Raw genomic sequence first — 57,671 nt, forward strand, 5'->3', positions numbered from 1 at the left:
ACTAACAAAAGTCAGTGGTTTTAGTCGGGGTGGCAGCTCCGAGACTTCGGAGCGAACCTACGACCTCTCAAATAGAGTACTGAAAGGCCTAAAAGCAAAAGAGCCTTGCAATTTGCAAGGCTCTTAATGTCGGGGTGGCAGGATTCGAACCTACGACCTCCTCGTCCCAAACGAGGCGCGATACCGGGCTACGCTACACCCCGAACTTTTATTTTGCGGGAAGTTCGAAACCCAATTTCTTTCAGTCTTTATTCAGTAAATGAAGACTCTTTTTTTCTGCTTTTGTAGACCGTTGTCCCAATTGCGAGTGCAAATATAGGGATAATTTTTATTGCACAACACGTCTACCGAAATTTTTATTAATTAAAATGAAATTGTTTCTAAGGGCTCTGTAGTGTACTATATAATATAGAAATAAGAGGAGTAAATACTTCGAAAATGTAGCTTCAATGTACAGTTAGGCTAACCTTGCTGACAACCAATTAGATACGTTTAAGATTAGGTATTTAGCCCTAAATGGGTTTATTATTCTAAATATTTACCTTGTTTAATCTTTCTGTATCACTTGTAAAAATGGATTCGTATACAGGGTTACGCTAATTTAAATTGTTTAAGCTATTTATAATAATTCTAAATAAAAACTACCTTAGAATTAAGTGCGTAAACATCTGTTAATGAATGAAGTATGTGGTTTTTCAATCTCTTTTGACCACTCGTGTACTATCTAAACTTTAGTTTGAAATAAAGCATTCCGATACTACCTTTGTCTCGATTTTACGTGATGAGACAATCTGTGACTCTAACTACTGATTACATGTTATCCAAAAAACTATTAGTCCGCTTCGCGACAGCATGCTTGTTTGTATGTTGTTTTGTTTTTTCTGGCAAGCAAGCCTTTGCCCAGAGAGATAAAATTCCAACCGATGAAGCAATCATCAAAAAAGGAGAAGGTCTCTTTAAAGAATACATTTGTAATTCTTGCCACGCTGTGGATAAAAAAGTTGTAGGTCCTGCTTTAGCTGGAGTTTACGATAGAAGAGAGATCGACTGGATTTATTCCTTTGTGAAGAGCCCAGGCAAAATGATTAATGACGGTGATCCTCAAGCTGTGGCTCTTTTTAAAGAGTATAATCAGGTGATGCCTAATCAAGATCTTTCAGACGAGCAGATTTTGTCAATTATGGCTTATGTTCTGCATACTGAAGAAAATCCTCCAGTAGAAGCTGCTCCAGCAGCTACTGCAACCGGTGCCGAAGGTGCTGCTCAAGCTGGCGGTGTTCCTTCAGAATATCTGAATGTAATTATGGTTACCTTAATTGTGGTGTTGGTATTACTATTAGTAGTATTGGTTATCATCATCAATTTCGTTAGCCGTTATTTAAAAGATAAAAAGCAACTTTCTGCAGAAGATGAAGAGATTGTTAACGAGAAATTCAGTGTTTCTGCTTTCCTAAGAAGCCCAACAGTTATAGGTATTGTTACTTTCCTTGTAATAACCTTAGCTGCTAAAAACGTGATTGACGGTCTGTACACTGTAGGTGTACAACAAGGTTATGCGCCAACTCAACCAATCGCTTTTTCTCATGAAATACATGCTGGAACTTACGAAATTGACTGTCAGTATTGCCATACAGGTGTAGAGATAGCCAAGAATGCAAACATACCTTCAGTGAACATCTGTATGAACTGTCATAGTCAAATCAAAACAGATTCTCCTGAGATTCAAAAATTATATGCAGCTCAAGAAAGCGGAAAGCCAATTGAGTGGGTGCGTGTTCATAACTTGCCTGATTTGGCTTATTTCAATCACTCACAACACGTAACGGTAGGAGAGATTGAGTGCCAGACTTGTCATGGTGAAATTCAAGAAATGGCTGTTGTTGAGCAGTTTGCCCCTTTAACAATGGGCTGGTGTATTGACTGCCATAGAAATACAGATGTAAATACGCAAGGTAACGGATACTACGATAAGTTGGTGGAGATGCATAACGCAACCTCAAAAACACCTATGAAAGTAGCCGATATCGGTGGTTTGGAATGTGCTAAATGTCACTATTAATTATTGAATAGAATTTCGATTTCTGATTGATATACAATGAAAGAAAATCAAAAAACATACTGGAAAGGGATAGAGCAGTTAACTAACGAACCTTCGTTTGTTAAAAATGCCGAGAAGGAATTTCCAGAATACCTTCCTATCAACGAAAATGGTGAGGGAAGCAGTAACAGAAGGGACTTCTTAAAATTAATGGGGTTTGGTATCGCAGCAGCTTCTTTAGCGGCTTGTGAGGCTCCGGTAAGGAAAGCAATCCCTTATTTGAACAAACCTGTTGATGTTGATCCTTCTATTCCTAATTATTATGCTTCTACCTATGTGAATGGCGGTGACGCTGTAAGTGTAGTGGTGAAAACTAGAGAAGGTCGTCCAATTAAAATTGAAGGAAATAAGTTTTCTTCAATGACAAAGGGAGGTACTAATGCTCAAGTAGAAGCTTCTGTACTTTCATTGTACGATAAAGAAAGACTAGTAGGCCCTAAAAAAGCAGGTTCTAAAATTGACTGGGAAACTTTAGATAAAGAAGTAATCGCCAAGTTGGGTGAAATTTCTGCTAAGGGAGGTCAAATTAGAATTGTAAGTAATTCTGTTTTAAGCCCTACTACAAAAAGAGCAATAGGCGAGTTTACTGCTAATTATCCAACAGCGCAACACATAAGTTACGATTCATCATCTGCTTATGGTATTTCTGAAGGAAATAGAAGATCATTTGGTACATCAATGGTGCCATCATATGATTTTAGCAAAGCCAAAACAATTGTGAGTGTAGGTGCCGATTTCTTAGGCACTTGGATTTCACCAATTGAGTTTACTAAGCAGTATTCGCAAACAAGAAAAATTAGCGCGGAGCACCGTGAAATGTCTAGACACTATCAATTTGAGTCTAACCTTTCATTAACGGGTGCAAACGCAGATTATAGAACAGGCATTCGCCCTTCACAAGCTGGCCCATTAGTAGCAGCCATATATAATGGAATTGCGGCTAAAGCTGGTCAAGCTAAAGTGAGTGGTGGAAATGCTGGAGATATTGCGCATTTAACAGCAGCAATCAATGAACTTTGGACAAACCGTGGCGCTGGACTTGTAGTTTCTGGCTCAAACGATCCAGTTGTTCAGGTTTTGGTCAATGGTATCAACGCCATGTTAGGTAACTACGGTGCTACTATTAATGTAAATGCACCACTTCATTTCCGTCAAGGAGATGACCAAGCCATGAGTTCATTTGTAAAAGATACCAACGCTGGTTTAATAGGTGCTGTAATCTTCTTTAACTGTAACCCAGTTTATGATTCAGCAGATGGAAAAGCCTTACAGGCTGGATTGGCTAAAGTTTCTTTGAAAATTTCTACATCAGATAGAATGGATGAGACGGCTGCTTTGGCAGACTACGTTGCTCCTGATCATCATTATTTAGAGCAGTGGAACGATGTTGAATTAAGAACTGGTCACTTCAGTTTAGTTCAACCTACAATTGCTCCATTATTTAGTACTCGTCAAGCACCAGAGACATTCTTGAAGTGGTCTGGTAAAACGGTAGAATACTATACTTACCTACAAGATAACTGGAGAGAGAACTTCTTCACTAAGCAAACAGATACCTCTAATTTCCAGACATTCTGGGATAAAACTTTGTTTGATGGTGTATTCGAAACAGGAGGGAACTCACAAGCATATACATTTGACTTTAGCGCAGTACCTGCGGCAGCCACCAGCATTGCTCAGAATTACAAGAGCAATGGAACTGGTCTAGAATTGGCGCTATACGAAAAAGTAACTATAGGGAATGGCTCAATGGCCAATAACCCTTGGTTACAAGAAGCTTCAGACCCAATTACAAAAACTACTTGGGATAACTATTTAACGGTTTCTCAAGCTCAAGCAGAAGAGTGGGGAATCAAAATGGATGATGGTACCACTGAGAAAGTAACACTTTCGGTAGGGAATACATCTGTTAGTTTGCCAGTTTTAATTCAGCCAGGACAAGCAGCTGGAACTGTAGGGCTTGCTTTAGGTTATGGAAGAACTAGCGCGGGTAGAGTTGGAAATGAAGTAGGGGTGAATGCCTATCCTTTCATTACTAAATTAAATGGTGCAAATGTTTACGATGTTTTTGCTGGAGTATCAGTAGAAAAAACAGGCGAATCATACAGAATTGCACAAACACAAACACACCAGACTTACATGGGCAGAGCCAATGTAATTCAGGAGTCAACTTTAGGTGAATACAAAAAAGACACTAAAGCGGGAAGAGAATATCCGTTGATTTATAAGGAAGGTGAGTATATCAAGCCTTCTAAAATCACGCTTTGGAAAGGTCACGAATATAACAATCACCACTGGGGATTGGCCATTGACATGAACTCTTGTACGGGTTGTGCAGCATGTACGGTTGCTTGTCAGGCAGAAAACAATATCCCAGTTGTTGGTAAGGAAGAAGTATTGAACAGAAGAGAAATGGCCTGGATCAGAATTGATCGCTACTATAGCTCTGATGCTCCTGTAGATGATTTGAAAGCTTTAGAGAAAGCTTCAGAGAATCCAGAAGTTACATTCCAACCAATGATGTGTCAGCATTGTAATAATGCTCCATGTGAAACTGTATGTCCAGTAGCAGCTACCACGCATAGTACAGAAGGTCTTAACCAAATGACTTATAACAGATGTATCGGTACAAGATATTGTGCTAACAACTGTCCTTATAAAGTAAGACGATTTAACTGGTTCAAATATCACGACAATACGAAGTTTGATAAGAACCTTTCAATGAACAACGATTTGGGTAAAATGGTATTGAACCCAGATGTAACTGTTCGTGCAAGAGGTGTGATGGAGAAATGCTCAATGTGTGTGCAGAGAATCCAAGCTGGCAAGCTTGCCGCTAAACGCGAAGATAGAAGACCAAAAGATGGTGAAATTAACATGGCATGTGCTTCGGCTTGTCCTGCAGATGCGATCATCTTTGGCGATTTGAACGACAAAAACTCTAGAATTTCTCAAGCATTGAAAATTCAAGAGAAAGAAGACGGTCAAGGAGCTACCGAGCGTGTAGTGGAAGAAGACAGAGCTTATCACGTGTTGGAGGAAATCAACGTTAACCCTAACGTTTGGTATTTCACCAAAATCAGAAATAAGGAAAAACAATCAACTGAAGCTTAATTTTTAAAAGAGATACACTATGCAGGTTACTTCATCCGTAAGAACACCTTTGATAACTGGCGGTAAGACTGTCCATGACGTTACCGAGGATATCTGCAGGCAGGTAGAGGGCAAGCCTTCCAAATCATGGTTATTAGGCATGGGGATGGCACTTACTGCTTTTGGCATTGGTTTCATCGCTGTAGCTGCTACACTTTGGGAAGGAATTGGAATGTGGGGTCTGAACAAAACCGTAGGTTGGGCCTGGGATATTACAAACTTCGTATGGTGGGTAGGTATTGGTCACGCTGGAACTTTGATTTCGGCAGTACTTTTACTTTTCCGTCAGAAATGGAGAATGGCAATTAACAGAGCAGCAGAGGCAATGACAATTTTTGCCGTAATATGTGCTGCAATGTTCCCAGTACTTCACATGGGACGACCTTGGTTAGGAGCTTATTGGGCTTTACCGTTACCGAATACATTTGGTTCACTTTGGGTAAACTTTAACTCTCCACTTCTTTGGGACGTATTCGCAATTTCTACATACTTCTCTGTATCTCTAGTGTTCTGGTACATAGGGCTTGTTCCTGATTTTGCTACCATTAGAGATAGAGCAACTGGAGTAAGAAAGAAAATTTACGGAGCACTAAGCCTTGGTTGGAATGGCGCTGCTAAAGCCTGGAGCCGATACGAAAGTGTATCTTTGATTTTGGCTGGTTTAGCAACACCACTCGTACTTTCCGTACACACCATTGTATCATTTGACTTTGCAACCTCAGTAATACCAGGATGGCATACTACGATTTTCCCTCCATACTTTGTTGCTGGAGCTATTTTCTCAGGGTTTGCAATGGTACTGACATTGATGTTGGTAACTAGAAAACTATTTAAACTAGAAGACTACATTACCATTGAGCACATTGGTTTGATGAACATAGTAATTACAATTACTGGTTCAATTGTAGGTATAGCGTACATTACTGAGTTCTTTGTAGCTTGGTATTCTGGAGTTCCTGCAGAACAATACGCGTTCTTTAATAGAATGCAAGGGCCATATTGGTGGGCTTACTGGTCTATGATGACATGTAACGTAATCTCTCCACAGTTATTCTGGTTTAAGAAAATTAGAACCAATATTGCCGCTACTTTCATTATTTCAATTATTGTAAACATTGGAATGTGGTTCGAGCGATTTGTGATTATCGTTACTTCATTGCATAGGGATTATCTACCATCATCATGGGCTATGTTCTACCCAACTGTGTACGATATGGGAGTTTATTTATTCACATTCGGATTGTTCTTTACAGCATTCTTATTATTTGCTAAGTTCTTCCCAGTAGTGAATATGGCTGAAATTAAAAGTATTGTGAAATCTTCATCAGAAAAACAGACTGCATAATTATGAGCGATTCTAGAAATTTTGTTCTCGGTGTTTTTGATGACGAGGACGTATTATTAAGCGCGGTACGAAAGGTGAGAGGTGCCGGTGTTAAAATTGACGAGGTATATTCTCCATTCCCGGTTCATGGTCTTGATGAAGAATTAGGCTATAAGAGATCTAGACTTCCTATTGCCGCATTTATGTTCGGTATATTAGGAACTTCATTGGCGCTTACAATGCAGTTTTGGATGCTAGGAGTGGATTGGCCAATGATTATTGGTGGTAAAGACTTTACTCCACTACCAGATTTTATCCCTGTAACTTTTGAACTAACGGTTTTACTCGCTGCTTTTGGTATGGTGGGTACATTCTTCGTAAGTACTGATTTAAAACCATGGAAAGACCCTAAAATGCTTGATTTGAGAATTACAGATGATAAGCATGTAATGGCAATTGATTTAGGTCAAAACAAATCTGTGGATGCTCAAACAATCAATAGCGTATTGAAAGATTCAGGCGCTATTGAAGTGAACGATAAAGAAGTTGAAGACTAAGCTAAAGATGATCATGTTGAATAGATTGAAAGCATTTTTACCACTCATAGCGATCTTTGCTCTGGCTTCTTGTAATGCTAGTGGCGATAACCCAGGTACAGAATATGCACCACAGATGTATCATTCAATACCTTATGAGCCATTAACACAAATCAAGGAAAAGGATAGAGGAGAATGGTTGAGTAATAGAGAAGATGGATTAGGTGAGTTTTATAATTCCAATCCAAACAATGCCTATGAACAAAATGTAAAGTTGCCAGTAGCAGGTACTGTAAGAAGAACTGCTGATGGTGTACTTCCTTATCGTTTAGAAAAAGATGACATCGAAGCGGCAAGCCTTATAGAAAATCCTCTACCTGAAACACCAGAGATTTTGGCAGAAGGTAAAAGATTATATGAACTCTATTGCGACCATTGTCATGGCTCTAATGGCCAAGCTGATGGAACCGTGTCTGAAATCTTTGCCGGTGTGCCTCCTTATACGGCTCCAGCACAAAGAGGTCTTTCAGAAGGTCATGTTTTCCATGTAATTACTTATGGAATTAGAAGAATGGGAGCTCACGGTTCTCAGATCAGTCCGGAGAAAAGATGGAAGATTGTAAAGTATGTTAAACAATTGCAACAACAGTAACCCCCAAATTTTTTAGAAAATGGCAAAAGAAAGATTTGAATTTACGACAGGCTTAAAAAAGAAGCTATATCTCGTAGCCATCATTGGGTTTGTATTGCTGCTTGTAGGTGCAATATTCCCTGGCGGTGGTCATGAAGCTGAGGCTGGCGATCATGAAGGAACAGAACAACACGATGCTGGTACTTCTGACGATCATGGAACAAATGCTAGCGATGACCATAGCGGTGCTGATAATGACGGGCACGGTGGAATGATATCTGATGAATCAGGTGAAGATCATGGTGCAGGCGAAGCGGATCATGGTGGTGGTTGGTTAAAAAGACTAGGAGTAAACCTTTGGATCAACAATGTTTATTTTGTTGGACTAGGTATTATAGGAATATTCTTCTTTGCACTTCAATATGCTTCACAAGCAGGTTGGTCTGCTTATTTATTGAGAGTTCCGTTGGCGATGGGTAGCTGGTTGCCTTACGCATTTGTATTGATGATCGTTACTTTCATGATTTTTGGTCATGATATTTTCCACTGGACTCATAGTGATTTGTATAATCAATTCTTAGCAAATGGAGAATTAAACCCGCATTATGATGCGCTAATTGCTGGAAAAAGTAGCTACTTCTTTCTTCCTTTAGAAGGAGGTTCATTCCCGCTTTTCTTTGTGCTTAGAATGGTTGTATTCTTTGCAGTGTGGTTCTTCCTATTCAAGAAAATTAAGTCTTTAGCTTTGGCTGAAGATGAATTGGGTGGTGATAGCTACTGGTTCAAAATGAGAAAATTCTCTGCAATCTTCTTGGTATTCTTTGCAGTGAGTTCATCTGTTTCAGCTTGGGATTGGATCATGTCAATTGACGTGCACTGGTTCTCTACAATGTTTGGTTGGTATGTATTTGCTAGCTGGTGGGTAACAGGTTTGGCTTTCATTACACTTGTAACAGTGCTATTAAAAGAAGCTGGTTATTTATCTCAAGTAACCTCTAATCACCTACATGATCTTGGTAAGTTTATCTTCGCATTCAGTATTTTCTGGACTTACGTTTGGTTCTCTCAATTCCTTTTGATCTACTATGCTAACATCCCTGAGGAGTCAGTGTATTTTGTAGAAAGATTATTGAGTGACAAATACGCACCATTCTTCTTCATTAACCTTATTTTGAATTTCATCTTCCCTCTTCTTACGTTCATGACAAGAGATGCAAAACGATTGAATGTATTCTTGAAAATCGTTTGTATTGTTATTCTAGGAGGGCACTGGATTGATTTTTACCTAATGGTAACACCAGGTACGCTTGGCGAAAATGGAGCATTTGGTTTTACTGAGATTGGCTTGTTCATGATTTTCGGAGTAGCCTTCTTGTTCGTCACCTTAACTGCCTTATCTAAATCAGCATTGGTGGCTAAAAATCATCCAATGCTAGAAGAGGCAAAGCATCATCATATTTAATAAGAGTAAACTAAAGATATGTTCGGGTTTTATATAGTTTTAGCGATTTTCTTAGTACTGGCGATCTTGTTGATGATCTTCAGAGTAAGTAGATTGATTAGTGTTGTTAAAGGTTCTGATGAAAAGTCAGTTACTGGAAGTAACAATGTGAACGCCATATTAATGGTGGTTTTCTTGGTCTTGTTCTTTGGCTTAATGGCGTGGTATTCATTTGCGCATTTTGATTCATATGATCCACCAGTAGCCTCTGATCATGGTATAGTAACTGATAAGTTGTTCTGGAGAACAATGTGGATTACAGGTATTGTGTTTGTGATTACACATATTTTACTTTTTGTATTTGCCTACAAGTATAGATACAGAGAGAATCACAGGGCCGAGTTCTACCCACATAACAACAAATTAGAGCTTTTGTGGACTGGTGTGCCTGCTATTGTATTAACATGGTTGGTAATTTCAGGATTTGCAGCTTGGTCTGATATTACAAGCAAAGCGCCTGAAGATGCAGAACAAATTGAAATTACAGGACAACAATTTACATGGTTGATCCGCTATGGTGGAATGGACAATGAAGTTGGAGATTACGATTATCGTTTGATTGATGCTACTAATGATTTGGGCATGGATTTTACGGATAAGGCCAATTTCGATGATTTTAATAACAACTCTATCGTACTTCCTAAAGGGCGCCCTGTGTTATTGAAAATTAGAGCTAAGGATGTACTTCATAGTGTTTATATGCCTCATATGAGATTGAAAATGGATGCTGTTCCTGGTATGCCTACTCAATTCTGGTTTGTGCCTAATAAGACAACTGAGGAAATGAGAATCGAGGAAAACAACCCTGATTTTAATTTTGAATTGGCTTGCGCAGAGATTTGTGGTACATCACATTTTGCTATGCGTAGAATTGTGACGGTTTTAGAACCTGAAGAATACGATAAATGGAAAGCAGAGCAAAAATCTTGGTTGTCAAAAAACCCAGATTATATGTCTCAGGTACCTGAGAATTTGAAAGAGTTGGCCGTAGTTACAGCGGGCATTAACGAGTAATTAATAAGACCAATATATTAAGATGGCAACAGCAACACATATTGATGCACACGCGCATGATGATCACGATCACGAGCATCATGAAACGTTCATCACAAAGTATATTTTCTCACTTGACCATAAAACGATTGCCAAGCAATTCCTGATAACAGGTATTATTTGGGCAATTATTGGAGCAGGTTTTTCTGCAATCTTTAGATTGCAGTTGGGATTCCCTGAAGCAGACTTATCTTGGTTAAGACCGCTTTTAGGTAAATGGATTCAGCCAGAAGGTAGCTTAGATCCACAATTCTATCTGGCTTTGGTAACCATGCATGGTACCATCATGGTGTTCTTTGTATTGACAGCTGGATTGAGTGGTACATTCAGTAACTTCCTTATTCCGCTTCAAATTGGAGCGAGAGATATGGCTTCTGGCTTTATGAACATGCTTTCTTACTGGTTCTTTTTCCTTTCCAGTGTTATCATGTTTATCTCATTATTCTTAGAAACCGGGCCTGCATCAGGAGGTTGGGTGGTTTATCCACCGCTAAGTGCTTTGCCACAGGCAATGGATGGTTCTGGACTAGGAATGACTTTATGGCTTGTTGCTATTGTGTTCTTTATTGTTTCATCATTGTTGGGAGGTATTAACTATATCACCACAATTATCAACTTAAGAACGAAGGGAATGACCTTCTCTAGATTGCCTCTTACGATTTGGAGTTTCTTCTTAACCGCTGTAATTGGAGTTTTATCTTTCCCTGTATTGTTTGCCGCAGCCCTACTATTGGTAATGGATAGAAGCTTTGGTACATCATTCTACTTATCTGAAATTTATATTGGAGGAGAAGCACTTCCAAATGTAGGGGGTAGTCCAATTCTTTATCAGCATTTGTTCTGGTTCTTGGGTCACCCTGAAGTATATATCGTATTGTTACCTGCTTTAGGTATTACATCTGAAATTATCGCAACCAATTCAAGAAAGCCAATCTTTGGTTATAAGGCCATGATTATTTCGATGTTGGGTATTACTGTGCTTTCTTTCGTTGTATGGGCACACCATATGTTCGTTTCGGGCTTGAGTCCATTCTTAGGGTCGATCTTCATGTTTTTAACATTGATTATCGCTATACCTTCAGCAGTAAAAGTATTTAACTACCTAACAACACTATGGCGCGGAAATATTGTATTTACGCCTGCTATGCTATTCTCAATAGGATTGGTGTCGGTGTTTATTTCGGGTGGTATTACAGGTATTTTCTTAGGTAACTCAGCAATTGATATTCAATTGCATGACACTTACTTTGTTGTAGCTCACTTCCACTTAGTAATGGGGGCAGCTTCTTCTTTCGGATTATTGGCTGGGGTTTACCATTGGTTCCCTAAAATGTTCGGAAGAATGTTAGATAGAAAATTAGGTTACATCCACTTCTGGTTTACGTTCATTGGTATTTACGCTGTGTTCTTCCCAATGCACTATATTGGAATCGCAGGTTTCCCAAGAAGGTACTATTCGTTTACCAACTTTGATGCCTTCAGTGGATTTACAGACCTTAATGCCTTTATTAGTGTGGCTGCGATTTTGACTTTCTTTGGACAGTTTATCTTCCTATTCAACTTCTTCTACAGCATATTTAGAGGGAAGAAAGCGCCACTTAACCCATGGAAGTCTAATACCTTGGAATGGACAACGCCAAGAGTTGCTGGACACGGCAACTGGCCAGGTGAAATCCCAACGGTATACAGATGGCCTTACGATTACTCTAAGCCAGGTGCCGAGGAAGACTTTATTCCTCAAACAGTACCTTTCTCAGAAACTATGGATTCGAATCTTCCGCATGAGAATGATATGATTGCAATTGAGAAAGAGGAGAGCGCTAGCGAGATTGTAGTTGATGGGGCAAAAGGTCATTAACGGACGAGCATTTAGACGATTTTCGGCCGTCACGGTAATTGCCGTATATCTCCTGATTCTTATCGGAGGTATTGTAAGAACCACTGGGTCGGGAATGGGATGTCCGGACTGGCCCAAATGTTTTGGAAGTTGGGTGCCACCAACAGATGTCAGTCAACTTCCATCTGATTACAAAGAAGTTTACGCCCAGGAAAGGGCAGAGAAGAATAAAAGGTTTGTAAGTTACCTTACAGCATTTGGTTTTGACGAGTTGGCCGATCAGATTCTAAACGATCCTGATATTCTGACTGAGGAGGAGTTTAATGCTACAAAAACACTTACTGAATACATTAACCGCCTAGTGGGTGCGGTTATCGGTCTTTTGATCTTCGGGACATTTATAATGTCTATTCGATATTGGAGAACCGATAGAACCATTACCGTTCTTTCTTTTATTGCATTTGTATTGGTAGGGTTTCAGGGATGGATCGGATCAATTGTGGTGAGTACCAACTTGCTACATTGGATGATTACTATTCATATGTTACTCGCTTTATTAATCGTATGCCTTCTGATCTATGTTTATTATAGGTCAAAAAGAGAGGTGCTGAACCTTAATTTGGAAGGAACTGGCAAGCTGCGGGCAGTTTTATTGATTTGCTTTATTACCACATTACCTCAAATCGTAATGGGTACACAGGTAAGAGAAAGCATCGACCTTTTGGCAGATCATTTTGCTAGGTCAGAGTGGATATCGAAGCTGGGGATGGAATTCTTAGTGCATCGATCATATTCAATTTTGCTGTTGGGCTTACACCTTTATTTGGTTTGGCTTTTAACAATGAAAAAGGATACTCCACAGAAATTAAAGCTTTATGGTGCAATAATGTTACTTATTGTGGGTATAGAGGTTTTGAGTGGCGTTGTGATGGCTTATTTTGGAGTTCCAGCGGCTATACAGCCAATACATTTGTTGTTGGGAACATTAATTATAGGAGTACAGTACTATGTGCTGTTGCTTTTAGGGAATAGAAGAGTACAAACTAGTTAACTGAATGATATCAGGTAGTTCTGCAAATATTGGAGTAGGAGAATTAATCGCTCAAAAGGCCAAGGCTTATTTAGAGTTGGTTAAAATGAGGCTATCACTTTTGGTGGCTTTCTCTTCAGCCTTTGGCTATACCTTGGCCATGGGTGGCAATGTTGACTGGACCCAACTGATTTTATTATTTATAGGTGGTTTTTTGGTTTCAGGTGCCTCTTGCACAGTAAACCAAGTAACCGAAAAGGAATATGATGCGATGATGAAACGCACGCAGAATCGCCCTTTACCTACCAACCGACTTACTAAAAATGAAGCCTTGACCTTTGCAGCCATTGTAGCGGTGATGGGTATTCTTGTACTTTATTTTTCTACTAACTTATTAACCACAGGTTTGGCTATTCTGTCTATGGTGCTGTATAGTTTTGTCTATACACCATTGAAAAGAGTAGGGCCAATTGCCGTATTTGTGGGGGCTTTTCCAGGGGCATTACCTCCGTTGTTGGGTTGGGTAGCTGCTACAGGAGCGATTAGCCATGAAGCAATGATTATTTTCGGTATCCAGTTTATTTGGCAGTTTCCACATTTTTGGGCAATTGCTTGGGTAGCCGATGAAGATTATAAAAAGGCAGGTTTTAAACTTCTTCCTGTAAAAGGAGAGAAAGATATGAAGACTGCTTTTCAGATAATGACATATACACTATTCTTAATTCCACTTGGTTTATTGCCTACCTATTTTGGCATTACTGGAGTTAATTCAGGAGTAGTGGCCACCATTTGTGGAGTTTTGTTTTTAGCGCAGACGATTAAGTTGATGCGTGATCAATCGAGAAAATCAGCATTGAGAATTATGTTTGGTTCATTTCTCTATTTACCGATCGTGCAGATTGCTTACTTATTGGACATGGTGAAATAATGACAGATAATTATCAATTTGTAGATAGCCAAGTGGAACAGCCACTTTCAATGCATCCAAAGAAATTTGCGATGTGGTTGTTCATCGTAACTGTGGTAATGATATTTGCAGCATTTACCAGTGCTCACATCGTGAGACAGGCCAGTGGAAATTGGTTGGAATATGACTTGCCATCTCTCTTTTGGTCAACTTCTGTGGTCATTATAGTAAGTAGTGGGTTTATGCATTGGGCATACCTTTCTGCAAAAAAGAATGATTTTGTAAAAGTACGAATAGCATTAAGTATCACTTTTGTTCTGGGTTTGGCTTTCCTTATAGGTCAGTTTATGGCTTGGGGGCAAATGGTTGATGCAGGTGTGTTCTTTGTAGGTAATCCTGCGGGGAGCTTCTTATACATCTTTACAGGCTTACACGGTCTACATTTAGTGGCCGCTGTGATTTATCTTTTATATCTGTTAATTTCGTCTTTCAAGCTAAAGGTGAACTCTGAAAACATGTTGAACATGGAAATGTGCTCAACTTTTTGGCACTTCTTAGGCGGACTTTGGATATACTTGTTTATATTTTTATTACTTAACCATTAACTAGAACCAATTAACTATGGCTACTACAGCTACAGTCGGCAACAAGAGCTTATGGGCAGGTGGGGTTGCGCCTCTTAAGGCGAGCTATGGAAAACTCATGATGTGGTTTTTCCTGCTTTCAGATGCCTTTACTTTCTCTGGTCTTTTGATCGCATACGCATTTATAAGATGGAGTGCTCCAGCTTATAAAGGAAATCCAGATGACTTCGTGTTTTCTACCGAATATTGGCCAATTCCAGAAAAGGTGTATGATGCCTTTCCAGGAGTACATGGTCAAGAATGGCCGTTAGTCTTTGTAGGTTTAATGACCTTCATTCTAATTCTAAGTTCTGTGACTATGGTTTTGGCTGTAGAAGCTGGTCAGAGAATGGATAAGAAGGGCGTGGTTAAATGGATGCTTTGGACTATTATCGGTGGTATTGCATTCTTAAGTTGCCAAGCTTGGGAATGGGCTCACTTTATATCTGGAAGCGGTGTTGCTACTATCGGAGACGTTTTCTTAAACGGCAGATGGGTAGAGGACTATGAAATTATGGGGGCAGGTTTGAGCTTCAATCAATACGGACCGCCTGCTTTTGCTGCGCTATTCTTCTTTATTACTGGTTTCCACGGTTTCCACGTATTCTCTGGAGTAGTCATCAATATTATTACTTTCTTTAATGCAGCCAATGGCATGTATGAAAAGAGAGGCCATTATGAAATGATTGAAAAAGTTGGTTTGTATTGGCACTTTGTAGATCTAGTTTGGGTCTTCGTTTTCACTTTCTTCTATTTGATCTAAGGACATTTATATACTATGGAACAAACATCAAACGTGGTTGTACAACCAGTAGATAAGAATAAAATTCGCGGTATTTGGAAGATTGCAGGTATACTTGCGATCATCACCGCTATCGAGTATGTATTTGCATTCACAATGGATGCAGGCTTACTTAGAAATGTGATTTTCGTAGGTCTTACTATTCTTAAGGCTTTTTACATCGTAAGTGAATTTATGCACTTAGGACACGAGGTGAAAGGCTTAATATATTCAGTAATACTACCTATGATTTTCATCGTATGGCTTATTGTAGCGCTTGTAGAATTAGAAGGCGGTGCGGTAAAAAGTAGCAGAGGAATAGTGGATTATAATCCAGCTGGTTCCGAGCAAGTCGATGATAGTCATTAGTGATAAGAGCTATATCTAATAATATTATAGAATCAGACTGAGCAATTGGTCTGATTTTTTGTTGATCAGAGTATTATGAAGAATAAGAAAGGCATATACTTATTTCTGTTGATTTTATTACCAGCACTTATCTTTCTCTTTCTGAAGGGTTTTGGGGAAAATAGATTTCAAATTCCAATCTATTATTCTAATGGAATTGGAGATACTTTGCGTCAAGTAACCTGCTTAGAAAGAAATACTGACCAATATATAGTGAAAAGTTCAGAGCTAGAAATGGGAATCACAAAAGTGGTTCATTTTGAAAGAATGGACGGCCCAGTGTTAAAAACTAGATTGGAAGAGCTAGAAAAAGTACAGGACGTGTTTTATAACAATCCAGACATTAAAATGATGTCGTATCTTAATCAAGCCTCAATCCAAACCGATGCAATTACGGGTTATAATCAGCGGGTCACATTTATGGATCAGTTCTGGCACTTCAAAGAGCTTGATTCAACTAGCTGGTCTAATTTAAAGTATTGTGGTATGGTAATGTCAGACCTCGACAATAGAGTAGTTTTGGTAGATGCTAAAAATAGAATTAGAGGCTACTATAATATTATGGAGAGAGAAGAAACTGATAGGCTTATACTTGAGTTAAGGATTTTACAAACCATAGATTTGGAAAATGAATAAAGTTGATTTGAAGCAAAAAAGATCAATGCTTTGGATAAAGGTTTTATCCGTAGCCATTCCGTTGGCAGTAGCAGTGCTATTAGGGCTGCCACAAAAGCTTGATTTAGGAGACTGGGTGTATAATCTTCCTCATGTTATCGGGGTGATCAACACGCTTACATCGCTGTGTTTAATTTTTGCGTTAATTGCTATTAAGGCAAAAAAGAACGTTGGTCTGCATAGAAAATTTAACACGGCTGCACTTGTTTTAGGTGCACTGTTTTTACTCTGCTATGTAACTTATCATGCTTCTGCACCTTCAACTACATTTGGAGGAGAAGGCGCAATAAAATCAGTTTATTACTTTTTCCTGATTAGCCATATTGTATTATCAATAGGAGTAGTTCCTTTGGTGCTTTTGGCCTTTTTCTACGCTTGGAGCAATATGATTGATAAGCATAAGAAAATAGTGAAGTATACTTATCCTATTTGGCTATATGTGTCGGTAACAGGTGTTATTGTTTATTTAATGATTAGCCCTTATTATCAGTTTTAGTATAAAAACCTTTAACTTTGGTACATCATGAGAAGAGTTAAACAAATTATCCTTTCGACAATTTTACTAACTATTTTTAGTGTGTCAGCCCATGCACAATGTGCCATGTGTAGAGGAACTTTAGAGTCTTCTGTGGCAGGTGGTGATACAACAACTGCTTCTAATTTAAACATAGGTATACTCTACCTTTTTGTCGCACCTTATATCCTTTTTGCGGTGTTGGGCTACTTTTGGTATAGAACTAGCAAACGGAATGGTCAAAAGAACAAAGCTCTCAGCAGTATTACAGGCTAGATGCCCTCAGTGCCGTGAAGGCAAACTATTTATATCTAAAGCTTATAACCTTCGGAAATTCCTTATTATGAAAAAGGAATGTGACTGTTGTGGTGTAAGGTTCGAAAAAGAACCACGCTTTTTCGATGGAGCCATGTACATTAGTTATGCAATGTCTGTAGGTCTCTTTTTAGTTAGTGCATTTATTATTTACCATACAATTGAAGACGCCAATGAGAATACTTACCTCATTGCTATTATTACCGAGGTAATTTTACTCTACCCCTTAATGTATCGCTATAGTCGTGTTTTCTATCTTTATGCCTTTGGAGGTTTTAAGTACACTCCTAAACAAAATAATTAGTACTTTAAGCCTGTTCTAAAAGAATAGCAAAAGGATTGTTGGCAAAACAGAGAAAATTTGAATTTCAGAAGCACAGGTACTTTTTACTGTGCATTGGTATATTGGCCCTAACGCTGATTATCGATGAAGTGATTTTTTCGGACAGGAAGAGGAGAGTAGAACCTCAAGAAACCATTTCTGACAATATTAAAACACAACTTTCAATTCTAGACCAAGAAGTAAGGTCTGTTGAAAGCAAAGCCATTGTTGACCTAAGCAGGCTTTTCAATCGATTAGAGGTAAGTAATGAGTTTCCAATTTTTATTTATGAAAATGGAGAAGTGATCTATTGGTCTACCAACCGTTTTGTACCTAAATATGGAACCTTAGAGGGCCTATTCCAATACCGCTATTTAGAACTAGGAAACGATAAATTCATCGTTAAGAAGACGACCATTAATAGCGCCCAAAACAGAATTGTAGAGATTTATGGCTTTCTTCCACTCAAGTCTGATGTTCCAATAACAGAAAGTTTTGCCAATACAGGACTTAATCAGAAAATCTTCGGCAAATCAAATTATGATTTAAGTGCAGATGAGAGTTTGCCTGAAAAGAATAGAATTTCCTCACAGCAAGGCGTTTACCTTTTTTCTTTTACAGGAACTGATTTAATGAAAATCGATTACCCTGTTTACTCTACAATTATTATTTTAATGTTTGCGCTAAGCATATTTTTCTATGTTCGCTCGGCATTTTTCTATTCGGCTTTGCTCAACGATAGAGGCAAGCCTGTCTATGCGCTAGGTTTACTTGCACTAATGTTCTTTGCTTTAAGGGCACTCATGATCCGTTATGAACTGCCTTATAGTGTACGATCCTATGGCTTATTCGATCCTGTGCATTTTGCCGCAAGTTATTTTGAACCCTCACTAGGTGACCTTCTGCTTAATCAGATCAGCCTTTTGGTGGTAGTTGTGTATGGCTTTTTAAATTTTCACGATAGAAATGAGGGAACTCGGTACGATTGGAAATTCTTTGGAATACTGGCCTTATCCATGTTCTCCTTTTATTATCTCACTTATGAACTCCATTCCATGCTTAGCAATTCGCAATGGAAGCTGGATATCGCCAAAGACAATAATCTAACAATCTATAAGCTCATCAACTACTTTGTGATTTTCATACAAGGAGTGATGTTCTTTTTGCTGACCCAACTGGCAGCAACAAGGTTTATTAACCTAAAAAATAAGACTCCTTTTCAAGTTGGTTTGGCCATCGTTTTAGTTGCTTCGTTGATATTAGGCTGGGTTTTAAAGGAAAGTCTATTTGCCTATTTGGCCATTTACATTATTTACCTGGTGTTGATTGTCCGTTTGGAATTCCCGTCTGAGATCAAAAGGCTTAGTTATAACACCTTCCTCTATTTCTTTACGGCATCTTTCGCAGTGGCCTTGGTAAGTACCTTGGTTTTGGGTGAAGATATTAAAAAAGTGGACAGGCAAGATAAAGTGAGCATCGCCACAGAATTGCTCACTAGTAAAGATGAAACCGCAGAGTACCTGCTTGGCGAAGCGAAAAAGAAGATTGAAGATGATATACTTATTCAAACGAATATTTCAAGTGTTTTTTCGCCAAAACAGTTAATCCGACAAAGAATACGGAGGTCGTATTTGGGGGAATATTTCGATAAGTATGATATTGAAATTATGCTGTTCAACGGCTCCGGGAGACCTATAAATAATTCCAATTCCAACGATTATTCCTCGTATAGCTTATATAGCCAAGATCAGTATCGGACCGATCAAGAAGGTGTTTATTTTTTAAGTTTTCGCTTTCCTACCATATCCAATCACTACTATGTGTTTATGGATATTGAGCGCTACAATACTGTGGTGGGACATATTATCATCCAGTTGGTTAAAAAGGAACAATTGAACAACAGTATTCTTCCTCGTTTGCTTTTTGATGAAAGTAGTAATGTTGCAGATAACGGTCATTTCGATTATGCCCTTTTTCAAAATGGTGAAATGGTCAGTAATGTTGGTGATTTTAATTACGCTAAAGACTTTCCGAGTAACTGGAAAGATAATCCAGAGTTGTTTGGTAAAGGCTTGTTAGTGAGTGGTTATACACATTTAGCCGTTCAGGGAAGAGACGCTACTGAGTATTTTATTATCAGTAGCCCTGTTTATCCTACGCGCTTTATGATTACCAATTTCTCGCTATTCTTTCTCTTTATAGTGGGAATGATCATCTTGGTTTTCTTAGCCAGTGCTTTGTTTTATAACCTCAGAAAACGAACGGTAACTATTGCCGCTAAAGTTCAAATTCTGCTGAATTTTGCGTTTTTCCTTCCACTTATTATTGTAAGTATTGTTGTACTCAGACTGGTAAACGAAACGGTAAGAAAAAACATTGAAGAGAATTACTTGGAGGTAGCTGAAAGCGCTGGCTCAAACCTAACCGTTACGCTAAAAGAGTTTTTAGACAGCCAAAGCGAGAACAATGAAACCTTAGAGAATAGGGTGGGAGAAATCAGCCAATACTCTAGGGCCGACATTAACCTATTCAACGACAAAGGAGTACTGGTTGCCACCAATCAACGAATGATTTTTGAAAATCAAATTCTCTCTCCATTCGTGAACCCTAAAGCCATGGCCGAAATTATTGAAAATCGATCAAGTGAAAGGTTGTATACAGAAAGGGTGGGCGAATTAGAGTATCAATCTACGTATGTTGGAATAAGGTCTCAGAACAATGAATTATTGGGTATTTTGAGCATGCCGTTTTTTGAGTCGCAAACGCAGCTTAAGCGGCAGCAAACCGATATTATTTCCAATATTCTTAATTCATTTACTTTCATTTTTATAGTGTTTGTATTGCTGTCGTTTTTGGCATCAAAAATCATTACTTATCCTTTTACTTACCTCACCAAAAGAATCAAGGCTACCACTTTTTCCAATATTAATGAGCCTTTGGAATGGAGTGCTGAAGATGAAATTGGGCTGATGGTACGTGAGTACAATCGCATGTTGGTGAACTTGGAACGAAGTAAAAAGGAGTTGGCCATGAGCGAAAAAGAAAGTGCTTGGCGTGAAATGGCACAGCAAGTAGCACATGAGATTAAGAATCCACTCACTCCGATGAAACTCAAATTACAGCATCTGAAAAGAGTGCTCACCGAGGGTAAAGGGCTGAACCAAGATTTCAATAAACCAATTGATAGTATTTTAAACCAAGTTGAATCACTTAGCGATATAGCTACATCCTTTTCGTCTTTCGCAAAAATGCCAGTTCCAAGAAACGAAAGGCTGGATTTGGCGGATTCATTGCGTAAAGTAGTACGCCTGTTCAAGGCCGATGACGAAGTGGAAATTACTCCGAATATTCCTAGAAACCCCGTTTGGATTGAAGGAGATGCCAATCTGTTGGGTAGAATTTTCAACAACTTAATCCTGAATGCGCTGCAAGCCATGCCAGAAGGGCGCGTGGCAAAGCTCGAAATCAGCCTGGAGGAAACCCATTCTAAAGCGATTATTAGCGTGAAGGATAATGGTTTTGGAATTCCAGAGGAAATTCAAGACAAAATTTTTATCCCTAAATTTAGTACAAAGGTTGAAGGCTCTGGAATCGGTTTGGCCATTGCCAAACGAGGGGTAGAGCATGCAGGAGGGAGTATATGGTTCGAAACTGTGGCAGACGTGGGTACCACATTCTTCTTAGAGTTTCCATTAAGCGATTAATAGTGTTGCGTGGCATATTTATTTGTATTTGCTTAATCCTCTTTGGGCCATTGCTTTTTGCCCAAACAGAAGAACAGTGCAAATGGGTGAAAACTGACGGTAAACCAATCGTGCTCGATTCGCTTACTGCCATTCCTGAATCCATAAAAGTGGCGCAATTAGAGGGGCAAAATATCCAATTCAACTTTCAATTAAATACCAATACCATCAGTATTTCTTATCCTACATTGGATTCGGTTATCGTTTGTTTCCGCACTTTGCCCTATGATTTACATACCAAACGCGCGAATAAAACACTGGCCATTTATGACTCTACTGCCTTGTTCAAAGATGCCATTCGTTACCAGCAAAAATTGGCCATGCCGAAACGCGAAGAAGCTTTTTCTACCCAAAACATTTCAAAAACAGGGAGTATTACTCGTGGAATTTCCTTCGGGAATAAACAGGATGTGTTTGTGAATTCTTCCCTAAATCTGCAGATGGAGGGGCAGTTGACAGAAAATGTGAATTTACGTGCAGTAATTACCGATAGAAATGTGCCTTTTCAGCCAGAAGGAAACACGCAACAACTACAAGATTTCGACAATATTTTCATTCAGCTTTATAACGATAAATGGTCATTAACAGCCGGTGATGTAGTGCTCAAGAATGGAGCTTCCAACTTTTTGCGCTACTACAAAAATGTTCAGGGAGCGCAATTTAAAACGGCATACGAAATGGCGAATGGCTTTAAGGCGGAAACCACTTTTGCGGCCTCAGTAGCCAAAGGCCGGTTTGCCTCCATCAATGTGGATCCTATAGAAGGCGTCCTCGGACCTTATCGAGTTCGAGGGCCAAACAATGAGCGTTTCATCATTGTAATAGCAGGTTCTGAAAAAGTATTTGTAGATGGAGAAGAACTCACCCGTGGTTTTGATAATGATTATGTGATCGATTATAATTTGGGCGAAGTTACTTTCACCAACAAAGTGCTCATTACCAAATTCAGTAGAATTAGGATTGATTTTGAGTTTTCAGACCAAAACTATTCGCGTTCTATTTTTCAAGCCAGTCACTACCAATCCAACGATAAACTCGATTTCTCTTTTAACTATTATGGGGAGAAGGATAATCGAAATCAACCGTTGGCTTTTGATTTGAGTTTGGAAGAAAAACGAATTTTAGCCGATGCGGGCGATGATCTGAATCAAGCCTTTACATCTCGTGTAGATAGCCTTGAATACAGGCCAGATATTGTCCTTTATCGAAAAACAATTGGCACGGATAATTTGGGAAATGAATTCGATATTTTTCAATATTCCACCAATCCAGATTCTGCCTTTTTCAATGTCCAGTTTACTTTGCTAGGGCAAGGTAGTGGTAATTACGTGTTAATTAACTCTACCACCAACGGACGAATTTATAAATGGGTAGCGCCTGTAAATGGCCAGCTGCAAGGAGATTATGAACCCATTTCGCTACTAAATGCGCCCAACCAAAAGCAAATGGTTACGCTCGGTGCGGGTGCCAAGTTAAATCAATATGATAAACTTAGTGGCGAAGTAGCTTTCTCTAAAAACGACCTCAATCTATTATCAGATTTGGATGCAGAGGATGATAGAGGAATGGCCTATAAGCTCATCTATGAATCTGTAAACCGACCCGTAAAAGGGCTCGAAGGCTATAAGTTCAATGCAGGTGCTTCATACGAATTCAATAACGATGCGTTCTCATTTATCGACCGTGTGCGGTATATAGAATTTGATCGCGATTGGAGTTTCAATGCCACTGATTTTGAAGAACAATTTGCCGAGAATATTCTGGAGGCCAAGGCTGGTTTGCAGAAGGATGCCCTCAATAATATAGATTATCGGTTTGTGAGAAGAAAAAGAGGAGAGGCCGTAGATGGTTTTCAGCAATACTTTAAAGGAGCAAAAGAGCTCGGTATTTTTAGACTAAAAGTAGATGCTTTTTCTATGAATAATGATCAGCAAATCTTGTATTCAGAATGGCAAAGGTTATCCACCGATTTGTCTATTCGTTCCAAGTGGTTAATTCCGGGCTACCGTTATCAAGTAGATCGAAATGAGGTTTTTAACACCACTACGGATGAAATTGTACGGTCTTCAATGAATTTTGAAGCACATACTTTCTATTTGAAAAATGATGAAAGCCTTACCACGAACTATGGAGTTGAATACCAAGTTCGGGAAGATAGAACACCATTCAACGGTGAGCTGATTAACAGCAATAGATCAGAAACTTGGTCTGCGTTTTTCAATACTGAAATAGATGAAACTCAAACCCTACGAACCCTTTTCACTTACCGAGATTTAGAAAATTTAAACCAAACCGGAGAGGATAGGAATGACCGCACCATCATGGGACGAGTGGATTGGTTGGGGAATTTCTTCGATCGTTCAATTCAGTCAGAACTTTCGTATAACCTGGCCAATAGCCGTGAGCTCCGTAGAGAGTTTATCTTTATTCAGGTACCAACTGGAGAAGGAACACATACTTGGCGTGACGATAATAATGATGGGGTACAAGACCTAAATGAATTCTACATTGCTGTAAACCCCGATGAAAAGAACTATGCCAAGATTTTTGTACCCACCGATAATTATGAAGAGGCTTTTAATACCAACATCAGCTATCGCTTAAGAATGAAAACGCCCAATACTTGGTTTGAAGAAGGAGGGTTGAAAAAGCTCTTGGCACGTTTTACCAATACAACGGCCTATACGTTGAACTCTAAAATCACAGACGAAGATTTAGCTTCCAGACTTTGGCCTATAAACGTGGCAGATGATATGATTTTATCTTCCAGGCAAACCCTGCGTTCGACCCTCTTTTTTAATCAATCTAGAGCGGCCTTTGCGGCTGATTTAGGCTTTGCGCAGCAAGAGAATCGACAACTATTGTTGAATGGCTTTGAGCGTATTGATAATGACGAATTGAGAGCTCATGTCCGTTGGAATGTGAACTACCAAACTAATCTCGATCTTACTTTTATTTCTGGCGAAAGAGCAAGTAATTCGGATGTACTTACCCAAAGAAATTACCTGATTCAGAGCAAGGTTTATCAGCCGGCAATTTCATGGCAGCCTAGCAATTTTTTCAGACTCACGACCACTTATGCCAATAAAGAAAAGAAGAATGTTTTTTCTGAAAACAGTAATGAAGGCTCTAAAATCAATGAATTCTCAATTGACACTCGTTTTTCTAAAGCGGCTAAAACTACCTTGAGTGCCAATTTCAAGTACATTAATATTGATTTTACTGGGCAAGAAAACTCACCTACTGGTTACGAACTATTAGAAGCGCTTCGGCCAGGTCGTAACCTTACCTGGAACCTGAACTGGCAACAGAAAGTTGGAAATGGACTCCAATTGCTTCTTCGTTATGATGCCCGTAAATCAGAAGGCAATCCAATTGTGCATTTAGGCAGGGTTCAGATATCTGCTTTGTTTTAGAATTAGTTTTCAAAACAAAATACCCTATTTTTAACGTTGTAAGCATAAAACAAAATAGCTATGTCCTTTATTAAACCTCTTTTCGCACTTGCAATTTTCTTCACTCTTTCATGTGATGCTCAAACCACCAGTGGACCACTTGAAATCACGGAACCCACTCAAGCCAGTGATTTAGTGCCTGAGTTGGTAACAGACGAATTAAGTAATCCATGGGGAATGGCTTTTCTTCCTGATGGTAAAATATTGGTTACTGAGAAAGCAGGAACTATTGTCTTGATTGAGAATGGTAAGGTGGTGAACAAGGAAGTTTCAGGAGGGCCTCAAAGCACAACAAGAGGACAAGGTGGACTATTGGATATCGAGCTTCATCCTGATTTTGAATCGAATAAATGGGTCTACTTTACTTTTGCCAGTGCAGAAGGTGAGGGTGACGGAGCAATGACAGCCCTTTCAAGAGCAAAATGGAACGGCTCTTCTTTTGATAATCACGAAGTGCTTTACAAGGGTTCACCTAACACAAGAGCGGGTCAGCATTTCGGAAGTAGAATAGCCTTCGATGCCCAAAATCATGTTTACTTTTCGATTGGCGACCGAGGTAATCGGGATGTAAACCCTCAAGATATTACACGTGATGGAGGGAAGGTCTATCGATTGAATGATGACGGTTCAATTCCTTCAGACAACCCTTTTGTGAATACGGCTAACGCAAAAACAGCGATTTACTCTTACGGCCATAGAAACCCTCAAGGTTTGGCAACCAACCCAAAAACGGGTGACATTTGGGAACATGAGCATGGCCCACAAGGAGGAGACGAGGTAAATATTATTGGAAAGGGAAAGAATTACGGTTGGCCAGTGATTACCTACGGTGAAAATTATGGTGGTGGTGCGATTACAGATAAAACGGCAATGGAAGGGATGGAACAGCCCGTTACTTATTGGGTGCCGTCAATTGCTCCTTGCGGAATGGCCTTTGTTCAGAATGCTAAATATGCGGGCTGGGATGGCGATTTAATTGTTGGTTCATTGAAGTTCAGTTATTTGGTGCGTTGCGTAATCGAAAACGATAAAGTGGTAAGACAAGAAAAAATTGCCGAAGGCATTGGTCGTGTACGTAATGTAGAAATGGGTAACGATGGCTATTTGTATGTTGGTGTAGAAGGAAAAGGACTTTATAGATTGGTGCAGAAGTAAGGCTCACCAAAATCTACTTTTCAATTAGTTGCTTTTCGATAATCTCCAAAAGCAGATCAATTTCCTTTTTATGGGTTCTGAATGAAAGCACGGCTACACGCATGTAGAATTGGCCATTGAGCGTGGTGGAAGAAATGAAAATTCTTCCGTCTTGGTGTATGGCTTTGACAATGGCTGCATTGAATTCATTGGCATCTTTATCCTTGGGCAGAAACCTAAAAATTACGGTTGAAAGTACTGGGGCTGGCCCTACTTCAAAGCCCATTGCTTTAATCTTGGTATAGAAATACTGCGCCAATTCCATTTTCTCTTCCAAACAAGCTTTAAATGGGCCGATACCATGAAGCTTAAGCGGTAACCACATGCGCATACCCCTAAAATGCTTGCTCAATTCTGGAGAAAGCTCAGCTGGCGACATTTCATCCTGATGCATTTTAGTGTCTTGCATATAATTGGCTTCATAGCTATTGGCAGCGGCCAAATGCTCAATATTTTTGATCAAAACAATGCCAGAACCATAGGGGAGGAACAAGCCTTTATGTGGGTCGAGAATAACGGAATCAGCTTTTTCAATGCCGCTCATTACTTCCTTACCCTGCGCTGTCAATTGGAAGAAACCGCCATAGGCAGCATCTACATGAAACCATAAATCATGCTCTTCCGCAATACTGGCAATGGCGTTAAGCGGGTCAACTGCGCCAACATCCGTAGAGCCTGCATTGGCAATAATTAAAAAGGGCTGAAGGCCTTGTTTTTGATCTTCTAGCACCTGAGTGTTTAGTTTTTCTGGAATAATCCGATAATCTTCATCCAAATCAATAATGCGCAAGATGCATTCGCTCAAACCACAAAGCTTAATAGCTTTTTGCAAACTATGATGCGTTTGTTGGCTGGTATAGATTACCGTTGACTCAAGGTCTTTCCCTTTTAGCTTTTTAGCTTCTCTCGCTGTCGAAATAGCGATGAGGTTAGCAATGCTTCCGCCCGAAGTTAAATTGCCTCCAAAGCGCCCTGTATAGCCAATCAGCTTTGCTGCCCAATCGATCAGTGCATTCTCCATGCGCACCGCTCCCGGGGAAGCATAAAATACACCTGCGTAACGATTGGAAACTGCAGCCAAATAATCACCCAAAGCCGATTCATAAATTCCGCCACCAGGTATATAACCCAGATGGCCTCCAGAAGCTGGGTTCAGGCCGGGTTTATCTACTCTTACAGCAATAAAAGGAAGAATGTCCTCAATAGGGTGGTTCTGCTCATCAATATCAAAGAAACTGTCTTGATCCTTTTTTTCATAACTATCATATTCGTAAGCCTTTCTATTTTCAAGGCTATTCAAAAAGTCTTCCGCATATTCAATTACCGATTTTTGTAAAGAAAGTCTTTGATCTGCGTTGGTCTCTAAAGAAGTTAAATTCATTGCCGATGGTTCTCTTAGGTATAGCTGCCACTAAAGTAAGGCTATAATAGTAGACTTAGAAGTTTTTTGAGTGACCTTAATACATCGCAGTTTAAATCAACTTATAGCCAAAAAGGATCTTCATTATTTTCCTTGAATGTAACTGAATCATGCATTTCGGTCATTTGCGCTAGCTGTTCGGGAGTTGCTATGTCTTGAATTTCGGGAAAAAGTACCCGTTCTTCAAAGCGGATATGGCTTTCCAACTCTTCCTCAATTCTGTTGAGGTTGCGGGCAATGTCTTCTTTATCTTCAAAAAGCCGAGCAAGCCTTCTGTGTTCCGCCATGGCTTTTTTGATGTGCTCATGTTCTTCTCCCAACATGGGGAAGATGAATTTCTCCTCGTCTGAAAAATGAGGAATGAGATGGGTTTTATAAAACCAGTCAGCATAAGTTTTTATCCTCATTGGATCAACTTTAGAAAGAAAGCCCTTCCGTATTTTCCAACAGAGCAATAAGCCATGGTGGTGTTCGCGGCTGAAAGGTTGGAGTGCTTTGTGTCGTTTCAGAGGTTTTCTTTCTTCCATATTTTTTCTTGTTAATAAAGAGAAATACCCCTGTGATTTGTAGACAGAACTGAAATCACAGGGTTGGCTATGTTGAATTTCGGGGACAAGCAGAAGACTCTGTTTACTCCTTCCATCAAGTGTAAGATATTATGCCGTTAATCTCTTCTCTAAGGCTACGGCTTTAGGGAATAGAATGTTGTTCTCTAAATGAATATGAAGGTGTAAATCCTCTTCAAATTCTTTTAAAAGAGAAAAGGCTACTTTGTAAGTATTACAAGCATCGGCTGGCGGTGTGTACTGGTTACTCAATTCACTGATCTGGCGAAAGCGTTCTCCTTCAGTATCGTGTTCGTGCATCATGGCCTGAATGGGGTTTTGAACGGTTCCAAAATGAGGAGGCTGTGCTTTTATATCTTCATTTTGGGCGCTCATCATTTTTCTAACAAAAGGGAAGAGCATGAGTTCTTCTTTTTTCATGTGCATAGCCAATTCACCAGCAGAAGCATTGAAAAGTGATTCTATTTCTAATAATTCAGGGTGGTTTTTGCCGTGAACACTACTGATTTTATTCAAATACTGTTTTATCACTGGTATTTTCTCTTCTACATAGCGGTGGTGTTTTTTTTCAATATAATCTGCCAGTAGATCAATTGGCCAGAGCTGATAATCGTTTCTGTTTGTTTGAGTTACTGTAAGTGATGTGTTGAGTTTCGATAATAACTCATCTTGGTTAATGTTTTTTGCTTCGCAAGCTACATTAATACTGCGATTGCCGTTGCAACAGAAATCGATGCCATAAGATTCGAATACTGCCGCGGCACGGTAATCTTCAGCTACAATTTCACCGATCGTTTTTTCAATTAGATTTTCCATGATCTGTATTTTTAAATAGTGTGATACCATAAATAAGTAAGCACATCACCTTGATAATTTCTGTCCCAGCATAATTGAAATATGGATTTAAAGCATTGGGTGGATGTTTTACTTGTGCGGTCATAACAAAGGTTTTGAGTCTCTTTCCTTATAATACTCGATTTTGGAAAGGAACATTTCCGCCATTTTTTTAGCTCTCCATTTTGCTTCATCAGCTTTCTCACCTTCAAAGAGTTCGTCAATAGTCGCGTAGAACAAGTTGATCCATTGCTCGAAATGCCTTGCATCTATTGGCATATGGGCATGAGGAGAAAAGGGGCTGCCGTAATAGGTGTGCTCACCCAAAAGAATGGTTTGCCAAAAGCGGTACATCTTCTCTAAATGCTGTGGCCATTTGTCTTTGATCACGCCATTGAAAATATCGGCCAAGAGTTCGTCCTCTCTCACCTTACTATAAAAGGTGTCAACTAGTAATCTGATGTCCGCTATGCTTATGATTTCTTTCATTACTAGATATTAATACCTTTATATCCTTTATTGTGTTAAATTTTATCTTTTTAAATAAGTCAAACCCGTTTCTAAACTGGTGGCCAATTCAAAAAGGCTCGTATTTTCAAGCATTTTTCTCAATTCACTTCTTATGCTGGTGAACTTATCGTGAACAGGGCAGGGCTCGTTGGCATTACATACCTTTAAACCTAAACCACATCCTTTGTAGATGCTATCGCCATCCAATGCGTTCACAATTTGGCTAAGCTTTATCGAATCAATTTTATCTTTACCAATTTCAAATCCTCCATTTGGTCCTTTTAATGAATTGATGATTTTTGCTTTGGCCAACTGCTGTAAAACTTTGGCGGTGAATGCTTCAGGTGAATCTATTTCTGCAGTAATGTCCTTCAAACTCGCACGTTCCTCGTTAAGAGATTTTTGTGCGATGTAAATCACTGCCCGAATTCCGTATTCACATGCTTTTGAGAACATAGTTGTATATTTTCTACGCAAAGATAGGTCAGGATTTTAATTCGGACAAATTTATCCGAATTAAAAAGATGTCTTTTTTGAAATATTAAAAAGACCGAAGTAGAACGAAGGGGAAAAGCGTTTTTTGAGTGCTAGAGCAATGCTTATTGATCTCTAAACTTGCGCATCATTTTGTTGGCAAATACGAATTCGTCAAGTTCTTGAACGCCAGAATGCATAATGTCATCACTATTACCTTCCCAAAGTTTGTGGCTGTTGCTAAGGAACATAATGTATTCGCCAATCTCCATTACCGAGTTCATGTCATGAGTTACAATCACGGTTGTGATTTGATATTCTTCCGTAATTTCCGCTAGTAAACGGTCTATTTTGATCGAAGTAATTGGGTCGAGTCCAGAATTTGGTTCGTCACAAAACAGGTATTGAGAGCTGTTTACGATGGCCCTGGCAATGCCCACTCTTTTCTGCATACCACCACTAATTTCAGAAGGCATTCGCTTATTGGTGTTTTCTAACTTTACCCGTTTCAGACAAAAGTTTACTCTATCGAGTTTTTCCTCTTCGGGCATTTTGGTAAGAATATCCAATGGAAATTTCACATTCTGCTCTACAGTCATTGAATCGAAAAGGGCACCTCCTTGAAAAAGCATTCCTATTTCCCTTCTTATGTCGGTTTTCAGGTCTCTGTGGGCGTTAATAAAATCACGGCCATCGTAAAGAATGTCACCTGAATCAGGTTTGAAAAGGCCAACGATATTTTTCAGCATCACACTTTTTCCCGATCCACTGGCACCAATAATCAGGTTCGTCTTTCCCTTCTCAAATTTCACACTGATGTCATCTAAGACCACCTTATCATCGAACGACTTTACTAAATTCTTAACTTCTATCATCTTACTAAAAGCAATTGAGCGAGAATAAAATCACTGAATAAAATGGCGATACAGCTTACGGTTACCGCACGTGTACTGGCCTGACCTACTTCTAAGGCTCCGCCTCTGGTAAAAAAGCCCATATAGGAAGAAATGGAAGAAACAAGAAAGCCAAAAACAACAGATTTTATTAATGCGAAAGAAACGGTGAATTGATTGAAGTCCATTTTGAGCCCCATAAAGTAGTCCGCAGTAGATACCACACCGCCAAATTTTGCTGCTAAGAACCCACCAAAAATGGCTAACACGCCAGCAAGAATTACGAGTAATGGATACATAATTAATGTACCTACAATTTTTGGAAGTACTAAATAGGAGGAAGAGTTAATTCCCATTACTTCCAAGGCATCGATTTGTTCAGTAATACGCATGGTGCCTAAATTTCCAGCAATACTTGACCCTACCTTACCTGCAAAAATGATGGCTGTAATGGTAGGCGCCAATTCCAAAATCGTTAAATCTCGAACCACAAGCCCGACAACACTATCAGGAATAAGTGGGTTAACAAGGTTGTATGCCGTTTGAAGGGTAGATACTGCTCCGATAAAAAGCGAAACCAAACCCACCAAAACGATACTGTTGATACCCACCAACATACATTCGTCAAGGGTTAATTTAACATAGGTTTTGAACGACTCACGATTTTTGAAAAGAGAGCTTATAAACAATAAGTATTTGCCGAGACTCTTCATTAAAAAAGCATTTCCATCAGGGTGATTAAATTAACAGGGTGGTAAAATAACAAAACTTGAGGCAAAAGATTCGGCTTGGGCCATCTTAATTGAACAAATTGATCTAATTTCAAGTCGTTGGTAAAACGTAAAAATCTGAAACAATTATTCAAACATGAAAAAACTGGCAGTAATTACTGGAGGAACTAAGGGAATAGGCAGAGCCACGATTGAGAAATTTGCCAAAGAAGGCTTCGATATTATGACTTGCGCTCGAAACCAAGAAGACCTGAAACAGCTCGCGAATGATATAAATGAGGCTTTTCCTGAAATTGAAATACATACCATACAAGCAGATTTATCAAAGAAACAGGGGGTGCTTAAATTCGCTGAGATGGTGAAATCCTTTGACCGCCCTGTGGATCTGCTTTTGAATAATACAGGCACTTTTATTCCGGGCAGTGTATATAATGAGGACGAAGGAAATCTGGAAATGATGATCGAGACGAACCTTTATAGTGCTTATCACCTTACCCGTGAATTGATTTCTGGGATGATGGAGCGTAAATCTGGTCATGTTTTTACTTCAGGTTCAATAGCTGGAATTCAGGCCTATGCCAATGGAGGTAGCTATTCTATTTCAAAATTTGCCTTACTCGGTTTCACCAAAGCTTTGCGCGAAGAAATGAAACCTCATGGGGTACGGGTTACTTCTATTTTGGCTGGCGCAACCTATACGCCAAGCTGGGAAGGAGCGGGACTTCCAGAAGAACGATTTATGAAGGCTTCAGATATTGCTGACGCAATTTATGCTGCTCATGCATTGTCGCCTAACACGGTAGTAGAGGAAATCATCCTTCGTCCGCAGTTGGGGGATATTTAAGTCTTTACGACTAACAGGTTGAGATACTGCCCTTTTTGGTTTTTTTACCAACAAGCCTACAACGTTAAATTATCCACTGTGGTAAATTTTGAATGGTAACAAATGATTATTAATTATAGACTAAGCGACTCTCAGCGCAAAAAATATTTCATTCTACCATTGGCAAAGCTATTAACTGCAATTGTGGTATTTACATTAATAGCTATGTATTGGTTTAATACTGATGCTGAAAATTTACCTTTTATTGTAGGGATTACATGGTCTTGGGTGGGCTTAATTCATGTATTGCCACTGCTAATTTTGGCAGCACACCACCTGAAAGTAAGTAAGGGTGTATCATTTGTAATAGACACTACAAATTGGGAGTACCGATATAAAAAAGCGGATTTTGACCTGACCTTTAAGGCAAGCCATATTAAACGGGTTGTTAAAGTTATGTCACCACCAAAGTATGACGGAAGAAGAGATTTTCTTGGTTTTGGGTACTTCTATTATTGGGAAGTTACGTTGGTAGATGAGACTCTACTATCATTGTCTTGTATGCTTTTGGATAGTGATGAATTTTTGGGCTATGAAAACGAAAGGAAAAAGCAACTGTTTCCAATACCTAAAAGGGGAATTAAGCCCCAGCAGTAAAATAGAGTTCACTTAACCACAGCTATAATTTAAGTCTGCCACTGTAAAGTTTGTGGTTTGATTGGGTTTTCGAAAGGCGTTTTCACCTCTTGGCATTTTTCGTAACGCGTGCGAATGGCGTTGTACCATTTCGCTTGCATATCAGGGTCGCCCATGAGCATCAGTGGAGGGTTGTTCTGAAGACCTTCCTTTAGTTTTTCGAAAACATCAACATCCTGCTGAATAAAGGTGTTCGCAAAGCGATAGAAGATAGGCTTTAAGTATTTGAACCAACCGATGTCCGTGTAAATAAATTGAATCAGTTCCGTCTGATTTTCATTCACAGGAGTCAGGGCCGTCATGATCACGATGTCATTTTCGCCCACTTTAATATGCTCAATTCTGATGCCTGGTAACTGAAAACTGATTTCCGTAGTCTGCTCTTTCTTTAGAATTTTATAAGCCGCTGAATTCTTAGAAGGTTCATGTCGAACCATTTTGAAACCTAGGTGCGAAGGAGCAAAATTCTTTGTCTTTAGCTTTAGATTGGTCTTTTTTCTAAAGAACCAAGATTGATGCACAAAAGGAACGTGTGCAGGATCAATCAAACCAATCACCGAATGATCGAGGCTGCAAGACATTGGTTTTGCAGTCACAAAATCGAAATTGGCTTCTTCCTTTAAAGGAAACTCAGGGAAAAGACTTTCGTCCATGTCCTCAGGCTTGCGCATGTCTTTGGGTAAGTAAATCAGTACAATGCCATGCACTTCGCGCAGCGGATAATAAGGCGCTCTCACCTTGGTTACATCTAATTTAGAAGAAGGAGGGAGCGTTGGTATTTTAGAGCAAGTGCCGTCTGTTTTAAACCTCCAGCCATGGTAACAACATTCAATTTCGCAGCCGTCAAAATTGCCATAGGTTAATGGTATACCACGGTGCGGACATTGGTTGCGAAGCGCGAAAACTTTCCCTTGTTCATCTCTGCCCAAAAGAATTTTCTCACTGTCTATTTCCTTCTCAATGGTCTTACCTTTTTTCAAAAGGCTACCATGACAGGCCACATACCAAATGTTTCGTAAATTTTTTGACTTTGCTGTACTCATTGAATCAAATCTGCACCCACAAACATAATGATTATCAACCGCATCTATTTTTAGAGAGGGCAGAAATTTTAAGAAGGCCGCTAAAGGTCGTTATATACTGGTGCTGCTATTTCTTTATAAGGAACAGCACTCACCAATAAGCCGCCACTCATATTGTAACTGAGGTTCACGAGATCATTTGAAACTGGGTCGATGTTGAAATCTACGCAGGCAATTTGCAGTTGATTTCCGTTAGAAAAGCTGAGTACCATTTCTTGTGGCACATAGAGTTTCTCCTCTAAGATTTCAAAATTTTCATCAAGCTTTTGGAAGTAAGTCCAGTTGATTTCAACGGCATTCACTTCATCACCTTCCATATTTTTGAAGGTGTCGATGTTGGTGATTTCAATATCATCCCAATCTTCATCTACTTCTACCTTGGCCAAAGAGAAGTTGAAAATCCCATCTTCTAGATGCCAATAGAAGGTGATTGGTTCATCTTCGAAAATGAAGGCTACAGCAGCAGAAACCACCACAGCCTCATTTTCTTCTACAAAAGGGTAGGGCTGGTGGTGGTTGTATACTCTAATACTGGTTAGTTTTTTATTAAGAATCTTACTTGTGAGGAGTTCGTTGGCTTCTTGTTCAGTCATTATTATTAATAAATGTATTAGTTCTTTATTATTTTCTTTAGTGAACGGTATTTACCGCTTTGCACAATTTCAACAAAGTAAGTTCCGTCTGTTTGCTGGCTAAGATCAATAGATTTAGAGAATTCATATTGCTTTTTCTGGAAACTGCCACGATAAACCTTCGCACCATTCAAGTCTGTAATAGTAATGATAATGTCATCAAAATTGCTGTTTTCCAATACAATGTTCAATTGGTTTTGCGTAGGATTAGGGAATAAATCAAGCCTTAGAGAGAAGGTATCCAGATCGATGCTGGTGACTTCACTTACTTCCAAAGTAATATTTACTTCGTCACTGTCTATATTACCATCGTTTACCTTTACAGGTATTGTCAAGGTTCCAATAAATTCTGGAGTTGGAGTAATCACATTTCCAGCAAGAATATAATTGGCCCCTCCGGCAACAGATAAAGTAAAGTCAGATGGATAATTATTATCAGGGTCGGTTACTGATAAATCAGTGAGACTTAAAGTGAATGGTGTTTCATTATCTGTTATCAATGTGCTCACTGTTCCTACTATCACAGGTTTGTCATTTACTGGAGTGACTTCAAGTTGTGCATTGAAGCTATTACTATCATCAGTACCGTCATTTACTTTTACAGCTACCGTTAATGTCCCGTTAAAATCGGTGTTAGGGATAACCGTGTTTCCGTCAATGGTGTAATTATCGCCTCCAGTTATAGTTAAAGAGAAATCCGTTGGAAAGCTGTTGTCTGGATCGGTTACGGTAAATGCATCCAGATCAAAAGTGAAATTTGTCTCTTCAGCTGTTGTCAAACCACTCGAAGCTTCAGTGATAATAGGAGCATCGTTCACAGCTGTTACCGAAATTTCTATGTTAAATATTTTGCTATCTAATTCTCCATCGTTGGCAATAACAGGGACTGTTAACGTACCATTGAAGTCTAAAACTGGAGTAATTGTATTATCACTAACTGTGTAATTGGCACCTTCAGAAATTGAGATTGTTATGTCTCCAACTTCGTTCTCTGGGTCAGTGATTAGAAGGTCGCTAGACGCTATGGTGATGGCTTCTTCTTCTTTTGTTGTTAATGCTGAAACAACACCGTCAATAATCGGTGCTGAATTGACCGTTTTAATTTTAGCGATACCAAAACTTGGAGTTCCATTTACAGAAGAAAATTCACCTACAGCGAATATGTTCTCTGAATCAACCCTTTCAATTTTATTTAAGTAGCCTAAAAAATTGACGTTGAATTTATTGTCTACAATACCAGATGTTTTTATTCTTGCTAAGTTGCTGTGCAATTCTTGGTTAATAAATTCATAAGATCCAGCGACTAAAATAGAGCCATCATCTTCCAATAAAAGATCCTTATAAAAACCAAAATTATCGGTATCGGATATCCCAATGGTTGTGTCGTCTAATTCGTTTCCTGTTAAATTAGCTTGATATAAAGGCATCCTATCACTAAAACCACCACCTGCAAAATTGGTCCCACCAAATAACAGTTTTTCATTTATGACTTGAATGACATTTACACTTCCTGTAAGTGTTTCATTGTTGTTGAATTCTGAAACCAGCGATCCATCAGTATTTAGGTTATTAATAAACCCTGAAACCCTGCCATCACTGGAAAAGTAGCCACCAACAAGATAAGTGCCATCTGCCTTGATAGCTAAGGCCTCTATGATTTTTTGATTATTAGTTTCTTGAGGGTTTGCAGCTAATACGGAGTTGAAATCTAAGTCGTAGGCTCCATTTTTACCAAGTCGTACTATAATTTCATTTGAATCCGCAAGATTATTTCCTGTGTTAATAATTCCTCCAGCTACTAGCAAACCATCATCTTCAAGAACTGTAATCTGCTTGATATTATCGCCTAAATAATAGGCTCTAGCAGTTGTGCTAAAAGTGGGGTCAATACTGCCGTCTTGGTTTAACCTTATGATGCTTGTTATTGTATTATCATAGTGCATATAACCACCCAATATAATCTTGCCATCGCTTTGTTTGGTGATCACGTTGATTTCATTGATCGCAGAGTTCAGCTCGATGCCCAATTCAAAACCAGAATCAATTGTTCCGTCTGCATTTAATTTGGTTAAATAAGAAACATAGGAACCATTCACTAGAATGAAGTCTCCTGACACCAATACTTTCCCATCATCGAAGGGTAAGGCTGCATATGCAGTTGCTGCTTTTGTTAGGGTAAAATTCTGAGGAAGTATGTTTCCGGAAAAATCGGTTTGCGCAATACTCAATCGCTTATCAGCTATTGTTCCAGTAAATTTATTGGCAAAAATGACTTGCTCTCCAATGATTTCAATATTAAAATATTGCCCCCTATTAAAAGAACTAAAGGCTTGAGCAGCATACGTTTGGTCGGTAGATCCATCAGCATTAAGTCTTATTAATATTGCATCGTTTAAATGCCCGCCAGCTAAATAAATTTTGTTATCTGGAGCTTCTTTTATTTTACTTGCCCTCCTACTGATTCTATTTATTACACCATCTGCGTTGAAAGCAGTGACAACTGCACCGTTTGCATCTAATTTAACAAGTCCAGACGGTGTTGACACCCCGTTGAAGCTATTAAAATAGCCAGAAACTAGAATGGTTTCATCCTGCAATACCTCTACATCAATTACATCCCCATCGCTGATTGTTGCGGTACCTGTGTTAAAGGTTTGATCCAAAGATCCATCAGAGTTTACTCGGAAAATAGTACCAACATCCGTGTCATCATATTTATTGGTTTGACCTGACACTAGGATTTTGTTATCATTGAGAATTGTGATTTCTACAGGGCTTGATCCATCTAACTTGTGTGTGCCAAATTCTGAGTTTAGACTACCATCGCTGTTTAATTTCACAAAATTTAGCGAGCCTGATAAAATTGCAGCGGCATAATAATGACCGTCTTTATGTTCAATCTTATAGATTAAACTAATGGAGTTGTCAAGTTGAAAATTAGTATCAATCGAGCCATCTAAATTTAGAACATCAATCCCGTTATCGTTATTTCGTGCAAAGGAAACCAGAAGTATTTTGTCTTGATAAACTTGAACACTGTTAAATGATTTACTTGCTAAAGTTTCATCCAGTTTAAAGCTTGGGTCATACTCTCCCAGATTATCAATGCGAATCAAGTTATTCACGTAGCTCGCATCGAGAAAAGTATCGTCTATTCGTTTAAAGTCCCCGAGAATGTAAAGTTTGCCTTCACTATCCTTTTGAAGTCCAATGATTTCGGACTCGCTGGCCAAATGAGCTGAAAATCTTTTATCGAGCGACTGGGAGTATAGGTTAGTACTGAAAAAAGTAATGAGGGAAGCTAAAGCTAATGAGATTGACAGTTTATATGATTTCATCAAGAGGTGTTTTGATTGATGAGTTAAAATATGTTTTTTTTCGATGTAAACCTTCAATATACCGTATCAGTTATTCGAAAATTTTAATTATGGTCGATATATAGACTGAATGATTGGTTTTGGCTGACAAAAACTAGTGTAATGAAAGAGTATCAGCTTGCCATTTTTTTGAGATGAGGTTACTGTTTGTATATGCTTTTCAACACCTCCAACTTCCCGTCAACCTCAGGTAACTCATTAATGCCTAAAATATGGGCTACAAAAGGATAAACGTTCACATTTTCAAACTTGGGAAGTTTGGTGCCTGGTTTAATGTTTGGCCCATTTGCGTAGAAAATTGTAGCCATATCTTCTGAGAGATAAGGATCATAACCATGCTCTCCGTGTACTCCGCCTTGGGCAATCATTCTTTCTCTGTTGCTTTTCGAGCTCAATGAGTGACCTGCATTGGCCACCAAAACTATTTCGCCACTTCTCGAATTTTGATAATGCCAGTTTTTAGGGAATCCCTCTTTCTCGTAGGCTGTGAAACTATTCTCCTTTCCTTTAATGGCCGTATATATTTGGTCAATTTTTGATTGGTCGTTAACATAAAGGTGAGCGAGGGTTCCGCTGTTAACAAACCTGTAATCATCCTTATTTATTCCTTCCAGAACTTCATCAACGTTAATCAAACTTTCTTCATTATTGGCTACTTCGTTCATACCGTGATCGGAAGTGACAATCACATTCACTGGCAGATCAATTTGTTTGAGTTGCTCCATGATTAAACCCAGAAGTCGATCGGCTTCTAAAACAGATTCTTTAGCACCATTAGGGCCGTTGGCATGCCCTTGGTCGTCTACTATGGAAAAGTATAATGAAATGTAATTGGGGCGTTCAGCTTTTGGTAATTTTAGCCATTCCATTACCGTTGAAATTCGGTCTTCATTTTTCACCTTACCATCATAGATTTCATAATAATTAGGGAAACTACCTGCGATTGGAGCTTCGGAACCCACCCAGAAATAAGAAGCCGATTTCATTCCGTTTTTCTGCACCAACTGCCATAGAGGTAAACCATCATAAAAATCAGGGTTTTCTACTACTTCACGATTGCCGATGCTATACCGTAAATCAAGGTCGCGGTCATAGAAATTATTATCCACCAAACCGTGATTTCCCGGATAAAGCCCTGTTACCAATGTATAATGATTTGGGAAGGTTTTACTCGGAAATGAGGGAAGCATGGCCTCGGCAGACGCTCCTGTTTCTATGAATTTCTTGAAATTCGGAGCGTCATATTTTTCTACATAATCATGTCTGAAACCATCAAAGGAAATCATGATTACATAAGGAGTTTCCTGTTGACAAGAAACGGCACTCATTGCTAAAAGCGCAAATACAGTGAGTAACAAGGCTGATTTTATATATTTCTTCATTGCTTTGTGGATTGCCTCAAAGATAAAGGCTGCATCAATTAATACGATTGCTTTTTGGATTTTTTACAAGCCAAAGATCTTTAATCCAGGTAGCTCAGTTTCATGTCAATGGTCAGAGCCAGTTCATTCATGATGGTTTTTGAAAGTCCTTTACAGCGACTCATTTCATATTTATAAAAGAATTGGAGTGTGTGGAGTTTGCTTTCGTAGAAATCAGTGGCGTAAGTGCTGTCGTTTATGTCTAAAGCTTTCTGTGCCGAAACTCCGATTTTAAGCCACTGCCAGCCCATAACAACTGTTCCAAATAAATCCATAAAAATGGTGGCATCGGCCAAGTAGCGTTCAAAATCACCATTTTGAGCATGAGGCATTAAGGCACCTAAAACCTGCTGTATTGAATTAAGGCTTTCTCCTAAAACTCTAATATTAAATTGGAGTGAATCATGAGCGCTAGCTTCTTTAATAGTAGACTGAATTTCTTCGGCCAGCCATTCGAGTACTTTGCCATTTTTCAACCCTATTTTTCGCCCTAGTAAATCGAGAGACTGAATGCCAGTTGTGCCTTCGTAAATGGAAATAATTCGAATGTCGCGGTAATATTGCTGAAGTATGAAGTCCATGCAAAATCCATAGCCACCAAGCACTTGTAGGCCTGTGCTTACTGCCTCAAGTCCCTTTTCCGAAGGATATGTTTTAGCGATAGGAGTGAGTAATTCCAGAAGTAAATTGTAACGTTCCTTTTCTTCTCCTTCTGAAATGTGTTCTAAATCCACATAATGCGCTGCCTGCATTACTAAACTTAAAGAACCTTCCACAATGGACTTTTGGAAGAGCAGCATTCGTTTTACATCAGGGTGATTGATGATTAAGGTTTGTTCTTCGTCTAAATCCTTTTTACCTGAAGATGTTAGTTTTCTTCCCTGAGGCCTTTCTTTCGCATATTGCAGAGAAGCATAATAAGCCGCAGACGCAATTCCTGTCCCCATTCTGCCTGTAGCAATTCTCGCTTCATTCATCATTTGGAACATGTACATCAAACCATGATTTTCTTCGCCAATCATGTGTCCAATGCTGTCTTCAAAAACCAAATGCGAGGTGCAATAACCTCGCTGACCCAGTTTTTCAAATTCACCCGCCACAATCACTTGCTGCTCACCAAGACTACCATCAGCGGCTACTCTTTTCTTCGGAACTACAAACAAGGAAACGCCTTTTGTGCCTGAAGGAGCGCCTTCTGTTCGAGCCAATACCAAATGAATGATGTTCTCGGCAAACTGATGGTCGCCCGAGGAGATGAAGATTTTTTGACCATTGATTTTATAAGTGCCATCTGCCTGAAGGCTGGCAGTAGTTTTCACATCTGATAATGACGATCCCGCTTGCGGTTCGGTCAGACACATGGTGCCTGTCCATTCCAGAGACATCATTTTTTGCGCGTAGGTTTCTTTTAGAAAATCACTTCCGAAGGAAACAATAAGGTTTGCCGCACCTGCGGTTAAACCCAAATAGCCTGTAACATGGTTATTGGCGGCTTCCATCATAAAATAGAGGGTATGAAAAACGATGTTTGGCAGTTGTAAACCGCCATCCTTTTCCTCGAACATGGCAGCTACAAGCCCCATTTCTCCTGATTCTTTTAAAATACTCTCGAATTGTGGGTGAATCGTAATTGCTCCATTTGCAAAGGTGGAAGGCTTTTCATCCATTTCTTTAATAAAGGGGTGGAGGCTTTTATCGCAGAAAGTTTTGACTGAATTCAACAGAAGGTCTATCGAGGGCTTGTCGTAAGCGGAATAACGGTTGGCTTCAAGTAATTCTTCCGTTTGATGAACATTGTACATCAAAAACTTAATCGTATTCAGGTTGGTGTATTGCGATGAATTGGGCATGGTATAAGGGTTTATTTTCAATATAAGTGAAAACAAATAAAATGCTGGTAACTAAGTTCAGAATGAAACTTATTCAGATGCCAATTGTGATGCTTAGAGCAATGGTGCTAGTAATCTACAAACAGATTCGAGTAGTTTCTTCGAAATACTGCGTTTCTTCCATTCACTAAGATGTAGTTCTTCGCAATCAGCCTTATCTGTTTCAAAATTCTGATTGAGTTGAATAGCAATAGCAGGATCATAAATATAGGTGTTCACCTCATGGTTTAGATCGAAACTTCGATAATCCATATTGGCTGTGCCTACTATGGCTAGCTTTCCGTCTACTGTAAGCGTTTTAGAATGCAGAAAGCCCTTTTTGTAGAGATACACCTTTACACCAGCATCCAAAAGTTGCTTCATAAATGACATTGAAGCTGCTTGAACAATCCATGAATCGGAAGCGTAGGGAATCATAAGTTCGACTGAAACCCCACTTTTGGCAGAGGTAGTAATTCCATTAATTATACTCTCATTTGGAATAAAGTATGGGGTGGCAATTCTCAGGCTATTTCTGGCAGAATTAATGGCTAAGTAGAAAGAGTCCATTATACTGGCCAAGTCCCAATCGGGGCCGCTAGCATTTACTTGAACAAAACTAGACCCAAATGAAGGTTCGGTTTTTGGGAAATGCTTTTCAGTTGGTCGCCAAGGTTGTCCAGAAACAAATTGCCAATTCAGAATAAATAGAAACTGTAATGTTTTTACTGCAGCCCCCTCAAGCTTGATATGGGTGTCGCGCCAGTAGGTTGGGTATTTACCATTGTTGATGTAACGGTCGTCTACATTAATCCCTCCAGTAAAACTCGTAATGCCGTCAATAATAACTACTTTCCTGTGGTTACGGTAATTAATTTTACTGGTAAACGAAGGGAAAAGTACTGGCATGAATTCAAAAATTTCTACGCCTGCGCCTTTCATTTTTTCGAAATAAGAGCTTTTTAAACCGAGACTTCCAACACCATCTACAATCACCCTTACTTGAACACCCTCTTTAGCTTTTGCGATCAAGAGTTCACTAATCTGTAGCCCAATTCCATCGCTAGTAAAGATGTAGTATTCTATATGAATATGGTTTTTCGCTTGTTTCAGCGCTTCTAAAAGTGCTGGAAACTTCTCCTCTCCGTTTCTCAATAAAGTGATTTTATTGTTTTCTGAAAGAGGGGAGAGATCACGACTTAAAAAGCGGATGAGTTTGTCGAATTGTTCGCTTACTAAAGCTTTATGAATAGGAGTTGCATTCTCTGGGGTTAAATATTCATCAATATATTTTTGGCCAAAAGCAGAGTTTATCAATTGGTTTTTAGAGAATATTCTTCGTTTTCTGATGTGCTGCCCAAAAAACAGATAGATGATTAGGCCTAAAACAGGCAATAATAATAGCAGTAAGAGGTAAGAATGAGTTTTTAGCGGGTTTCTGTTTTCAAGCAGAATATTAATGACCACAATAAAAATAGCCAAATAATATAGCCCTAGAAGGAAAGGAGAAAGCGTGAACCAAAAATCAAGCATGATTAAAATTAGCGATTTAACCCATAGCTAGTTACTAAAGTTCAGAATTGATTTCAATGAGAAATGAAGGGAAGATTAAAAACTTAGAAGCTCTTTATATAGCTTGTGCAAGGGCAGGCCCATCACATTGTAAAAATCACCTTCAATTTTCTCGATTCCCACCATGCCAATCCATTCTTGGATTCCGTAGGCACCCGCCTTGTCGAAAGGCTTGTATTTTTTGATATAATGCTCGATTTCAGCTTTTTCTAGCTTTCGAAAAGTGACTTTGGTAGTTTCTGAAAAGCTTCTTTTTTTATTGGAAGAACGAAGGCAAACGCCTGTGATTACCTGATGCGTTTTGCCTGAAAGCGACTGAATCATTTCAAACGCTTTCTGTGCATTTTCGGCTTTATTTAAAATTTGGTCTTCATTCAAAACCGTAGTGTCGGAAGTAATGACTAATTCGTTTTCTTTTAAATTCTCAAAAGCATCAGATTTTTTAACTGCTAAATACTCAGCTACTTCGTTTACGGGTATTGATAGAGGAAAAGACTCGTCCACCTCTTTTGTTCTGATTTCAAAATCCACTTCCAAAGATCGAAGCAGTTCTTGTCTTCGAGGCGATTTAGAAGCCAATATCAAATGGTAGGGTAAATTCATCTTCTTTAATTGATCCGAATAAATAACCACTAATTACTTTAGGGTAGAAATAGGTCGATTTTTGGGGTAGGGTATATCCTGAGTGGCAAACGTTTTTCACATCTTCCATGCTGATATCTTGAGTGATAATGGCAAAATCTACTTCCCCAGTAATGGTTTTTTCTAAACAGTTTGAGAAGTTTCTTTCAAAGGAAATATGCTCAGAACTACGTTGGTCTTTTCCTAAAATACCCAATGCTTTTTCTATAATAAAATAGTGCATTACGGTTAAGTCCAAATCTTTAACTACCTGAGGGAAATTCCATTTGAGTTCAGTAATTCGTTCAGGCTTCAATCTTACTTTCACGGCTTCTTTTCCAAATAATAAACCAAAGGCCCATTTTTTACCTAAAATGATTTCATTTACATCATTTGGGTTGTCAAGTGGTTTAATAATAAAGTCTTCAGAAAGCGTATTGAGCAGATCTTCTTTGTTGAAGTTTTTTAAGCCAGAGAGTAACCTGTGGGTAGGTAGGATTCTTAAATCATCGGCTTCTGCATTGGTCAGGTACATCAAATGAAAATTGTAAGCCTCATTACCAGTGTGGTTAGGATTTTGAGCCTTCATTCGCTGTTTATAGAGCAAAGAGCCTTCGTATCTATGATGACCATCGGCTAAAATCACTTGCTGATCTTTCAGTTTAGCCACAAACTTTTTGATGACTTCAAAATCATGAATTACACTCAAAACATCACGAACACCCTGATAATCTTCCCTATCATAAATGGGGTTTTTCATGCTTTCGTCCATGTATTGCTCAAGGCTAAATTCAGGGTCGAAATAAAGCCCATGCGTTGGACTCACATTCATTTGGCTTTGTGCTAAAATATCTATTCTGTCGTTTACAGAATGCGGCATTGTGTTCTCATGGCGAAGCACATCAGAATCTACACTGTTCCAATCTGTGGCTTCTATAAAGCAAATAAAGCCCTTTCTAATATATGTTCGTCTACTGCCGGGTAGTGTAAAATGTTGGTAATAAACGTAAATGCCCGGAATTTGATCTTGATTGATAATGCCTTCTGCCTTCCATTCTTCTACTGTCCTCTTCTGCGTTTCGATATCTCTAGGAACGCTGATGTGGATGCTGTTATATGGATTGTTATAAAGTGCCTCTCGTTGTTTTTTTGAAACGACATCAAAAAGGGGAGAAGCTAAATCTTCAATTTTATTTGATAATTCACGGTTATATCGCCAAGCGCGAAAGGGTTTTATTCTTGCCATAATGTTTAGTCGCGTACTCTTAGCTTCCAGTTACTGGAGGTAGTGTTACTCTTTAACTTGAGACTATTGTTACTTTTTTCTTCACTGATTAAAGCAGCAAGTACCAAAGCAATGTCGTGATGCTCGGGGTTTACTTCTTGAAGCAATTCAGGTTTGTAATATGTTTCTACAAACTTGGTGTCGAATTTACCTGAAGTAAAGGCTTCGTGCTTAATGGCGAATTCGCAGAAGTTAAGCGTAGTTTTAAAGCCTGTTATTTCATATTCCTGAATAGCTTTTACCATTCTTTCAATGGCTTCAGTTCGGTCTTTTCCTGAGGCAATAAGCTTGGCTATCATTGGGTCGTAATAGATAGGAATATCCATTCCCTCTTCAAAACCGTCATCTACTCTGATCCCTGGCCCCTCAGGTCGATTGTAGGTGCTTAAATATCCAATATCTGGTAGGAAATTATTGGTTGGGTCTTCAGCATAAACCCTTACTTCCAATGAATGTCCTTTTATTTTAAGGTCTTCTTGTTTAAAGCTTAATGGATGACCTTCGGCAATTAAAATCTGTTCCTTTACTAAGTCTACACCGGTAATTTCTTCGGTAACGGGGTGTTCTACTTGTAAACGTGTATTCATTTCTAAAAAGAAGAAATCTAAATTTTCGTCTACAATAAACTCTACCGTACCTGCACTGTAGTAGTCGCAAGACTTGGCAACTCCCAATGCAGCTTCGCCCATGGCTTTACGTTTTTCTGGAGTAAGTATAGCAGAGGGAGCTTCTTCAATTACTTTTTGATGTCTTCTTTGAATAGAACATTCGCGTTCGAAAAGGTAAACTAAGTTTCCATGTTTATCGCCCAATACCTGAATTTCGATATGACGTGGAGAGGTGATGAATTTTTCAACGAAAACAGCGCCATTACCAAAAGCAGATTGTGCTTCGCTAATGGCACGTTTCATTTGCTCTTCCAGTTCTTCAGGATTTTCGACAACCCTCATTCCTTTACCGCCACCACCAGCACTGGCTTTAATTAGAACTGGGTAACCTACTTGCTCAGCAATTTTTCTTGCCTCTTCTGGATCTGTAACGGCATGATTTACTCCTGGTACCATAGGAACATTATAGCCCGATACAGCCTCTTTGGCAGAGAGCTTATCGCCCATAATTTCAATGGCTTTTGTAGATGGGCCAATAAAAATGATACCGTTTTCTTCTATCTTTTTTGCAAAGTCAGCATTTTCAGAGAGGAATCCATAGCCAGGATGCACGGCATCAACTGCTAAATCTTTACAAATTTCGATAATCTTGTCAGTCATTAAATAAGACTGTGCGGAAGGAGGAGGACCAACGTTAACGGCTTCGTCTGCATAGCGCACATGTGGCGAATGGCGGTCTGCATCGCTATATATGGCTACGGTTTTGATTCCCATTTCGCGGGCTGTTTTCATTACCCTGATAGCAATTTCACCGCGGTTGGCTACTAAAATTTTCTTTATTTTCCTGATTTCCATTCCCTTCAAAATTTTGCTTACAATGCTAATTAATTATCTGCTAAAATCTAAGTTTGGGCTTGTGATATATACCTGCGGTTTTTTGATAAATGGCGTTTATAGTGTTACATTTGCAGCCTTATTTGTTACTTAGGTTAATCAACTTAAAGTCTAAAGGAATTGGATCTATTTGAAAAATTACTTGCTGATAACGGCCCATTAGGGAAACATTCAGAGATATCAGAAGGGTACTTTACGTTCCCTAAATTAGAAGGTGAAATTGCTCCACGAATGAAGTTTATGGGCAAAGAAGTCCTTACTTGGAGTTTAAATAACTATTTGGGTTTGGGTAACCTGCCAGAAGTTAGAGAGGCAGATGCTAAAGCTGCTGCCGATTGGGGCTTAGCTTATCCTATGGGAGCTAGAATGATGTCTGGAAATACAGACTATCATGAAGAATTAGAGCAGGGCTTGGCCTCATTTGTGGGCAAAGAATCTGGATACTTATTGAATTACGGATATCAAGGCGTACTTTCTATTATAGATGCTTTGGTTGATCGTAAGGATGTAATTGTTTATGATGGCGAATCGCATGCTTGTATTATTGATGGCGTAAGATTGCACATGGGTAAACGCTTTGTGTACCCACATAACGATATTGAAAACCTTGAAAAGCAGCTTGAAAGAGCTACTCGTTTGACTAAAGAAACGGGAGGTGGGATTTTAGTGATTACCGAAGGTGTATTTGGGATGACTGGTAACCTGGGTTCATTAAACGAGATTGCTGCCTTAAAATCTAAATTCAACTTCAGACTTTTTGTAGATGATGCTCATGGTTTTGGTACTATGGGAGCTACTGGTGCTGGTACCCACGAGCACTTGAATTGTGTTGATGAAGTTGATTTGTATTTCTCAACCTTTGCTAAATCAATGGCCGCTGTTGGGGCTTTTGTAGCAGGAGATAAGCGAATTATCCATTACCTTAAATACAATATGAGGTCTCAGATTTTCGCGAAAGCATTACCAATGCCATTTGTGATTGGTGGTCTTAAAAGATTAGAGATCATAAAAACTCAGCCTCAGCATAAGGAAAACCTTTGGAAAATTGTAAACGCACTTCAAGGTGGGTTACAAGCAAAAGGTTTTAGTATTGGAACCACCAAATCGAGTGTAACTCCGGTGGTACTGAACGGAACCGTTGGTGAGGCAGCAACCTTAAGTAAGGATTTAAGGGAGAATTTTAATATTTTCTGTTCTGTTGTGATATACCCAGTAGTGCCAAAAGGAATGATCATTTTAAGACTAATTCCAACAGCGTCTCACAGTATGGAAGATGTAAACGAAACTATTGCTGCATTTGAGGCAATTAAGGGTAAGTTAACGAGCGGTGAGTACAAAAATGCCGAGTTAGCCGCTGCCTTTGGGGAGTAATGTTAAAAAAAAGTGCCCTGACTGTTGCAAATAGAGTATTTTGATTTAAATTGCTATCCAAACAAACATTTTTCAACAACCTTAAAAGCACAAATAATATGAGCAGATTTAGCGAAGTAAAAAACTTAATTGACTCTTTAGAGGGTGATTTCGAAAAGTTCTACGACAAGAAAAATCAAGCTGCGGGTACTAGAGTTAGAAAAGGAATGCAAGACCTTAAGAACTTAGCTCAAGAAATTCGAATTGATGTTCAAAACATTAAGAACCAAGGATAATTATTACATCCTTTGAAAAATAAAAGAGAGGCTAATCGTTAGATTGGCCTCTCTTTTTTTGTGCTATAATTACTTATAATAAAGCCTTAATCTTTGTTTTAAGTTCTTCTGAGGCTGGTAATAGAGGCATTCGTACATAGTTTTTACATACGCCTAATTCTTCTAAAACTTGCTTTATTCCTACCGGGTTGCTTTCTACATACATCAAAGGATTGATGTCGATTAACTCAAAAGTGGCTTCTGAAGATGCTTTAAAATCGGCAGAAAATGCTGCTTTTGTTATTCTCTTAAAGGTTTCTGGGAAGGCATTTGCAAGTACAGAAATGACACCAACTGCCCCAGTCGCCATCATTGGAGTTGTCAATAAATCGTCACCAGAAATCAGTAGAAATCCTTCCGGAGCATCTTTCGAAATTGTCATACATTGGGTTAAATCTCCTGATGCCTCCTTAATGGCCACAATATTTTTGTGTTGAGCCAAACGTAATGTAGTGTTTGCTGATATATTTGACTGCGTTCTACCAGGTACGTTGTATAAAATTACAGGAACGGGAGATGCATCGGCAATCATTTTAAAGTGCTGATAAATCCCTTCTTGGCTTGGTTTGTTATAGTATGGACTAACGGATAGTATTGCGTCTACGCCATCTAAATCAGCTGATTTAATATTGTCTAAAACAGACTGAGTGTTGTTTCCTCCAATACCATATACAATGGGTAAACCAGCTTTATTGTTCTTCTTTACAAACGAGAGAATCTCAGCTTTTTCCGCTGCAGTCGTAGTGGCTGATTCTCCCGTTGTACCTTGTACTACGTAATAATCAACCCCTATAGCGGTGTGTTCTAAGAGCTTTAATAGCCCATCAAAATCAATTGTTAAATCTTCTTTAAAAGGTGTAACTAGTGCTACACCTGTACCTTTTAATATTTCCATTTTCTTTACTTCAATGCGTTTACATAAATAAGCATTTGGTCTGATAAGTTCTTCAAACCAGCACTTTTATTGATTTTAATCATCAAGTCATAAATACCTTCACCTTCATCTGAATGGCAGCCCACTTTCCAGTTGGCCCTTGATTTAGTAAGCAAGGGTTTAATAGACGAGTTAATATCGAAATCAAGATGAAATAAGTAGTCAAAAGGTTTTTCCATAAAAGAAAGAACGATTTCGGACTGTATCTTTCCAAATAAATTGAAATCTGCTCGGCTAAAGGTTGGGTTTTCAGTTGCAGGTTGAACTTTTTTGATGGGGTTGAAGCACAAAAAATCAATGGACTTATCTAAACCTAATGAATTAGCGAACTCTTGAATAGATTTTTCCTTTTGACTGTCTTCCCAAGAATAAAGTAATCCTATATGTTTCGACTCAGAAAAAAGCTTAAAGCCTTCTTGGGTAATGCTATTTACGGTTGATGATTTTGTGAATAATGACATCAATTATTGATCATTTGAATGAATTCTTCTTCCGAAATTATTTTAATTCCGAGGGTGGTAGCTTTCTCTAATTTGGATGGCCCCATTTTGTCACCAGCCACTAAGAAGTCTAATTTTTTACTGATGGAGGAAATTACTTTACCTCCATTGGCCTTAATTTTTTCTTGAAGCTCATCTCTGGAAAACTGGGTAAATACTCCAGAAATAACGAAGGTTTTACCTTCAAAAATATTGCTTTCAGGAGCCAAAACATCAGATTGGTCTTTCTCGAGTTGAACTCCTGCTTCTTTTAGTTTTTGAATGATTCGGATATGCTCTTCATTCTGAAAAAACTCGATAACACTTTGGGCTATTCTGTCTCCAATTTCGTCTACGGCTACAAGGCTTTCAAAATTCGCTTTTGCCAAAGTTTCTATATTCTGAAAATGAGCGGCTAATTTTTCTGCAACAGTTTTGCCTACGTAACGAATTCCTAAGCCAAAAAGAACACGCTCAAATGGTACTTGCTTAGATGCTTCAATCGCCTTGATTATGTTTCCTGCAGATTTATTACGAAGACTTCTTACGGTATATTCACCTTTTTTATCAGAATAAATACGGAATTCAAGACCATTTAACTGATCAAAAGTCAGGCTGTACAAATCAGCGTAGTTACTGATTAAATTATTCTGAAGTAATCCTCTTATGGTTTCAGGGCCAAGTGAGTCGATATCAACAGCTTTGCGCTGAATAAAATGTTCAATTCTTCCCAATACTTGCGGAGGACAGGCATCGGCATTTGGGCAATAATGATTGGCTTCTCCTTCTTGCCTAACCAATGGTGTACTACATTCAGGACATTCCGTAATGTACGTAATTGGTTCACTATCAGGTTTTCTCAAGGCGAGATTAACAGCAGTTACTTTCGGGATTATTTCACCACCTTTTTCTACAAAAACAGTGTCTCCTATGCGTAAATCTAGTCTTTCAATTTGATCAGCATTATGAAGTGAAGCTCTTTTTACCGTTGTGCCGGCTAAAAGTACCGGACTCAAATTGGCCACAGGTGTAACAGAACCTGTTCTTCCTACTTGATAGGAAATACTTTCTAAAACAGTGGCAGCACTTTCTGCTTTATATTTATATGAAATGGCCCAACGTGGGCTCTTTGCCGTGAACCCCAATTGGTCTTGCTGGTTAAGATCGTTGACCTTGATAACTATGCCATCGGTTTCTACAGGTAGCGTATGTCTTTTTTCTTCCCATTCGTGAATATAGGCGAGTACTTCTTGAATGGAATGACACTTTTTATAGGTAGGGGATACATTAAAGCCCCAACTTTCAACAGCTGCCATACATTCTGAATGCGTTTTATAGCCGAGATTTTCGCCTAATAAGTAGTAGAGAAAACAGTCTAATCTACGTTGAGCTACTACGGAAGAATCTTGCATTTTTAATGTTCCAGAAGCTGCGTTCCTAGGATTGGCCAATAAATCTAAACCAATGTCTTCACGCTCGGCATTTACACGCTGAAATTCTTTAATAGGAAAGAATGCTTCGCCACGCACTTCAAATTCTGCTGGTACCGCACCTTTTAATTTTAACGGAATAGAGCGAATTGTTTTAGCATTTGTAGTGATATCATCGCCTTGAGTACCGTCTCCTCTAGTAACCGCACGTTTTAATACGCCATTTTCATAAGTTAAGCTAAGTGCTACTCCGTCAAATTTTAGCTCGCAAAAATACTCATAGGTTTGGCCTTCTAAGCCTTTGGCTACTCGGTTATCAAACTCAATAAGATCTTCTTCAGAGTATGTGTTTCCCAAAGAGAGCATTGGGTATTTATGAACTACGGAATCAAATTCTTTGGTGATTGTGCCGCCAACACGTTGAGTAGGGGAGTCTTCGGTCTTGAATTGAGGGAACTGGGCCTCTAGGGCAGCAAGCTTGACCAAAAGTTGGTCAAAATCGAAATCTGAAATTTCAGAAGTGCTTTTTTGGTAATACAAATCACTATGGTAGTTGATTTGGTCTGTCAGTTGTTTGATCTGTTCTTGAGCTTGATCGGGTGTCATGGGTGTGTTTTTATAGATCATTCAAGGTTTTCTAAAGAATTGTTCAATTCCTCTTCTGTGTTTTTTAAGCGCGATTTACAGTCTTTTATCAGCTGTGTTGCTTCTTTTACTAAACTCGATAAATCATCAATGTCGGGCTGTTGATTTTCAATAATGTCTACAATTGTTTCAATTCTTTCTAACGATTCTTTATAGGTCAATTTCTTCTTACTCATTGTTGGCTGATTTTACCGTACTCTTAATTCTGTGTTTGGCAGTTATGGTTTCTAATTCTTCTCCAGTTTTTACTTCTTGTACTGAGGAGATAGGTTTTCCATTAATTAGTGTTATTGAATAACCTCGATTTAAAACCGATGCTGGGTCTAATAATTTGAGCTGTTTTTCCAACCCGTCCAATTTTTTTTCTGCTTCTTTTAGTCTTTGGTTTTTAGCTTTGGCTAAGGGTAATTCAAAGTTATCTACTTTCTTGTTTTCAACCCTAAAAAGATTTTGAACTGCGTAATTTAACCTTAATTGTTTTTGATCTAATATATTTTCAGACTGATGCATTATCGCTTTCATCGAAGCTTTTAAAGAATAACCTACATTCATTATTTCGTAAGCCGAAACCTGTATAAGGTGTTTCCCTGATTTCTCTAATCGGTAGGCCATCTCGTTTAGGTTATCGTCAAAGCGTTCTATTCCAGAAATAAGGAATTCAGCCACAGCGGTAGGAGTTTTCATTTGGGTATGAGCTACTAAATCGGCTATGGTTTCGTCTCGTTCATGGCCAATTCCAGTAATCACCGGTAGGGGAAATTGTGCAATATGAGAAGCCAATTCGTAGTCATCAAAACAATCTAGATCAACCTGAGATCCACCTCCTCGAATAATCACAACTAAATCAAATGCTTGTATTTCAGCATGAATTTGGTGTAAGGCTGAGATCATAGCGCTTGGGGCTTGATCGCCTTGCATTAACGATTGAAAGAGTTTTGTTTTGAAAGAATAGCCTCGTGTATTCTGTTCAATTTGATTCTTGAAATCACCATAACCAGCCGCAGATTCGGAACTGATGATTGCAATGCGCTGAGGAACGATAGGGAGTGTTAGTTCTTTGTTGATATCGAATATGCCTTCGTCTTGAAGCTTTTGAATTACTTCCTGACGTTTTCGGGCGCGCTCTCCTAGGGTAAAGTTCGGGTCAATGTCTTTAATATTCAGACTCATTCCGTACTGTTCGTGATACTGTACCTGAACATTGAGCAATACTTTTATTCCAGGTTGAAGAGAGGTTTTTGTGATGGATTCAAACCAGGCACTAAGATTTCGGTAGGTATAAGCCCAAATGTTTGCTCTGATTTTGCTGGTTACATATTGACCCTCTTTGTCTACCAACTCCATATAGCAATGGCCCTTTGGATTAAGTCTCATTTCGCTGATTTCAGCAATAACCCAATAGGAGGGTTCGAGATTTTTCTCGAGTTCTGATTTAATGAGGCTGGTTAACTCAAAAAGAGTGAGGTGAGTCATAACGCAAATTACATCAATGGCATTCTTGATCAAACGGGATTAAACAAAAAATCCTGCGTTAGCAGGATTTAAATTTTTCTGGGGTGTTATTGTTTTAGTTGCGATTACCACCTCGCTTAGGTTCTTCCTTATCATCGTGTTTCATACTGCGGTCAATTAGCGATCTTCTAAAATCACTTTCGAAGGAAATCATTCTCCAAATTTGTCTCGAGTTTAACACTTCGCTGAATTTTTTCATGTAGGTTTTTTCTACATCTAACTCCGCTTGTTTTTGGTCTAAATAAATATCTAAAAGGGTATTAGCATCCTCTTCTTTCATGTTTCTAGAGTCTTCTGACTTTGCGAAGATTTCTCTTTTCTTTTGGCTGTACACGTGCGACAGCTCAATTTTCTTACTATCATACTCTGTAAATATTGGCCAGAATAATTTTGCTTGATCTACGCTCAAGTCTAAACGATTGGTTAGGAATGCGATTTTCGCTTTCTGAATTTTTTCTCTGTCTTCTTGTGGGGGTCTGCCATTTTGAGCAAATGCCGTAAAGCAGAAGGTCAGTATGTATAATGTGAAAATAATTTTTTTCATGGTTATTACACTAGTAATCTAAATATTCAAAGTCGTAATCTAATTCTGGGTTTTCATTTAATGCGAAGCTATAGCTTGATGTTTCCTCCAGAATCATATTGTCAAGTATTGCATCTAAACCTTCAATAGATGAAAGGAGTTCATATTCGATTGCTTGGCGTTCTTCTAAATAGTTTATGATCGCCTCATCCGAAATCTCACTCAACAGTTCAGATTCACTTACTTCATTTTTTGGTATTGATAACAATGCTACCATTATAAGTACCACTGCAGCGGCCACTGATCTAAACCACGTAGTTTGGTACAGCGGAATAATTTTGGCTTCCGGTTTGACTTTTGAAAGAATCTCAGCATTGAGCTTCTCGAAATAATTTTCTGGTGTTGTAAAAGCATTTCCCTTAAGATGCTCATTACCAAGAATCCCTTCCTCTTTAGTAATACTAGTAGCTGAAATTATTTTTTCATTTAGTTTGTCGAAGTAGCCATCGGGAACATTGAAAACACCCTTCTTAAGCTGTTCCTTCTTAAGAAATCTATTTTCTTCGGCACTAACTTCTAGATGAGTTTTTTCCTTCAGACTGTCAAAATACCCCTCTGGGACTCCAAAAATATTGTTTTTGAGCTGAGGGTCTTTAAGTTTTTTATATGGAGTTTCGTCCGACATCGATGCTTTGATTCTCAAAGGGTTATAAGGTTTAATCTTGAGCTAAATACTCCTCTATTTTTTTAACAGCTAAATGGTAATTTGCTTTGAGCCCACCCACACTTGTGCCAATAATTTCTGAAATTTCTTCATACTTCATATCGTCAAAGTATTTCATATTGAATACTAACTTTTGCTTTTCGGGTAAGGTTAAAATTGCCTTTTGAAGTTTGACTTGAATTTCATCCCCATCAATATATGAGCCGCTTGTAAGTTTGTTTTCTAAATCATGATTGACATCGTCAATTGACCAAGCTTGTTTTCTTTGCCTTTTCTTTAAAAAAGTTAGGGCTTCATTTGTGGCTATTCTATAAATCCAAGTATATAATTGAGAAGCTTCTCTGAATCCATCAAGATTTTTAAAAACCTTAATGAACACCTCTTGTACTACATCATCAGTGTCATCATGGTCAATTAGAATTTTTCGAATATGCCAATAAATGCGTTGTTGGTACCTCTCTAGAAGTACATTAAAAGCTTTATTTCGTGTGGTTGGATTTTTAAAATCCTCTATGATTTGATGATCGTCCAAAAAGAATGTGTTGTTTAGACCGTTAGATGCTGTGCTTGCCTATTGGTTTAGCTGAAAGTTAATTGGTTTTAATCAAATTAAAAATTTTGAACCACTTAGGACTGTATGAGGTTTAATTTTCGTTCTTTATATTTAACATTGAGTACATAATTCATATGCTGTGGGGTTAGAAGAAGATATTAAACAGGGCCGGAAGTTTACGAATGAGTATGAAAAACTTATAGTAAACTTGATTTATACTAATTGTTGGATTTCAGAGCAACAGCTGCATATTTTTAAACCCTTCGGTATTTCTTCCGCACAGTATAATGTGTTAAGAATTTTGCGGGGTCATTATCCTAAACCTTGCACCATCAATACAATTATAGATCGAATGATTGATAGGATGTCTAACGCCTCTCGTATCGTAGATAGACTTGAGGCTAAGTCGCTCGTAAAGAGGGAGGTCAGTATGACTGATAGAAGAGCCAAGGATGTGCTCATTACTCAAAAAGGACTTGACTTACTCGATGAAGTGGAGACACAATCTAAGCAATGGATGGACGGGTTTAAGAAGATTAGTGAGGAAAGGGTAAAGGAAGTCAATATTTTACTAGATGAGCTGCGGTCTACTCAGGATTAGATAAAACGTAAATGCCAATGTTGTACCGTTGGTATGTATTATTCTACTGTCTAACAATTTCTAGTTTAAACCATTAGATGCTTTTATCATCTTACTTTAGTAAAATTATTTTAACTATGAAAAACCTTCTTAAAGCTAGCGCAGTACTTTTTGCTTTTCTTATCATTTCTGTTTCTTTTAAGAGCAAACCTGAAGCTCCATTAACACAAGCGATGAACGAGCAAGAAGGGATTACATTCCCGGAAAATATTCAGGAAATTATAGATGCGAAGTGTATGAATTGCCATAAGCCTGATGCTCGTAATGAAAAGGCGAAGGAAAAGCTTCAGTGGGAAAAGGTAGCGAAAATGAACAAGGAAGAACAATCTCACTTTATTGCTGAGATGTTCGAAGTATTGGAAGATGGTAAAATGCCTCCCGCAAGAACTGTAGAGCGTAACCCTGACATGAAATTGACAGATGATGAAACCAAGGCGTTATTGACTTGGATGGAAGCTGAAGAGAAAAGAATCAAAGGGAAGTAACTGAAATTTTAATTTCAGTACAAGAAAAAGCCTTTCACTCGTAAGAATGAAAGGCTTTTCTATGAAGTGCTTTTGGTCTAAATCTCTCTTATGAAATCCATTAAGCCTGAATTCTTTCCTTTAGGTCGTACAATCATCATAGGAATGTTGTTGTTGATTTGAATGAGTTGTTCAGCCCTACTTCCAATAAATAAAGCGGTAGTGGCGGTTCTTCCTTTAACACCTATAATAATTGTGGTTGGTTTATGCTCATTGGCAAAGTCTATGATATCATTCACCGGGTCGTCATTAGTATCTAATGAATAAACTACTTCAATATCACAACCTTCATGGTCAATGCCAGCCATGAATTTCTTGTAATCCCTTTCTGCATTTGCTCGCATTACTTCTGCAAACTCTTCGTAAGTTTTTCCAGAGTAATGGTATCCACCTGGTACGGTATATACATTTTGACAAATGATCTTTATATCATTGTCGTACTTTCTTGAAATACCAATTGCTTCCTCCATTGCAATTCTAGAATGCTCGGAGAAGTCGCAAGGCACGTGAATTAGGTTTAAATTAGAGCCAGAGTTTTCAGGGATAATGAAAAGTGCACAATCGGCTCTACGCGCTAGGCGATTAGATAAGATTCCACCACCAACAAAATCTTTATGGCGTCCCATCATGATTAAGTCGATATCGTTCTTTTCGACAAATTTTAGGATGGCCTTAGCTGGTGAACCTTCTTTAATATGTACCTCACTGATTCCAACGAGTTTTTCGGGAAGAGAAGAAGATACCAAGTCCTGGATCATTTTTCTTCTTTCCTCGATGGATTTAACCTTTATTTCAGGGAAGCTCTTTAAAACCTCCTCCGGAATTTTCATTTCGCTAATGCTATTAAAGAAATGAATTTCTTTGGTTTCGTGTGCGGTGGCAATTACCTCAATAAACTTGAGGAGCGTTTTGTCAACATCGCTGGTGTCCATCAACACCAAAATTTTCTCTCTTTTGGGCATAGTTATAATATAAACCTAAGGGCAAAATTAAAGATATAAAAGGTAGATATACCCATGAATATAGTCAAAATTTAAACAGATTCTAATACGTTTTTTTTGAGCGACTTAAAGCTTCATTCCATTTATAGTATCATAGAGCAATTCAATCAATTCTTTTGAATGTGTTGGGAACGAAGCGATTCTAATTTGTTTTCCTTTATAGTCGCCATAGCCATTTCCAACGACAAAACCCTTAGATGTAAGTTCATCAATCCACTCTTGAGATGGGGTAGATGTATTTGCCACTATTACCGTTTTAGATCTTAGTTTTTCATCTGTAACAAAATGATTAAAAGAAGGATGATCGGTAACCAATTTTTGTAAAAGCAACCCTTTATAGGCGCTTTCTCTTCTTATCATATCAATGCCTTTATTCAGCATGTCGGTAGTTACTTTCATCAACAAATAAATGTTGAGCACATTAATGGTGTAGGTAGTCTGAAACTTACTTCCGTTTTTAAGAAGGTTCGGTAGTGTTTGGTAAGTGCCTATTGAGTTTCCTTCGGCTTCCTTCTTTAAAGCTTTTTCAATACAACGGTTGTTCACAATCCATACGCCTAAACCTGCAGGCAGCCCAAAGCACTTTTGTACCGAAAAATAGGCGCTATCAATTT

The 57,671-nt window shown here is 38.7% G+C and carries 52 protein-coding genes and 1 tRNA gene (1 of these 53 running past the window's edge); 26 read left to right on the forward strand and 27 right to left on the reverse strand.

Features of this window, described 5'->3' with window-relative positions:
* Positions 1 to 129 precede the first annotated feature (129 nt).
* Positions 130 to 203: transfer RNA gene (locus MB14_RS10285), tRNA-Pro, on the reverse strand.
* A 611-nt stretch (positions 204 to 814) separates the two neighbouring features.
* Between MB14_RS10285 and MB14_RS10290 the strand changes: the two genes are divergently transcribed.
* The 20 genes from MB14_RS10290 to MB14_RS10385 all read left to right on the forward strand — a co-directional run bounded on the left by MB14_RS10290 (position 815) and on the right by MB14_RS10385 (position 26,061).
* Positions 815 to 2,059, forward strand: a complete 1,245-nt coding sequence (locus MB14_RS10290; protein ID WP_062592701.1) for a cytochrome c3 family protein — start codon at positions 815 to 817, stop codon at positions 2,057 to 2,059.
* Between the two features lie 36 nt (positions 2,060 to 2,095).
* Entirely contained in the window at positions 2,096 to 5,212 is a 3,117-nt protein-coding gene (locus MB14_RS10295) for a TAT-variant-translocated molybdopterin oxidoreductase (protein WP_062591458.1), read from the forward strand.
* 19 nt (positions 5,213 to 5,231) lie between these two features.
* Complete coding sequence (gene nrfD / locus MB14_RS10300) at positions 5,232 to 6,596, forward strand: NrfD/PsrC family molybdoenzyme membrane anchor subunit (RefSeq protein ID WP_053224396.1); 1,365 nt, start codon at positions 5,232 to 5,234, stop codon at positions 6,594 to 6,596.
* Positions 6,597 to 6,598: 2 nt separating this feature from the next.
* A complete protein-coding gene (locus MB14_RS10305) occupies positions 6,599 to 7,132 on the forward strand; it encodes a DUF3341 domain-containing protein (protein WP_053224395.1) in 534 nt (177 codons plus the stop codon).
* Positions 7,133 to 7,145: 13 nt separating this feature from the next.
* Positions 7,146 to 7,763 (forward strand): c-type cytochrome, encoded by a 618-nt coding sequence (locus MB14_RS10310; protein WP_246032589.1) that lies wholly within the window; start codon positions 7,146 to 7,148, stop codon positions 7,761 to 7,763.
* A 19-nt stretch (positions 7,764 to 7,782) separates the two neighbouring features.
* On the forward strand, positions 7,783 to 9,204 hold the full coding sequence (locus MB14_RS10315; RefSeq protein WP_062591460.1) for a hypothetical protein: 1,422 nt from the start codon (positions 7,783 to 7,785) through the stop codon (positions 9,202 to 9,204).
* A gap of 18 nt (positions 9,205 to 9,222) precedes the next feature.
* A complete protein-coding gene (locus MB14_RS10320) occupies positions 9,223 to 10,257 on the forward strand; it encodes a cytochrome c oxidase subunit II (protein WP_062591461.1) in 1,035 nt (344 codons plus the stop codon).
* A gap of 22 nt (positions 10,258 to 10,279) precedes the next feature.
* The gene (locus MB14_RS10325; RefSeq protein ID WP_062591462.1) at positions 10,280 to 12,154 is read left to right on the forward strand and encodes a cytochrome c oxidase subunit I; all 1,875 of its coding nucleotides are present in this window, start codon (positions 10,280 to 10,282) and stop codon (positions 12,152 to 12,154) included.
* On the forward strand, positions 12,135 to 13,184 hold the full coding sequence (locus MB14_RS10330; protein WP_062591463.1) for a COX15/CtaA family protein: 1,050 nt from the start codon (positions 12,135 to 12,137) through the stop codon (positions 13,182 to 13,184). Before MB14_RS10325 ends, MB14_RS10330 begins: the two co-directional genes overlap by 20 nt.
* Before the next feature lie 4 nt (positions 13,185 to 13,188).
* Positions 13,189 to 14,091, forward strand: coding sequence for a heme o synthase (gene cyoE / locus MB14_RS10335; protein ID WP_062591464.1), 903 nt, complete (start codon positions 13,189 to 13,191; stop codon positions 14,089 to 14,091).
* A complete protein-coding gene (locus MB14_RS10340; RefSeq protein ID WP_062591465.1) occupies positions 14,091 to 14,675 on the forward strand; it encodes a cytochrome c oxidase subunit 3 in 585 nt (194 codons plus the stop codon). Before cyoE ends, MB14_RS10340 begins: the two co-directional genes overlap by 1 nt.
* A gap of 16 nt (positions 14,676 to 14,691) precedes the next feature.
* Entirely contained in the window at positions 14,692 to 15,456 is a 765-nt protein-coding gene (locus MB14_RS10345; RefSeq protein ID WP_062591466.1) for a cytochrome c oxidase subunit 3, read from the forward strand.
* Between the two features lie 33 nt (positions 15,457 to 15,489).
* Positions 15,490 to 15,843, forward strand: coding sequence for a cytochrome C oxidase subunit IV family protein (locus tag MB14_RS10350; protein ID WP_311316241.1), 354 nt, complete (start codon positions 15,490 to 15,492; stop codon positions 15,841 to 15,843).
* 75 nt (positions 15,844 to 15,918) lie between these two features.
* On the forward strand, positions 15,919 to 16,518 hold the full coding sequence (locus MB14_RS10355; RefSeq protein WP_062591467.1) for a hypothetical protein: 600 nt from the start codon (positions 15,919 to 15,921) through the stop codon (positions 16,516 to 16,518).
* A 25-nt stretch (positions 16,519 to 16,543) separates the two neighbouring features.
* A complete protein-coding gene (locus MB14_RS10360; protein WP_246032588.1) occupies positions 16,544 to 17,053 on the forward strand; it encodes a DUF420 domain-containing protein in 510 nt (169 codons plus the stop codon).
* Positions 17,054 to 17,080: 27 nt separating this feature from the next.
* Entirely contained in the window at positions 17,081 to 17,347 is a 267-nt protein-coding gene (locus MB14_RS10365) for a CAMCR motif-containing small membrane protein (protein WP_062591469.1), read from the forward strand.
* On the forward strand, positions 17,307 to 17,690 hold the full coding sequence (locus MB14_RS10370; protein WP_084376041.1) for a DUF983 domain-containing protein: 384 nt from the start codon (positions 17,307 to 17,309) through the stop codon (positions 17,688 to 17,690). The genes MB14_RS10365 and MB14_RS10370 overlap by 41 nt, the downstream gene beginning before the upstream one ends.
* A 38-nt stretch (positions 17,691 to 17,728) precedes the next feature.
* Positions 17,729 to 21,412 carry a sensor histidine kinase gene (locus MB14_RS10375; protein WP_062591471.1) on the forward strand — a complete coding sequence of 1,228 codons (3,684 nt, stop codon included), beginning with the start codon at positions 17,729 to 17,731 and terminating at the stop codon, positions 21,410 to 21,412.
* 2 nt (positions 21,413 to 21,414) lie between these two features.
* Positions 21,415 to 24,867 (forward strand): DUF8818 domain-containing protein, encoded by a 3,453-nt coding sequence (locus MB14_RS10380; protein ID WP_132644015.1) that lies wholly within the window; start codon positions 21,415 to 21,417, stop codon positions 24,865 to 24,867.
* Between the two features lie 60 nt (positions 24,868 to 24,927).
* On the forward strand, positions 24,928 to 26,061 hold the full coding sequence (locus MB14_RS10385; protein WP_062591473.1) for a PQQ-dependent sugar dehydrogenase: 1,134 nt from the start codon (positions 24,928 to 24,930) through the stop codon (positions 26,059 to 26,061).
* A 13-nt stretch (positions 26,062 to 26,074) separates the two neighbouring features.
* Here the strand turns inward: MB14_RS10385 and MB14_RS10390 are convergent, their stop codons facing one another.
* From MB14_RS10390 to MB14_RS10420, 7 genes are all read right to left on the reverse strand, one after another.
* Positions 26,075 to 27,481, reverse strand: coding sequence for a pyridoxal phosphate-dependent decarboxylase family protein (locus MB14_RS10390; protein ID WP_062591474.1), 1,407 nt, complete (start codon positions 27,479 to 27,481; stop codon positions 26,075 to 26,077).
* 101 nt (positions 27,482 to 27,582) lie between these two features.
* Positions 27,583 to 28,047 (reverse strand): hemerythrin domain-containing protein, encoded by a 465-nt coding sequence (locus tag MB14_RS10395; RefSeq protein WP_062591475.1) that lies wholly within the window; start codon positions 28,045 to 28,047, stop codon positions 27,583 to 27,585.
* A 129-nt stretch (positions 28,048 to 28,176) separates the two neighbouring features.
* Entirely contained in the window at positions 28,177 to 28,902 is a 726-nt protein-coding gene (ric, locus tag MB14_RS10400; protein ID WP_062591476.1) for an iron-sulfur cluster repair di-iron protein, read from the reverse strand.
* A gap of 120 nt (positions 28,903 to 29,022) precedes the next feature.
* The gene (locus tag MB14_RS10405; RefSeq protein WP_062591477.1) at positions 29,023 to 29,409 is read right to left on the reverse strand and encodes a group III truncated hemoglobin; all 387 of its coding nucleotides are present in this window, start codon (positions 29,407 to 29,409) and stop codon (positions 29,023 to 29,025) included.
* 42 nt (positions 29,410 to 29,451) lie between these two features.
* The gene (locus MB14_RS10410; RefSeq protein ID WP_062591478.1) at positions 29,452 to 29,886 is read right to left on the reverse strand and encodes an RrF2 family transcriptional regulator; all 435 of its coding nucleotides are present in this window, start codon (positions 29,884 to 29,886) and stop codon (positions 29,452 to 29,454) included.
* A 143-nt stretch (positions 29,887 to 30,029) separates the two neighbouring features.
* Positions 30,030 to 30,779, reverse strand: a complete 750-nt coding sequence (locus MB14_RS10415; protein WP_062591479.1) for an ABC transporter ATP-binding protein — start codon at positions 30,777 to 30,779, stop codon at positions 30,030 to 30,032.
* The gene (locus tag MB14_RS10420) at positions 30,776 to 31,510 is read right to left on the reverse strand and encodes an MlaE family ABC transporter permease (protein ID WP_062591480.1); all 735 of its coding nucleotides are present in this window, start codon (positions 31,508 to 31,510) and stop codon (positions 30,776 to 30,778) included. The genes MB14_RS10415 and MB14_RS10420 overlap by 4 nt, the downstream gene beginning before the upstream one ends.
* Positions 31,511 to 31,664: 154 nt before the next feature.
* Between MB14_RS10420 and MB14_RS10425 the strand changes: the two genes are divergently transcribed.
* A complete protein-coding gene (locus MB14_RS10425; protein WP_062591481.1) occupies positions 31,665 to 32,372 on the forward strand; it encodes an SDR family oxidoreductase in 708 nt (235 codons plus the stop codon).
* A 102-nt stretch (positions 32,373 to 32,474) separates the two neighbouring features.
* Entirely contained in the window at positions 32,475 to 33,008 is a 534-nt protein-coding gene (locus MB14_RS10430; RefSeq protein ID WP_062591482.1) for a PH domain-containing protein, read from the forward strand.
* A 29-nt stretch (positions 33,009 to 33,037) separates the two neighbouring features.
* Here MB14_RS10430 and MB14_RS10435 read toward each other — a convergent pair whose 3' ends face one another.
* The 9 genes from MB14_RS10435 to MB14_RS10475 all read right to left on the reverse strand — a co-directional run bounded on the left by MB14_RS10435 (position 33,038) and on the right by MB14_RS10475 (position 46,362).
* Positions 33,038 to 34,090, reverse strand: a complete 1,053-nt coding sequence (locus tag MB14_RS10435; RefSeq protein ID WP_062591483.1) for a Rieske 2Fe-2S domain-containing protein — start codon at positions 34,088 to 34,090, stop codon at positions 33,038 to 33,040.
* A gap of 80 nt (positions 34,091 to 34,170) precedes the next feature.
* Positions 34,171 to 34,722, reverse strand: coding sequence for a hypothetical protein (locus MB14_RS10440; protein WP_062591484.1), 552 nt, complete (start codon positions 34,720 to 34,722; stop codon positions 34,171 to 34,173).
* Positions 34,723 to 34,739: 17 nt separating this feature from the next.
* Positions 34,740 to 38,099: a T9SS type A sorting domain-containing protein gene (locus MB14_RS10445; protein ID WP_062591485.1), complete on the reverse strand. Its 3,360-nt coding sequence runs from the start codon at positions 38,097 to 38,099 to the stop codon at positions 34,740 to 34,742.
* 179 nt (positions 38,100 to 38,278) lie between these two features.
* A complete protein-coding gene (locus tag MB14_RS10450; RefSeq protein WP_062591486.1) occupies positions 38,279 to 39,520 on the reverse strand; it encodes an alkaline phosphatase family protein in 1,242 nt (413 codons plus the stop codon).
* Positions 39,521 to 39,600: 80 nt separating this feature from the next.
* Positions 39,601 to 41,409, reverse strand: a complete 1,809-nt coding sequence (locus MB14_RS10455; RefSeq protein WP_062591487.1) for an acyl-CoA dehydrogenase family protein — start codon at positions 41,407 to 41,409, stop codon at positions 39,601 to 39,603.
* A 93-nt stretch (positions 41,410 to 41,502) separates the two neighbouring features.
* Positions 41,503 to 42,960, reverse strand: a complete 1,458-nt coding sequence (cls, locus tag MB14_RS10460; RefSeq protein ID WP_062591488.1) for a cardiolipin synthase — start codon at positions 42,958 to 42,960, stop codon at positions 41,503 to 41,505.
* Between the two features lie 75 nt (positions 42,961 to 43,035).
* Positions 43,036 to 43,602: a Maf family nucleotide pyrophosphatase gene (locus MB14_RS10465; RefSeq protein WP_062591489.1), complete on the reverse strand. Its 567-nt coding sequence runs from the start codon at positions 43,600 to 43,602 to the stop codon at positions 43,036 to 43,038.
* Positions 43,568 to 44,866, reverse strand: coding sequence for a DUF1015 domain-containing protein (locus MB14_RS10470; protein ID WP_062302745.1), 1,299 nt, complete (start codon positions 44,864 to 44,866; stop codon positions 43,568 to 43,570). The genes MB14_RS10465 and MB14_RS10470 overlap by 35 nt, the downstream gene beginning before the upstream one ends.
* A 5-nt stretch (positions 44,867 to 44,871) precedes the next feature.
* The gene (locus tag MB14_RS10475; RefSeq protein ID WP_062592703.1) at positions 44,872 to 46,362 is read right to left on the reverse strand and encodes an acetyl-CoA carboxylase biotin carboxylase subunit; all 1,491 of its coding nucleotides are present in this window, start codon (positions 46,360 to 46,362) and stop codon (positions 44,872 to 44,874) included.
* A gap of 165 nt (positions 46,363 to 46,527) precedes the next feature.
* Between MB14_RS10475 and MB14_RS10480 the strand changes: the two genes are divergently transcribed.
* On the forward strand, positions 46,528 to 47,778 hold the full coding sequence (locus MB14_RS10480) for an aminotransferase class I/II-fold pyridoxal phosphate-dependent enzyme (RefSeq protein WP_062591490.1): 1,251 nt from the start codon (positions 46,528 to 46,530) through the stop codon (positions 47,776 to 47,778).
* Positions 47,779 to 47,876: 98 nt separating this feature from the next.
* Entirely contained in the window at positions 47,877 to 48,053 is a 177-nt protein-coding gene (locus MB14_RS10485) for a BF3379 family histone-like protein (RefSeq protein WP_053224355.1), read from the forward strand.
* A gap of 73 nt (positions 48,054 to 48,126) precedes the next feature.
* On the opposite strand, the gene dapA is transcribed toward MB14_RS10485, so the two are convergent.
* The 8 genes from dapA to MB14_RS10525 form a co-directional block, all read right to left on the reverse strand.
* A complete protein-coding gene (dapA, locus tag MB14_RS10490; protein ID WP_062591491.1) occupies positions 48,127 to 48,987 on the reverse strand; it encodes a 4-hydroxy-tetrahydrodipicolinate synthase in 861 nt (286 codons plus the stop codon).
* A gap of 5 nt (positions 48,988 to 48,992) precedes the next feature.
* Positions 48,993 to 49,487: a DUF6913 domain-containing protein gene (locus tag MB14_RS10495; protein WP_062591492.1), complete on the reverse strand. Its 495-nt coding sequence runs from the start codon at positions 49,485 to 49,487 to the stop codon at positions 48,993 to 48,995.
* The gene (ligA, locus tag MB14_RS10500; RefSeq protein WP_062592705.1) at positions 49,487 to 51,541 is read right to left on the reverse strand and encodes an NAD-dependent DNA ligase LigA; all 2,055 of its coding nucleotides are present in this window, start codon (positions 51,539 to 51,541) and stop codon (positions 49,487 to 49,489) included. Before ligA ends, MB14_RS10495 begins: the two co-directional genes overlap by 1 nt.
* A 17-nt stretch (positions 51,542 to 51,558) precedes the next feature.
* Entirely contained in the window at positions 51,559 to 51,756 is a 198-nt protein-coding gene (gene xseB, locus MB14_RS10505; RefSeq protein WP_053224352.1) for an exodeoxyribonuclease VII small subunit, read from the reverse strand.
* Positions 51,749 to 53,053: an exodeoxyribonuclease VII large subunit gene (gene xseA / locus MB14_RS10510; RefSeq protein ID WP_062591493.1), complete on the reverse strand. Its 1,305-nt coding sequence runs from the start codon at positions 53,051 to 53,053 to the stop codon at positions 51,749 to 51,751. The genes xseB and xseA overlap by 8 nt, the downstream gene beginning before the upstream one ends.
* A 94-nt stretch (positions 53,054 to 53,147) precedes the next feature.
* Positions 53,148 to 53,636, reverse strand: coding sequence for a hypothetical protein (locus MB14_RS10515; RefSeq protein WP_062591494.1), 489 nt, complete (start codon positions 53,634 to 53,636; stop codon positions 53,148 to 53,150).
* Between the two features lie 10 nt (positions 53,637 to 53,646).
* Positions 53,647 to 54,318 (reverse strand): hypothetical protein, encoded by a 672-nt coding sequence (locus MB14_RS10520; protein ID WP_132644014.1) that lies wholly within the window; start codon positions 54,316 to 54,318, stop codon positions 53,647 to 53,649.
* A gap of 13 nt (positions 54,319 to 54,331) precedes the next feature.
* Positions 54,332 to 54,871 carry an RNA polymerase sigma factor gene (locus MB14_RS10525; RefSeq protein WP_062591496.1) on the reverse strand — a complete coding sequence of 180 codons (540 nt, stop codon included), beginning with the start codon at positions 54,869 to 54,871 and terminating at the stop codon, positions 54,332 to 54,334.
* A 160-nt stretch (positions 54,872 to 55,031) separates the two neighbouring features.
* Here MB14_RS10525 and MB14_RS10530 point away from each other — a divergent pair, with 160 nt between their 5' ends.
* On the forward strand, positions 55,032 to 55,493 hold the full coding sequence (locus MB14_RS10530; RefSeq protein ID WP_062591497.1) for a MarR family winged helix-turn-helix transcriptional regulator: 462 nt from the start codon (positions 55,032 to 55,034) through the stop codon (positions 55,491 to 55,493).
* A 116-nt stretch (positions 55,494 to 55,609) separates the two neighbouring features.
* Positions 55,610 to 56,017 carry a heme-binding domain-containing protein gene (locus MB14_RS10535; RefSeq protein WP_062591498.1) on the forward strand — a complete coding sequence of 136 codons (408 nt, stop codon included), beginning with the start codon at positions 55,610 to 55,612 and terminating at the stop codon, positions 56,015 to 56,017.
* Between the two features lie 77 nt (positions 56,018 to 56,094).
* Here the strand turns inward: MB14_RS10535 and MB14_RS10540 are convergent, their stop codons facing one another.
* Positions 56,095 to 57,018 carry a universal stress protein gene (locus MB14_RS10540; RefSeq protein ID WP_062591499.1) on the reverse strand — a complete coding sequence of 308 codons (924 nt, stop codon included), beginning with the start codon at positions 57,016 to 57,018 and terminating at the stop codon, positions 56,095 to 56,097.
* Between the two features lie 105 nt (positions 57,019 to 57,123).
* On the reverse strand, positions 57,124 to 57,671 hold the 3' portion of the coding sequence (locus MB14_RS10545) for an aminotransferase class V-fold PLP-dependent enzyme (protein WP_062591500.1). 538 nt of this gene lie beyond the right edge of the window; the window shows 548 of its 1,086 coding nt (coding positions 539-1,086); its start codon lies beyond the right edge, outside the window; it ends in the stop codon at positions 57,124 to 57,126.

Source organism: Roseivirga ehrenbergii, assembly GCF_001593005.1.
Taxonomy (GTDB): Bacteria; Bacteroidota; Bacteroidia; order Cytophagales; family Cyclobacteriaceae; genus Roseivirga; species Roseivirga ehrenbergii.

What these genes read in the sequence shown, in the direction of transcription:
- ric (WP_062591476.1), bottom strand. Translation starts at nt 28,902, where the DNA reads ATGGAAAATCTAATTGAAAAAACGATCGGTGAAATTGTAGCTGAAGAT.
- dapA (WP_062591491.1), bottom strand. Translation starts at nt 48,987, where the DNA reads ATGGAAATATTAAAAGGTACAGGTGTAGCACTAGTTACACCTTTTAAA.
- MB14_RS10470 (WP_062302745.1), bottom strand. Translation starts at nt 44,866, where the DNA reads ATGGCAAGAATAAAACCCTTTCGCGCTTGGCGATATAACCGTGAATTA.
- MB14_RS10295 (WP_062591458.1), top strand. Translation starts at nt 2,096, where the DNA reads ATGAAAGAAAATCAAAAAACATACTGGAAAGGGATAGAGCAGTTAACT.
- MB14_RS10515 (WP_062591494.1), bottom strand. Translation starts at nt 53,636, where the DNA reads ATGAAAAAAATTATTTTCACATTATACATACTGACCTTCTGCTTTACG.
- MB14_RS10535 (WP_062591498.1), top strand. Translation starts at nt 55,610, where the DNA reads ATGAAAAACCTTCTTAAAGCTAGCGCAGTACTTTTTGCTTTTCTTATC.
- nrfD (WP_053224396.1), top strand. Translation starts at nt 5,232, where the DNA reads ATGCAGGTTACTTCATCCGTAAGAACACCTTTGATAACTGGCGGTAAG.
- MB14_RS10410 (WP_062591478.1), bottom strand. Translation starts at nt 29,886, where the DNA reads ATGTTCTCAAAAGCATGTGAATACGGAATTCGGGCAGTGATTTACATC.
- MB14_RS10420 (WP_062591480.1), bottom strand. Translation starts at nt 31,510, where the DNA reads ATGAAGAGTCTCGGCAAATACTTATTGTTTATAAGCTCTCTTTTCAAA.
- ligA (WP_062592705.1), bottom strand. Translation starts at nt 51,541, where the DNA reads ATGACACCCGATCAAGCTCAAGAACAGATCAAACAACTGACAGACCAA.
- MB14_RS10345 (WP_062591466.1), top strand. Translation starts at nt 14,692, where the DNA reads ATGGCTACTACAGCTACAGTCGGCAACAAGAGCTTATGGGCAGGTGGG.
- cls (WP_062591488.1), bottom strand. Translation starts at nt 42,960, where the DNA reads ATGCTTGATTTTTGGTTCACGCTTTCTCCTTTCCTTCTAGGGCTATAT.
- MB14_RS10495 (WP_062591492.1), bottom strand. Translation starts at nt 49,487, where the DNA reads ATGTCATTATTCACAAAATCATCAACCGTAAATAGCATTACCCAAGAA.
- MB14_RS10305 (WP_053224395.1), top strand. Translation starts at nt 6,599, where the DNA reads ATGAGCGATTCTAGAAATTTTGTTCTCGGTGTTTTTGATGACGAGGAC.
- MB14_RS10360 (WP_246032588.1), top strand. Translation starts at nt 16,544, where the DNA reads ATGCTTTGGATAAAGGTTTTATCCGTAGCCATTCCGTTGGCAGTAGCA.
- MB14_RS10435 (WP_062591483.1), bottom strand. Translation starts at nt 34,090, where the DNA reads ATGAGTACAGCAAAGTCAAAAAATTTACGAAACATTTGGTATGTGGCC.
- MB14_RS10440 (WP_062591484.1), bottom strand. Translation starts at nt 34,722, where the DNA reads ATGACTGAACAAGAAGCCAACGAACTCCTCACAAGTAAGATTCTTAAT.
- MB14_RS10450 (WP_062591486.1), bottom strand. Translation starts at nt 39,520, where the DNA reads ATGAAGAAATATATAAAATCAGCCTTGTTACTCACTGTATTTGCGCTT.
- MB14_RS10365 (WP_062591469.1), top strand. Translation starts at nt 17,081, where the DNA reads ATGAGAAGAGTTAAACAAATTATCCTTTCGACAATTTTACTAACTATT.
- MB14_RS10455 (WP_062591487.1), bottom strand. Translation starts at nt 41,409, where the DNA reads ATGCCCAATTCATCGCAATACACCAACCTGAATACGATTAAGTTTTTG.
- MB14_RS10415 (WP_062591479.1), bottom strand. Translation starts at nt 30,779, where the DNA reads ATGATAGAAGTTAAGAATTTAGTAAAGTCGTTCGATGATAAGGTGGTC.
- MB14_RS10325 (WP_062591462.1), top strand. Translation starts at nt 10,280, where the DNA reads ATGGCAACAGCAACACATATTGATGCACACGCGCATGATGATCACGAT.
- MB14_RS10340 (WP_062591465.1), top strand. Translation starts at nt 14,091, where the DNA reads ATGACAGATAATTATCAATTTGTAGATAGCCAAGTGGAACAGCCACTT.
- cyoE (WP_062591464.1), top strand. Translation starts at nt 13,189, where the DNA reads ATGATATCAGGTAGTTCTGCAAATATTGGAGTAGGAGAATTAATCGCT.
- MB14_RS10355 (WP_062591467.1), top strand. Translation starts at nt 15,919, where the DNA reads ATGAAGAATAAGAAAGGCATATACTTATTTCTGTTGATTTTATTACCA.
- MB14_RS10485 (WP_053224355.1), top strand. Translation starts at nt 47,877, where the DNA reads ATGAGCAGATTTAGCGAAGTAAAAAACTTAATTGACTCTTTAGAGGGT.
- MB14_RS10425 (WP_062591481.1), top strand. Translation starts at nt 31,665, where the DNA reads ATGAAAAAACTGGCAGTAATTACTGGAGGAACTAAGGGAATAGGCAGA.
- MB14_RS10430 (WP_062591482.1), top strand. Translation starts at nt 32,475, where the DNA reads ATGATTATTAATTATAGACTAAGCGACTCTCAGCGCAAAAAATATTTC.
- MB14_RS10330 (WP_062591463.1), top strand. Translation starts at nt 12,135, where the DNA reads ATGGGGCAAAAGGTCATTAACGGACGAGCATTTAGACGATTTTCGGCC.
- MB14_RS10320 (WP_062591461.1), top strand. Translation starts at nt 9,223, where the DNA reads ATGTTCGGGTTTTATATAGTTTTAGCGATTTTCTTAGTACTGGCGATC.
- MB14_RS10315 (WP_062591460.1), top strand. Translation starts at nt 7,783, where the DNA reads ATGGCAAAAGAAAGATTTGAATTTACGACAGGCTTAAAAAAGAAGCTA.
- MB14_RS10370 (WP_084376041.1), top strand. Translation starts at nt 17,307, where the DNA reads ATGGTCAAAAGAACAAAGCTCTCAGCAGTATTACAGGCTAGATGCCCT.
- MB14_RS10540 (WP_062591499.1), bottom strand. Translation starts at nt 57,018, where the DNA reads ATGCCCAAAAGAGAGAAAATTTTGGTGTTGATGGACACCAGCGATGTT.
- MB14_RS10445 (WP_062591485.1), bottom strand. Translation starts at nt 38,099, where the DNA reads ATGAAATCATATAAACTGTCAATCTCATTAGCTTTAGCTTCCCTCATT.
- MB14_RS10395 (WP_062591475.1), bottom strand. Translation starts at nt 28,047, where the DNA reads ATGGAAGAAAGAAAACCTCTGAAACGACACAAAGCACTCCAACCTTTC.
- MB14_RS10405 (WP_062591477.1), bottom strand. Translation starts at nt 29,409, where the DNA reads ATGAAAGAAATCATAAGCATAGCGGACATCAGATTACTAGTTGACACC.
- xseB (WP_053224352.1), bottom strand. Translation starts at nt 51,756, where the DNA reads ATGAGTAAGAAGAAATTGACCTATAAAGAATCGTTAGAAAGAATTGAA.
- MB14_RS10310 (WP_246032589.1), top strand. Translation starts at nt 7,146, where the DNA reads ATGTTGAATAGATTGAAAGCATTTTTACCACTCATAGCGATCTTTGCT.
- MB14_RS10385 (WP_062591473.1), top strand. Translation starts at nt 24,928, where the DNA reads ATGTCCTTTATTAAACCTCTTTTCGCACTTGCAATTTTCTTCACTCTT.
- MB14_RS10290 (WP_062592701.1), top strand. Translation starts at nt 815, where the DNA reads ATGTTATCCAAAAAACTATTAGTCCGCTTCGCGACAGCATGCTTGTTT.
- xseA (WP_062591493.1), bottom strand. Translation starts at nt 53,053, where the DNA reads ATGACTCACCTCACTCTTTTTGAGTTAACCAGCCTCATTAAATCAGAA.
- MB14_RS10465 (WP_062591489.1), bottom strand. Translation starts at nt 43,602, where the DNA reads ATGAATTTACCCTACCATTTGATATTGGCTTCTAAATCGCCTCGAAGA.
- MB14_RS10390 (WP_062591474.1), bottom strand. Translation starts at nt 27,481, where the DNA reads ATGAATTTAACTTCTTTAGAGACCAACGCAGATCAAAGACTTTCTTTA.